The sequence below is a fragment of the Acidovorax sp. LjRoot38 genome, assembly GCF_964252975.1.
Taxonomy (GTDB): Bacteria; Pseudomonadota; Gammaproteobacteria; order Burkholderiales; family Burkholderiaceae_C; genus Acidovorax; species Acidovorax facilis.
The window spans coordinates 168,192-224,685 of record NZ_CAXUPT020000004.1 but is presented as its reverse complement, the minus strand read 5'-3'; the positions used below and the strand labels follow the sequence as shown (position 1 = coordinate 224,685).

53 protein-coding genes and 1 riboswitch (2 of these 54 only partly in view) are annotated in these 56,494 nt (G+C 65.6%); of the genes, 30 read left to right on the top strand and 23 right to left on the bottom strand.

The window, feature by feature from the left end:
• A protein-coding gene (locus tag ACSQ22_RS08785) for a methyl-accepting chemotaxis protein (RefSeq protein ID WP_436130066.1) crosses the window boundary here: on the top strand, window positions 1-987 show its 3' portion. Its footprint begins 618 nt before the window's first position; 987 of the gene's 1,605 nt are visible here — the last part of the coding sequence; its start codon lies beyond the left edge, outside the window; it ends in the stop codon at window positions 985-987.
• Window positions 988-1,095: 108 nt separating this feature from the next.
• Here ACSQ22_RS08785 and ACSQ22_RS08780 read toward each other — a convergent pair whose 3' ends face one another.
• Complete coding sequence (locus ACSQ22_RS08780; protein WP_436130065.1) at window positions 1,096-1,707, bottom strand: DJ-1/PfpI family protein; 612 nt, start codon at window positions 1,705-1,707, stop codon at window positions 1,096-1,098.
• A gap of 133 nt (window positions 1,708-1,840) precedes the next feature.
• Between ACSQ22_RS08780 and ACSQ22_RS08775 the strand changes: the two genes are divergently transcribed.
• Window positions 1,841-3,175 carry a PLP-dependent aminotransferase family protein gene (locus tag ACSQ22_RS08775; RefSeq protein WP_436130064.1) on the top strand — a complete coding sequence of 445 codons (1,335 nt, stop codon included), beginning with the start codon at window positions 1,841-1,843 and terminating at the stop codon, window positions 3,173-3,175.
• A gap of 290 nt (window positions 3,176-3,465) precedes the next feature.
• Here ACSQ22_RS08775 and ACSQ22_RS08770 read toward each other — a convergent pair whose 3' ends face one another.
• The 10 genes from ACSQ22_RS08770 to ACSQ22_RS08725 form a co-directional block, all read right to left on the bottom strand.
• On the bottom strand, window positions 3,466-3,714 hold the full coding sequence (locus ACSQ22_RS08770) for a hypothetical protein (RefSeq protein ID WP_436130063.1): 249 nt from the start codon (window positions 3,712-3,714) through the stop codon (window positions 3,466-3,468).
• 893 nt (window positions 3,715-4,607) lie between these two features.
• Window positions 4,608-5,066, bottom strand: coding sequence for a hypothetical protein (locus ACSQ22_RS08765; protein WP_436130062.1), 459 nt, complete (start codon window positions 5,064-5,066; stop codon window positions 4,608-4,610).
• A gap of 383 nt (window positions 5,067-5,449) precedes the next feature.
• On the bottom strand, window positions 5,450-5,665 hold the full coding sequence (locus ACSQ22_RS08760) for a TOBE domain-containing protein (RefSeq protein WP_055393898.1): 216 nt from the start codon (window positions 5,663-5,665) through the stop codon (window positions 5,450-5,452).
• 75 nt (window positions 5,666-5,740) lie between these two features.
• A complete protein-coding gene (locus tag ACSQ22_RS08755) occupies window positions 5,741-6,559 on the bottom strand; it encodes an ATP-binding cassette domain-containing protein (protein WP_436130214.1) in 819 nt (272 codons plus the stop codon).
• Between the two features lie 195 nt (window positions 6,560-6,754).
• The gene (gene ssuC / locus ACSQ22_RS08750; protein ID WP_436130061.1) at window positions 6,755-7,618 is read right to left on the bottom strand and encodes an aliphatic sulfonate ABC transporter permease SsuC; all 864 of its coding nucleotides are present in this window, start codon (window positions 7,616-7,618) and stop codon (window positions 6,755-6,757) included.
• 24 nt (window positions 7,619-7,642) lie between these two features.
• Window positions 7,643-8,821, bottom strand: a complete 1,179-nt coding sequence (gene ssuD / locus ACSQ22_RS08745) for an FMNH2-dependent alkanesulfonate monooxygenase (protein ID WP_436130060.1) — start codon at window positions 8,819-8,821, stop codon at window positions 7,643-7,645.
• Between the two features lie 52 nt (window positions 8,822-8,873).
• A complete protein-coding gene (locus ACSQ22_RS08740) occupies window positions 8,874-9,893 on the bottom strand; it encodes a sulfonate ABC transporter substrate-binding protein (RefSeq protein ID WP_436130059.1) in 1,020 nt (339 codons plus the stop codon).
• Window positions 9,894-9,919: 26 nt separating this feature from the next.
• Window positions 9,920-10,888, bottom strand: coding sequence for a sulfonate ABC transporter substrate-binding protein (locus tag ACSQ22_RS08735; RefSeq protein ID WP_436130058.1), 969 nt, complete (start codon window positions 10,886-10,888; stop codon window positions 9,920-9,922).
• Between the two features lie 169 nt (window positions 10,889-11,057).
• A complete protein-coding gene (gene ssuE, locus ACSQ22_RS08730) occupies window positions 11,058-11,648 on the bottom strand; it encodes an NADPH-dependent FMN reductase (protein WP_436130057.1) in 591 nt (196 codons plus the stop codon).
• Between the two features lie 113 nt (window positions 11,649-11,761).
• The gene (locus ACSQ22_RS08725) at window positions 11,762-12,784 is read right to left on the bottom strand and encodes a sulfate ABC transporter substrate-binding protein (protein ID WP_228894899.1); all 1,023 of its coding nucleotides are present in this window, start codon (window positions 12,782-12,784) and stop codon (window positions 11,762-11,764) included.
• A gap of 158 nt (window positions 12,785-12,942) precedes the next feature.
• On the opposite strand from ACSQ22_RS08725, the gene ACSQ22_RS08720 reads away from it, so the two are divergent.
• From ACSQ22_RS08720 to ACSQ22_RS08660, 13 genes are all read left to right on the top strand, one after another.
• Window positions 12,943-13,215, top strand: a complete 273-nt coding sequence (locus ACSQ22_RS08720) for an oxidative damage protection protein (protein WP_015013765.1) — start codon at window positions 12,943-12,945, stop codon at window positions 13,213-13,215.
• A 193-nt stretch (window positions 13,216-13,408) separates the two neighbouring features.
• Window positions 13,409-15,379: an FAD-dependent 5-carboxymethylaminomethyl-2-thiouridine(34) oxidoreductase MnmC gene (gene mnmC / locus ACSQ22_RS08715; RefSeq protein WP_436130056.1), complete on the top strand. Its 1,971-nt coding sequence runs from the start codon at window positions 13,409-13,411 to the stop codon at window positions 15,377-15,379.
• Between the two features lie 113 nt (window positions 15,380-15,492).
• Window positions 15,493-16,296, top strand: a complete 804-nt coding sequence (locus ACSQ22_RS08710) for a sulfite exporter TauE/SafE family protein (protein WP_055393880.1) — start codon at window positions 15,493-15,495, stop codon at window positions 16,294-16,296.
• A 29-nt stretch (window positions 16,297-16,325) separates the two neighbouring features.
• Entirely contained in the window at window positions 16,326-18,110 is a 1,785-nt protein-coding gene (locus tag ACSQ22_RS08705; protein WP_436130055.1) for a nitrite/sulfite reductase, read from the top strand.
• Window positions 18,111-18,140: 30 nt separating this feature from the next.
• The gene (locus ACSQ22_RS08700; RefSeq protein WP_436130054.1) at window positions 18,141-18,536 is read left to right on the top strand and encodes a DUF934 domain-containing protein; all 396 of its coding nucleotides are present in this window, start codon (window positions 18,141-18,143) and stop codon (window positions 18,534-18,536) included.
• A gap of 39 nt (window positions 18,537-18,575) precedes the next feature.
• Complete coding sequence (locus ACSQ22_RS08695; protein WP_431152763.1) at window positions 18,576-19,199, top strand: phosphoadenosine phosphosulfate reductase domain-containing protein; 624 nt, start codon at window positions 18,576-18,578, stop codon at window positions 19,197-19,199.
• A 19-nt stretch (window positions 19,200-19,218) separates the two neighbouring features.
• A complete protein-coding gene (gene cysD / locus ACSQ22_RS08690; protein ID WP_436130053.1) occupies window positions 19,219-20,187 on the top strand; it encodes a sulfate adenylyltransferase subunit CysD in 969 nt (322 codons plus the stop codon).
• Window positions 20,187-21,551: a sulfate adenylyltransferase subunit 1 gene (locus tag ACSQ22_RS08685; RefSeq protein ID WP_055393872.1), complete on the top strand. Its 1,365-nt coding sequence runs from the start codon at window positions 20,187-20,189 to the stop codon at window positions 21,549-21,551. The genes cysD and ACSQ22_RS08685 overlap by 1 nt, the downstream gene beginning before the upstream one ends.
• Window positions 21,552-21,665: 114 nt before the next feature.
• Window positions 21,666-21,995: a ferredoxin FdxA gene (gene fdxA, locus ACSQ22_RS08680; RefSeq protein WP_055393870.1), complete on the top strand. Its 330-nt coding sequence runs from the start codon at window positions 21,666-21,668 to the stop codon at window positions 21,993-21,995.
• Window positions 21,996-22,119: 124 nt separating this feature from the next.
• Window positions 22,120-23,175: an NAD(P)/FAD-dependent oxidoreductase gene (locus ACSQ22_RS08675; protein ID WP_431152760.1), complete on the top strand. Its 1,056-nt coding sequence runs from the start codon at window positions 22,120-22,122 to the stop codon at window positions 23,173-23,175.
• 129 nt (window positions 23,176-23,304) lie between these two features.
• Window positions 23,305-23,664 carry a nuclear transport factor 2 family protein gene (locus tag ACSQ22_RS08670; protein ID WP_431152759.1) on the top strand — a complete coding sequence of 120 codons (360 nt, stop codon included), beginning with the start codon at window positions 23,305-23,307 and terminating at the stop codon, window positions 23,662-23,664.
• Window positions 23,665-23,676: 12 nt separating this feature from the next.
• The gene (locus tag ACSQ22_RS08665; protein WP_436130052.1) at window positions 23,677-24,558 is read left to right on the top strand and encodes a helix-turn-helix domain-containing protein; all 882 of its coding nucleotides are present in this window, start codon (window positions 23,677-23,679) and stop codon (window positions 24,556-24,558) included.
• Window positions 24,559-24,595: 37 nt separating this feature from the next.
• Window positions 24,596-24,700, top strand: a riboswitch (TPP riboswitch).
• Between the two features lie 72 nt (window positions 24,701-24,772).
• Complete coding sequence (locus ACSQ22_RS08660) at window positions 24,773-26,053, top strand: purine-cytosine permease family protein (protein WP_431152757.1); 1,281 nt, start codon at window positions 24,773-24,775, stop codon at window positions 26,051-26,053.
• Between the two features lie 68 nt (window positions 26,054-26,121).
• Here the strand turns inward: ACSQ22_RS08660 and thiD are convergent, their stop codons facing one another.
• Window positions 26,122-26,970, bottom strand: a complete 849-nt coding sequence (gene thiD, locus ACSQ22_RS08655; protein ID WP_055393862.1) for a bifunctional hydroxymethylpyrimidine kinase/phosphomethylpyrimidine kinase — start codon at window positions 26,968-26,970, stop codon at window positions 26,122-26,124.
• Between the two features lie 287 nt (window positions 26,971-27,257).
• Here thiD and ACSQ22_RS08650 point away from each other — a divergent pair, with 287 nt between their 5' ends.
• From ACSQ22_RS08650 to ACSQ22_RS08635, 4 genes are all read left to right on the top strand, one after another.
• Complete coding sequence (locus tag ACSQ22_RS08650) at window positions 27,258-28,388, top strand: FAD-dependent oxidoreductase (RefSeq protein ID WP_436130051.1); 1,131 nt, start codon at window positions 27,258-27,260, stop codon at window positions 28,386-28,388.
• Entirely contained in the window at window positions 28,385-28,582 is a 198-nt protein-coding gene (thiS, locus tag ACSQ22_RS08645; protein ID WP_055393858.1) for a sulfur carrier protein ThiS, read from the top strand. The genes ACSQ22_RS08650 and thiS overlap by 4 nt, the downstream gene beginning before the upstream one ends.
• Window positions 28,583-28,666: 84 nt before the next feature.
• Window positions 28,667-29,479, top strand: coding sequence for a thiazole synthase (locus tag ACSQ22_RS08640; RefSeq protein ID WP_436130050.1), 813 nt, complete (start codon window positions 28,667-28,669; stop codon window positions 29,477-29,479).
• Window positions 29,472-30,395 carry a thiamine phosphate synthase gene (locus ACSQ22_RS08635; RefSeq protein ID WP_436130213.1) on the top strand — a complete coding sequence of 308 codons (924 nt, stop codon included), beginning with the start codon at window positions 29,472-29,474 and terminating at the stop codon, window positions 30,393-30,395. Before ACSQ22_RS08640 ends, ACSQ22_RS08635 begins: the two co-directional genes overlap by 8 nt.
• Window positions 30,396-30,436: 41 nt before the next feature.
• Here the strand turns inward: ACSQ22_RS08635 and ACSQ22_RS08630 are convergent, their stop codons facing one another.
• Entirely contained in the window at window positions 30,437-32,659 is a 2,223-nt protein-coding gene (locus ACSQ22_RS08630; RefSeq protein ID WP_436130049.1) for a hypothetical protein, read from the bottom strand.
• Window positions 32,660-32,731: 72 nt separating this feature from the next.
• Here ACSQ22_RS08630 and ACSQ22_RS08625 point away from each other — a divergent pair, with 72 nt between their 5' ends.
• The 5 genes from ACSQ22_RS08625 to ACSQ22_RS08605 all read left to right on the top strand — a co-directional run bounded on the left by ACSQ22_RS08625 (window position 32,732) and on the right by ACSQ22_RS08605 (window position 38,436).
• On the top strand, window positions 32,732-34,255 hold the full coding sequence (locus ACSQ22_RS08625; RefSeq protein WP_436130048.1) for a 3-hydroxyacyl-CoA dehydrogenase: 1,524 nt from the start codon (window positions 32,732-32,734) through the stop codon (window positions 34,253-34,255).
• 42 nt (window positions 34,256-34,297) lie between these two features.
• Entirely contained in the window at window positions 34,298-35,077 is a 780-nt protein-coding gene (locus ACSQ22_RS08620; RefSeq protein WP_055393851.1) for an oxepin-CoA hydrolase, alternative type, read from the top strand.
• Window positions 35,078-35,266: 189 nt separating this feature from the next.
• A complete protein-coding gene (locus tag ACSQ22_RS08615; RefSeq protein WP_055393849.1) occupies window positions 35,267-35,986 on the top strand; it encodes a Crp/Fnr family transcriptional regulator in 720 nt (239 codons plus the stop codon).
• A 35-nt stretch (window positions 35,987-36,021) separates the two neighbouring features.
• The gene (locus tag ACSQ22_RS08610) at window positions 36,022-37,107 is read left to right on the top strand and encodes a phosphotransferase (RefSeq protein ID WP_436130047.1); all 1,086 of its coding nucleotides are present in this window, start codon (window positions 36,022-36,024) and stop codon (window positions 37,105-37,107) included.
• A gap of 54 nt (window positions 37,108-37,161) precedes the next feature.
• Window positions 37,162-38,436 carry an acyl-CoA dehydrogenase family protein gene (locus tag ACSQ22_RS08605; RefSeq protein WP_436130046.1) on the top strand — a complete coding sequence of 425 codons (1,275 nt, stop codon included), beginning with the start codon at window positions 37,162-37,164 and terminating at the stop codon, window positions 38,434-38,436.
• A gap of 215 nt (window positions 38,437-38,651) precedes the next feature.
• On the opposite strand, the gene ACSQ22_RS08600 is transcribed toward ACSQ22_RS08605, so the two are convergent.
• Entirely contained in the window at window positions 38,652-39,383 is a 732-nt protein-coding gene (locus ACSQ22_RS08600; protein WP_055393843.1) for a hypothetical protein, read from the bottom strand.
• A gap of 221 nt (window positions 39,384-39,604) precedes the next feature.
• Between ACSQ22_RS08600 and ACSQ22_RS08595 the strand changes: the two genes are divergently transcribed.
• Window positions 39,605-40,231, top strand: a complete 627-nt coding sequence (locus ACSQ22_RS08595; RefSeq protein ID WP_436130212.1) for a hypothetical protein — start codon at window positions 39,605-39,607, stop codon at window positions 40,229-40,231.
• A gap of 70 nt (window positions 40,232-40,301) precedes the next feature.
• On the opposite strand, the gene ACSQ22_RS08590 is transcribed toward ACSQ22_RS08595, so the two are convergent.
• From ACSQ22_RS08590 to ACSQ22_RS08580, 3 genes are all read right to left on the bottom strand, one after another.
• Window positions 40,302-41,309, bottom strand: coding sequence for an asparaginase (locus ACSQ22_RS08590; RefSeq protein WP_436130045.1), 1,008 nt, complete (start codon window positions 41,307-41,309; stop codon window positions 40,302-40,304).
• A gap of 23 nt (window positions 41,310-41,332) precedes the next feature.
• Window positions 41,333-43,897 (bottom strand): penicillin acylase family protein, encoded by a 2,565-nt coding sequence (locus tag ACSQ22_RS08585; protein ID WP_436130044.1) that lies wholly within the window; start codon window positions 43,895-43,897, stop codon window positions 41,333-41,335.
• Between the two features lie 118 nt (window positions 43,898-44,015).
• Window positions 44,016-44,945 carry an adenylate/guanylate cyclase domain-containing protein gene (locus ACSQ22_RS08580; RefSeq protein ID WP_199727006.1) on the bottom strand — a complete coding sequence of 310 codons (930 nt, stop codon included), beginning with the start codon at window positions 44,943-44,945 and terminating at the stop codon, window positions 44,016-44,018.
• 332 nt (window positions 44,946-45,277) lie between these two features.
• Between ACSQ22_RS08580 and ACSQ22_RS08575 the strand changes: the two genes are divergently transcribed.
• A complete protein-coding gene (locus tag ACSQ22_RS08575) occupies window positions 45,278-45,631 on the top strand; it encodes a hypothetical protein (protein WP_436130043.1) in 354 nt (117 codons plus the stop codon).
• Between the two features lie 66 nt (window positions 45,632-45,697).
• Here ACSQ22_RS08575 and ACSQ22_RS08570 read toward each other — a convergent pair whose 3' ends face one another.
• The 4 genes from ACSQ22_RS08570 to ACSQ22_RS08555 all read right to left on the bottom strand — a co-directional run bounded on the left by ACSQ22_RS08570 (window position 45,698) and on the right by ACSQ22_RS08555 (window position 49,147).
• Window positions 45,698-46,681, bottom strand: a complete 984-nt coding sequence (locus ACSQ22_RS08570) for an LD-carboxypeptidase (protein ID WP_436130042.1) — start codon at window positions 46,679-46,681, stop codon at window positions 45,698-45,700.
• 85 nt (window positions 46,682-46,766) lie between these two features.
• Window positions 46,767-48,158 (bottom strand): tRNA adenosine(34) deaminase TadA, encoded by a 1,392-nt coding sequence (tadA, locus tag ACSQ22_RS08565; protein WP_436130041.1) that lies wholly within the window; start codon window positions 48,156-48,158, stop codon window positions 46,767-46,769.
• A gap of 58 nt (window positions 48,159-48,216) precedes the next feature.
• Complete coding sequence (locus tag ACSQ22_RS08560; RefSeq protein ID WP_121506700.1) at window positions 48,217-48,462, bottom strand: hypothetical protein; 246 nt, start codon at window positions 48,460-48,462, stop codon at window positions 48,217-48,219.
• A 64-nt stretch (window positions 48,463-48,526) separates the two neighbouring features.
• Window positions 48,527-49,147: a LysE family translocator gene (locus ACSQ22_RS08555; RefSeq protein ID WP_431152746.1), complete on the bottom strand. Its 621-nt coding sequence runs from the start codon at window positions 49,145-49,147 to the stop codon at window positions 48,527-48,529.
• 101 nt (window positions 49,148-49,248) lie between these two features.
• On the opposite strand from ACSQ22_RS08555, the gene ACSQ22_RS08550 reads away from it, so the two are divergent.
• Window positions 49,249-50,253: a GlxA family transcriptional regulator gene (locus ACSQ22_RS08550; protein ID WP_436130040.1), complete on the top strand. Its 1,005-nt coding sequence runs from the start codon at window positions 49,249-49,251 to the stop codon at window positions 50,251-50,253.
• Window positions 50,254-50,333: 80 nt separating this feature from the next.
• Here the strand turns inward: ACSQ22_RS08550 and ACSQ22_RS08545 are convergent, their stop codons facing one another.
• Window positions 50,334-51,464, bottom strand: coding sequence for a branched-chain amino acid ABC transporter substrate-binding protein (locus ACSQ22_RS08545; RefSeq protein WP_436130211.1), 1,131 nt, complete (start codon window positions 51,462-51,464; stop codon window positions 50,334-50,336).
• Window positions 51,465-51,721: 257 nt separating this feature from the next.
• Window positions 51,722-52,396, bottom strand: coding sequence for a hypothetical protein (locus ACSQ22_RS08540; protein WP_436130039.1), 675 nt, complete (start codon window positions 52,394-52,396; stop codon window positions 51,722-51,724).
• Between the two features lie 220 nt (window positions 52,397-52,616).
• On the opposite strand from ACSQ22_RS08540, the gene ACSQ22_RS08535 reads away from it, so the two are divergent.
• The 3 genes in view from ACSQ22_RS08535 to ACSQ22_RS08525 are tightly spaced (at most 55 nt apart) and all read left to right on the top strand, a layout consistent with a single transcriptional unit that may run on beyond the window.
• Window positions 52,617-54,620 (top strand): peptidase U32 family protein, encoded by a 2,004-nt coding sequence (locus tag ACSQ22_RS08535; protein WP_436130038.1) that lies wholly within the window; start codon window positions 52,617-52,619, stop codon window positions 54,618-54,620.
• A gap of 55 nt (window positions 54,621-54,675) precedes the next feature.
• Complete coding sequence (locus tag ACSQ22_RS08530; protein WP_436130037.1) at window positions 54,676-55,758, top strand: sodium:calcium antiporter; 1,083 nt, start codon at window positions 54,676-54,678, stop codon at window positions 55,756-55,758.
• 4 nt (window positions 55,759-55,762) lie between these two features.
• Window positions 55,763-56,494, top strand: partial view of a cation-translocating P-type ATPase gene (locus ACSQ22_RS08525; RefSeq protein ID WP_436130036.1) — the beginning only. The gene runs 1,959 nt beyond the window's last position; the window shows 732 of its 2,691 coding nt (coding positions 1-732); it begins with the start codon at window positions 55,763-55,765; the stop codon falls past the right edge of the window.

Sequence of the window (56,494 nt, the reverse complement as noted above, 5' to 3'; positions counted from 1 at the left end):
GTGGCCCTGGTGCGTGGCATCACGCGGCCGCTGCAGCGGGCCGGACAAGTGGCGGATGCGGTGGCCCATGGCGACTTGAGCCAGCCCATCGACACCAGCGGCAAGGACGAGGTGGCAGCCGTGATGCAGGCCCTGGCGGCCATGCAGGCCAGCCTGTCCAACGTGGTGGCAAGTGTGCGCCAGACCTCCGACAGCGTGGCCAACGCCAGCACCGAGATCGCCCAGGGCAATCTGGACCTGAGCAGCCGCACCGAACACCAGGCCAGCGCGCTACAGGAAACCGCCGCCTCCACCGAGCAACTGAGCAGCACGGTGCGACAAAACGCAGACCATGCCCTTCAGGCCAACCGGCTGGCCTTGAGCGCCAGCACGGTGGCGGCCGAAGGCGGTGCCATGGTGGCCGAGGTGGTGCAGACCATGAAGGGCATCCACGAAAGTTCCCAGAAAATCGCCGACATCATTGGCGTGATCGACGGCATTGCCTTTCAGACGAATATCCTGGCGCTGAACGCGGCCGTGGAAGCCGCCCGAGCCGGCGAACAAGGCCGGGGCTTTGCCGTGGTGGCCAGCGAGGTGCGCAACCTGGCTGGCCGTTCGGCCGACGCGGCCAAGGAAATCAAGCTCCTGATCTCCACCAGTGTGGAGCGTGTGGCACGTGGCACCGCACAGGTGGACAAAGCCGGTGCCACCATGACCGAGGTGGTCAACGCCATCCGCAGCGTCACCGGCATCGTGGGCGAGATCACCGCAGCCAGCAGCGAACAAAGCACCGGCGTCACCCAGATCGGCGAAGCGGTCAGCCAGATCGACCAGGCCACCCAGCAAAACGCAGCGCTGGTCGAAGAAATGGCCGCCGCCGCCAACAACATGCGCACCCAGGCACAGGATCTGGTGAACGCCGTGGCGGTATTCACGCTGCCGGGCCATGGGGGTGGCGGTGGCAGGATGCGCGGCCGCGTCCCGGCCTTGGCCCTGAGTGCGGCGTAAAGACTGCGCCTACCCAGCGCCTCTAGCCGCCACCCAGCGCCAACGCCACCAAGGGGCTTGCAGCACGCTGCAGGCCTGAGTGATGCCTTTCGCAGGTGCGCGCGCGGCTCAGCAGCTCGTTGTGGCACCCTGGTTTTCGATATGTCCCAGGGCGCGGGCGACATATTCCTCCTTCTCGCCCACCGGGGCAAAGTAGTGGATGACCTCGCGGACCGCCTCGGGCCCTGCCAGCCTCGCGATCAACCAGGCGGCCAGGTACTGCGCCGACAGGCACCCGCCCGCCGTGGCCACGTTTCCCTTGGCAAAGAAAGGCTGGTTCAGCACGGTGACACCAGCCTCTTGCACCCAGGGTTTCGTGGTCAGGTCGGTGCAGGCCGGCACGCCGTCAAGCAGCCCCAACTTGGCCAGGATCAAAGCCCCCGAACACTGAGCGCCCAGCAACTGGCGCGCCGGATCGAAGGCGAGCTCCGCCATCAGGGCGGCGTCCTGCACCACCTCACGCGTCTTCACGCCGCTGCCCACCAGCACGGCATCGGCTGACCGCGCATAGGGCAGCAGCGACTGGGCCTGCACCGTCACGCCGTTCATGGAACGCACCTGGTCTGTAGGGCAGCACAGCGACACCTCCCACCCCGGTTTCTTCACCCGGTTGAGCAGGCCGAGGGCAATCAGGGAGTCGAGTTCGTTGAAACCGTCGAAGGTCAGGATGGCGATGCGCATGGCGATGGAGTCCTGTTCTGTAGCGGAAAGGAGAGTGAATGAGGCACGGAATGTGCGAAGCGCATCCTATCGACGGCATTCAATACAATCAAAAAATTGTCATAGATACGTTTCAACGCAGGGGCACAACGCCATGGGCCAGGTTCGGTACAAGCAAGTGGTGGACGCACTGGCGTCGGACATCCGCGCGGGGCAGCTGCGGCCGGGCACACGCCTGCCCACCCACCGCGCACTGGCCCAGCGGCATGGACTGGCGCTGGCCACGGCCAGCCGCGTGTATGCCGAGCTGGAGGCCATCGGCCTGGTGGTGGGCGAAACCGGGCGCGGCACCTTTGTGCGCGACCCCGCCTCCCCGCGCGGTGCCGACGCCGACCTCACCACGCCCGCGCCCAGCGCCGCAGACCTCTCGTTCAACAACCCCAGCGTGCCGGGTCAGGCAGACCTGCTGCGGGATGCCCTGCGCAAGCTGGCCGCCTCCGGCGACCTGGAATCGCTGCTGCACTACCACCCCTACGGCGGCCGGCCGCATGAACGCGCCATCGTGGCCGGGCACCTGAAGACGCGCCAGCTGCAAGTGACGGGCGAGCAGGTGCTCATCGTCAACGGCGCGCAGCACGGCATGGCTGTGGCGGCCATGGGCCTGCTCAACCCCGGCGACGTCGTGGCGGTAGACGCTCTCACCTACCCCGGCTTTCGGGTTTTGGCCGAACGCCTGCGGCTGGACCTGACCCCGGTGCCCGTGGGCCCCGCTGGCACCGACCTGGACGCCTTGCAGCGCCTGTGCGACACCCGGCCCGTGCGTGCCATCTACACCATGCCCACCCTGCACAACCCGCTGGGCTGCGTGATGGGCGCCCGCGCCCGCAAGCGCCTGGTGGGCATTGCGCGTGCACACGACCTGCTGGTGATCGAAGACGCACCCTATGCCTACCTTGCGCCCGAGGCGCCGCCCCCCATCGCGGCGCTGGCACCCGAGCGCACGGTGTACCTCTCCAGCCTGTCCAAGAACGTGGCCACGGGCTTGCGGTTTGGCTTTGTGGCCACATCGCGCGAACTGATCGGCCCCATCGAACGCGCCGTGCGTGCCACCGCCTGGAACACGGCCGGAGTCGTCACCGCCATCGCCTGCGGCTGGATCGAAGACGGCACCGTGGCCCGGCTGGAGGCCGACAAACGCGCAGACACCGCGCAGCGCCAGGCCATTGCCACCCGGGCGCTGGCGGGGTTGAAATTGGTACGGCACCCGAACTCCTACTTCATCTGGCTGCCGCTGGGCGACGACCAACGGGCCGACCGCATCGCCGCCACCCTGGCAGAACGCGGAGTGTCCGTGTCGACCGCCGAAGGGTTTGCCACCACCACCCATGTGCCCCACGCGCTGCGCATCGCGCTGGGGTCGGTGGCGCTTGAAGACCTGGCCCGGGCGCTGGCCGTGGTCAAGGATGTGGTGGTGCAGGATTGTTCGTGAACGCAAACAGCTGCGGGGATTTCGGGTGTGTGCTGGGGTTGGGATGGATCGGTGGGCACGGGGCGCCAAGCCCCTGGGCACGGCCGTTTGCACAGGCCACTGGCATCCTGCCGCTCGCCAGGCAGTTGGCGGCAGGGAACTCATTTTTTGATAGCTGTTCGCGCTTATCTATCAAGCGCCAAGGCCATTTCCAATCACATTATGAGGTGACAAGCCGCCCCCAGGAATCAAACCACTCCATCAAGTTACACGCTGCCCCAAGGCGCACAAACCACCAACACAGCCGAGCGCTATGCCTCGCCGTATTTGGCCCTCCAACTTGCGGCGGACAGCACATCCAGATCCCGCGCCAACGCCTCTTGCCGCACCACCGGGTCCGGTGCAGGCCCGTTGCCGCTCATCGCAGCGTACAGATGCTCTGCCAGCACCGCCGCCACCGCATGGATGGCCTCGTGCCGCGACAAGCCCTCGCCGCGCAGCCGCTGCAAGGCGCGGACGGTGGGGTCGAACCCTTCTGCGAGCTGGTTTTCGACAACCACATGCAGGGCGGTGTGGGCCTGCAGGTTGCCGCACGGCTCCTCGCTTAGTTAGTGGAAGGTGGTAACAGCCTTGATCCGCTGGGCCTCGGGCAGAGCAAGCCAGGTGCTCGCGTTGGGGGCGGTTTTGGGGTTGTAGTGGGGGTGGGGGTTTGGCATGGTTTGCAACCGGGAGAAGTTGATGGGCTTTTTTGAGGTCTCAACGTTTGAGATGGGAGGCATGACCCGGCTTACCAGGACATGTCGATTGAAGAGTCGGGCGTCACGCTCACTCACCAGCACCAGTTATCTTTGGCAGCTTCATGTCGGGAGTTAGACCTTTCTGCCAATCTCGAAGATCCCATGCGAACCAAAACATTGGCGCTGCATACAAGAAGGCTAGGCCTATGTCTGGGGCGCCCCCGAACATGCGGGGCATTGGCGACCAAAGTTGAATACCTACGAAGTATTGGATACCTGCTAACGCCTGACCAAAAAACATTCTCTGTCCAGGTGTCCCAAGCGTAGCTATAGAAGGGTAGGTGAGCACGACAGCAACGTGTTCAGTTCTCGAGAGATACGCGCACAGGCCGCGCACCTGCCTCAGCATTACGCAGCCTACGATTCCAGCAACAAAAATCGCGACAGCGCATGTCCATCGTGCCGAGTCGACTGGCACGTTCACCTCCGTAAAAGGAAGCTGTAGTTGTGCGCCTGTACTAGCAGTAGGCAAGTAAGCTGCGATCAAACACAAGAACAACCAGACACCAAGCAGTCTGTGCAGCAAGTTCATGCACCGGATAGCATTCTCGCAAAGGGACGTGTTCACATCAGTCATTGGGGACTCCTAACGTTTGACACGAGGGCATCCGAGGGCGTTAGCCCTTGGACATCCCTCTCGATAGAAGGGTTTGGTGTCACTGGATAGACGTGATGAAGGCCTTGAACTTCCTACCTCGAACGCTCGCTTCCCATTCGTCTTTGACTACTTCGACCTTGCCGAATGTTCGCAGTCGGGCGATTTCGCTGGATTGAATGAACTCGTTGACTCCGAACTTCTTATGTAGAACCCAGAAAAAAAGTTTGTAGCCCTTGTTTTGGAGTACCTGAAGAACAGCGGCTGTCTTTTTCTCAGAGGTTTCGAAATCTGGGCATAGGGCGGCGAGAATGTTCGGCCACCGCTCTGGGTTGACCGTAGTCATCCAGTCGACGAAGCTCTCTGGCAGATCGTCGTTTGACATGCGACGAACGAAGTACTCAACCCCGGAAATCGTCGTTCGTCGCACCCGATAGTTGTCGTTTGTGAGTGCGCGGAGTGTCTTGGACTTGCCCCAGTCTGAGTGTCCGACGACGAAGACGACTTTTGGCTTTGGCATGAATCTCCCTCTGTTTGTTGTGAGGCCTAACGGCTGGGCGATGCTGGATATTCTGGACACAGCTTCCTCCTGAGAGTGACTTGTGACCTGGGCTTGCGAAGGATGCGCTGTACAAATGCACAAGTGTAGAAACTCCGACAAACCCGGCATACCGTTTCGGTCGTCACTATAACTTTGGCGTTTCGGTGTGGCTTAGCTGCCGGTGACAGTGTGTGCCCCATCACACCGGCCCGCAGCTGGATGTTCAACGATCCATGGCGTCACGTTCAAACCAGCTTTGGATGCACTCATCCAAAGAAATACTCCCGTTTTCATAGCTACCAGCGCTTACCCACCAAGCGCTGGAGCCCCATTTAATCCAAATTTTCGGCTACATGATCGCCTCACAGCTTCGCAATCGACACCTCGGTGGACTTGACCAGCGCGACCACGTCGGAACCGACGATGAGGCCCAGGTCGTCCACCGAGCGGGTGGTGATGACCGAGGTGACGACGCCCCAGGGCGTCTCGACATCGACCTCGGAGACGACGTCGCCGCGAATGATTTCGCGGACCTTGCCCTTGAACTGGTTGCGTACGTTGATAGCTTGGATGGACATGGGGTTCTCCTTGAATAGTCCGTTGAAAAAGAGGTCAGAGAAAGAAAAACAAGCAAACGAAAAGAGAGAGAGAAATCAGACCGCCCAGCGCAAGCCATGCGCAGGCACGCCGGGCCAGGAAACCTCGTGCGCAGGCTCCCCATCGGGCTTTTGCAGCACACGGTCGAGGATGCGTTTTTCGATGGCGGCAAACGCGGCGTCGCCATGTGAACGCGGACGCGGCAGGTCGATGCGCTGGTCCAGCGCGATCTGGCCGTCCTCGATCAGGATCACGCGGTCGGCCAGGGCCACGGCCTCTTGCACGTCGTGGGTGACCAGCAGCGCGGTGAAGCCGCTGCTGCGCCACAGGCCTTCGATGAGGCGGTGCATCTCGATGCGGGTCAACGCATCCAGCGCGCCCAGCGGTTCGTCGAGCAGCAAGAGGCGCGGGTTGTGCACCAGGGCACGGGCCAGGGCCACACGCTGGCGCTGGCCACCCGACAGGCGCGCGGGCCATTCGCCCAGCCGGTCGCCCAGGCCCACGCGGGCCAGCACATCGGCCGCTGCGCCACGCTGCGCGGGTGGCAGGCCCAGGGCCACGTTGTCCACCACACGTTTCCAGGGCAGCAGGCGCGAGTCCTGGAACATGATGCGGGTGTCGCTGCTCAGGCCCGCAACGTCCTGGCCGTCGAGGCGGATCGCACCGCCCGAGACGGATTCGAGCCCCGCCACCAGGCGCAGCAGCGTGCTCTTGCCGCAGCCGCTGCGGCCCACGATGGCGACGAACTGGCCGGGCTCGATGACCAGCTCGGTCTTCTTGAGCACGTCGCGCGTGCCGTAGCGTTTGTCCACGCCACGCACTTCCAGGCGGACGCCTTGTGGCTGCGATGGCGGGGTAATATTTCTAGTCAAAATTGCCTCCTGCGCATGTCTAAAAAGCGCTAGCAGCTATAAAAAAGTGAGTACCTGGGCGCAATGACTGCGCTCGGCGAGGCCCAATGCCAGGGACGCCGCGCAAGGGCCGCCCCGCCGCGCTGGCGTCGTCCCCCTTCCCGTAGCGCGCAGCGCGTAGAGAGAAGGGGGAAGCCGCGTAGCGGCTCAGGGGGATGCTCATGCCTGGTACCCGGGATGCCACCTCAGCCAGTAGCGCTCCAGACCCTTGGCGAAGACGTCGGCCAGCTTGCCCAGCAGCGCATACAGCAGGATGCCCACGAGCACGATGTCGGTCTGTAGAAACTCCCGCGCGTTCATCGTGAGGTAGCCGATGCCCGCCTGCGCCGAGATGGTCTCGGCCACGATCAGGATCACCCACATCAACCCCAGCGAGAACCGCAGCCCCACCAGGATGCTGGAGAGCGCCCCGGGCAGGATGATCTGCCGGTAGAGCTGCCAGCGGCCAAGGCCATAGGTGCGGCCCATCTCGATCAGCCCCGGATCCACATTGCGGATGCCGTGAAAGGTGTTGAGGTAGATGGGGAAGAACACCGAAACGCTGATGAGGAACAGCTTGGCCGATTCGTCGATGCCGAACCACAGGATCACCAGCGGGATCAGCGCCAACGCAGGGATGTTGCGCACCATCTGGATGGTGGAGTCGAGCAGCGTTTCGAACAGCTTGACCGAGCCGGTGAGTAGGCCCAGCGCCAGGCCCAGGCCGCCGCCAACGGCAAGCCCGGCCAGCGCGCGGCCCGCGCTGACCTGGACGTGGGTCCACAGTTCGCCCGAAGCGGCCAGCGTCCACGCGGCCTTGACGACCTCGAGCGGTGCAGGCAACACGCGGGTAGACAACCAGCCCTGTGACGATGCGATTTGCCACAGCGCGATGAGGCCGATGGGCACGGCCCAGGGCAAGAGGCGCTGTGCGACGCTGGCGAGAAAGCGGGCCACGGGTGCGGGCAAAAACGGCCCTTCGATGGGCAGGTCCACGGCGTCGGCCACCGGGGATACCTGCAGTTCTCTTGCGATGTGTGTCATGGAGAGTTCCGGTTCGGGGACAAGTCAGCTTTGCGACGCGCGCGGCACAAAGTCGTTGGCCACGGTTTCGCCAAACGGGCCCAGCGGGTTTCCAAACAAGGGGTTGCCGCTGGCCAGTTGGTTGCGCAGCGGCAGGGGCAGCAGCGGGAACACCAGCTCGGCAAAGCGGTAGGCCTCGTCCAGGTGCGGGTAGCCCGACAGCACAAAGGTGTCCAGCCCCAGCGCTGCGTATTCCTCGATGCGTGCAGCCACTGTCTGGGGGTCGCCCACCAGGGCCGTGCCCGCGCCACCACGCACCAGGCCCACGCCGGCCCACAGGTTGGGGCTGATCTCCAGGTCCTTGCGGCTGCGCTTGGCGCCACCGGCGTGCAGCGCAGCCATGCGGCGCTGGCCTTCGGAGTCCATGCGCGCAAACACGGCCTGGGCGCGCACCACGGTGTCGTCGGTCACATGGCTGATGAGTTCTTCGGCAGCGGCCCAGGCCTGTTTCTCGGTCTCGCGCACGATGACGTGCAGGCGGATGCCGAAGTTGACGGTGCGGCCATGTTTGGCGGCACGGGCGCGCACGTCAGCCACCTTCTTCGCCACTTCGGCCGGTGGCTCGCCCCACGTCAGATAGGTTTCCACCTGCTCGGCCGCCAGGTCGTGTGCTGCGGGCGACGAGCCGCCAAAGTACACGGGCGGGTGGGGCTGCTGCAGCGGCGGAAAGAGCAGCTTGGCCCCTTTCACCGAGAGGTGCTGGCCTTCAAAGTCCAGGCTCTCGCCCCGGTGGCTGCGCGCCAGAATCTCGCGCCAGATGCGGATGAACTCGGCCGACTGTTCGTAGCGCGTGGCGTGGTCCAGGAACACGCCGTCGCCCTCCAGCTCGGCCTGGTCGCCGCCGGTGACCAGGTTGATGAGCAGGCGCCCGCCGGACAGGCGATCGAACGTGGCGGCCATGCGCGCAGCCAGCGCGGGCTGGTGCAGGCCAGGGCGCACGGCCACCAGAAACTTGAGGTTGCGCGTGACGGGCAGCAGGCTGGACGCCACCACCCACGGGTCTTCGCACGAGCGGCCGGTGGGGATGAGAACGCCTTCGTAGCCCAGGCTGTCGGCCGCCACTGCGACCTGCTTCAAGTAGTCGTGGTTGAGCTGGCGTGCGCCTTTGGCGGTGCCCAGGTAGCGGCTGTCGCCGTGGGTGGGGATGAACCAGAAAATTTTCATGAATGCCTCGGAATAGATATGGGTTGGATGCGGTGGATGTGGCGGATGTGACTCAGGGCTTGGAGGTGGCAGCGGCCAGTTGCGCTGCCGCTGGCCGCCACACGATGTCGGCCACGTTCACGGGTTTGGGGATCAGGCCGAGCTTGAAGAACGCGTCGGCCACACGCTGCTGGTCGGCCACCGTGGCGTTGCTCAACAGCCCCACGGGCGACGAGGGACGGCGCTGGATGAACAGGCTCACCACGCCCGCGTCCAGGCCGCTGAAGTCGGAAATGAGCTTGATCGCGTCCTTGCGCGCCTCTTGCGCCAGGCGGTCGGCACGGCTGAGTTCTTCAAACAGCACGCGCAGCACCTGTGGGTGGGCTTGCACAAACGGGCGGGCCGCCAGGTAGAAGGAGTTGTTGCTGCTGGCCAGGTCGCGCCCCGTGGCCAGCACGCGGGGCTGGATGGCCAGCTCGGTGGCGGCGTAGAACGGGTCCCAGATGGCCCAGGCGTCCACGCTTATGCGCTCGAACGCGGCGCGCGCATCGGCAGGGGTCAGGTACACGGGCTGGATATCGGTCCACTGCAGGCCCGCGCGCTCCACGGCGCGCACCAGCAGGTAGTGGGCGCTGCTGCCCTTTTGCACGGCAATGCGGCGGCCCTTGAGGTCGGACAGGGTGCGCAGGGGCGAGTCCTTGAGCACCAGCAGCGCGGAGCTGTCGGGCTTGGGTGGCTCGGCGCCCACGTAGAGCAGGTCTTTGCCGGCGGCCTGTGCAAACACGGGGGGCGAGTCGCCGGTCAGGCCGAATTCGAGGCTGCCGACCGACAGCGCCTCCAGCAGCTGCGGCCCAGCCGGGAACTCCAGCCAGCTGATCCGCGTGCCCGGAAAGCGCTTTTCCAGCACGCCCTGCTGCTTCAGGATGACGAGGTTGACGGCCGACTTCTGATAACCAATGCGCAGTTGCTCAGGCCCTTGCACGGCTGCGCTTTGCGCGTGGGCATAGCGGCTGGCCAGCGCCCAGCTGAAAGCGGTAACGCCCAGCAGCTGCAGTGCGCGGCGGCGCTCTGGGTGGACGGTGAGGTGGGTCATGGCGATGTGTCCTTTCATGGCCCGATTCACAGCAGATCAACCGGCGCGGCGTGCAGCAGGTTGAGCTTCTTGGGGATGAGCTTCAGGTCGAAGAAGGTGTCGGCAATCGCCTGCTGCTCGGACAGGATCTCGCGCGTGACGGGCGCAGTGCCGAAGCGGGCGCGGCTCAGGTACAGGTCGGTGATGGATTTGTCCAGGCCCAGCACGGCCGACAGCTCGGCAGCGGCGGCGTCCTTGTTCTTGGAGACCCAGGTGTCGATGGCATTGACCTCTTCGATGGCAATGCGCAGCACGTCGGCGTTTTTGGTGGCGAAATCGCGCGAGGTGAAGTAGTAGGCGCGGTTGTTGACCACGCCCGTGGCATCGACCAGCAGGCGCGCATCGAGCTGCTTTTGCGCGGCGGCGAGGAAGGGGTCCCAGATGATCCAGGCATCGATCGCGCCGCGTTCAAACGCGGCCCGCGCGTCGGCCGGGGCCAGGAAGATGGATTGCACGTCACCGTATTTCAGGCCGTTCTTCTCGAGCAGCTTGACCAGGAAATACTGCACGTTGGAGCCCTTGTTGTAGGCCACGCGCTTGCCCTTGAGGTCGGCCACGCTGCGGATGGGCGAACCGCTGGGAACGATGACCGCCTCCAGCGCAGGGCGCGGCACGGTGGCACCGGCATAGACCAGCGGGGCGCCTGCCGCCTGGGCAAAGATGGGCGGGGCTTCGCCCACGTCGCCGAAGTCGATGGAGCCGACGTTGAGCGCTTCAAGCTGCACGGGGCCTGCGTTGAATTCGGTCCAGGTGACCTTGACGCCCAGCGGGGCCAGGCGCTTTTCGAGCGTGCCACGGCCCTTGAGGATGGAGAGCCAGCCCTTTTGGTGGCCCACGCGCAGCACGCGGCCAGCGTTTTGCGACCAGGCCTGGGGCGTTGCGACCGTTGCCGTCGTGGCAGCAACCGCAGCCAGCAGTTGGCGGCGTTGCAGGGAGAAGCGGTTCAGTTCGTTCATGGTGCGGATTCCAGATTCAAAACAGTTGTGGGATGGGCGACCGGGCTGGGTTGGCAGCAGGCGGCACACCGCCCTGCCCGCGCACCCGGCGCAGCAAAATCAAAAATGAAAATGAAGGGGAAGGAAGGTGGCGCTGGCACTGAGGGCCTGCCGCAGCGCCGGGCCCGCGTCAGACGCTACATCGCACCTGCGAGAACGGCACCGGCGCAAACCGGGTGGCCTGGGCGGGCGACGGGCGCAGGGTTTCGGTCACCAGCACGTTCACCGCATCGTCCAGCCGGGCGGCAATGTCGGCCTGCACGTGGTAGCTGCCCTCGGGCGTCAGCGTGACCTGGGCGTCGGTGGCGTAGATGCCCGGCAGGATGCTTTTGGCGCCCAGCGACTGCAGCACGGGCCGCAGCGCGTAATCGAGCGCCAGCATGTGGTGCGGGCTGCCGCCCGTGGCCAGGGGCAGCACAGTCTTGCCCTTGAGGGCCGTTTGCGGCAGCAGGTCCAGAAACATCTTGAGCACGCCGCTGTAGGCCGCCTTGTAGACCGGGGTGGCCACCACCAGCACGCTGGCATCGGCCACCTGGTCGATGGCATGCACCACCGTGGGGTGGCCAAAGTCGGCCAGCAGCAGCGCCTGGGGCGAGAGGTCGCGGATGTGGATGCGGTCCACCAGCGCACCACGCACCGAGAGGCGCTGGGCCACGGCATCCAGCAAGGCGGCAGAGCGGGAACGCTCGGAGGGGCTACCAGCGATGAGAAGAGCGGACATAAGAGAGGATTCCAGAGGGCGTGGTCAGACCAGCGCCACCCTGGATCCGGCTTCGCCGGTCCAGCGGTGGCGCCCCTTGAGGGGAGGCGGCTGAAGGCCGCTTCGGGGTGAGCCTATTTTTTGGTGTAGATCTGGTCAAAGCTCGCGTTGTCCGCAAAGTGGTCCTTGGCCGCCTTGTCCCAGCCACCGAACGCGTCGTTGATGGTGAACAGGTTCAACTTGGGGAACTGCTTGGCGTACTTGGCCTTGGCCTTTTCGGACACGGCGGGGCGGTAGAAGTGCTTGCCCGCAATGTCCTGGCCTTCTTCGGTGTAGAGGTACTGCAGATAGGCCTCGGCCACGGCACGGGTGCCCTTCTTGTCCACGTTCTTGTCTACCACCGACACGGCGGGTTCGGCCAGGATGGAGATCGACGGCGCGATCACGTCGAACTTGGTGCCGAACTCTTTTTCGAGCAGGTAGGCCTCGTTCTCCCACGCAATCAGCACGTCGCCCTGGTTGCGCTGCGCAAAGGTGATGGTGGAGCCGCGCGCGCCGGTGTCGAGCACGGGCACGTTGCCGTACAGCTTGGCCACGAAGTCCTTGGCCTTGGCGTCGCCACCGTACTTGCGCTTGGCGAACTCCCAGGCGGCCAGGTAGTTCCAGCGCGCGCCGCCCGAGGTCTTGGGGTTGGGCGTGATCACCTTCACATCGGCGCGCACCAGGTCGTCCCAGTCCTTGATGCCCTTGGGGTTGCCCTGGCGCACCACCAGCACGATGGTGCTGGTGTAGGGCGAGCTGTTGTGCGGCAGGCGCTTTTGCCAGTCCTTGGGAATCCAGCCGCCGTTGGTGTGCAGCGCATCGGTGTCGCCCGCAAGGGCCAGCGTGGCCACGTCGGCGTCCAGCCCGTCGATGATGGAGCGTGCCTGCTTGCCCGAGCCGCCGTGGCTCTGCTTGATGGTCACGTCCTGGCCGGTCTTGGCCTTCCAGTGCTTGGCAAACGCCTGGTTGAACTCCACATACAGCTCGCGCGTCGGGTCGTACGACACATTGAGCAGCGTCACAGACTGTGCAAACGACGGCAATGCCGTCAGGGCCAAACTGCCCACCAGGGCGGCGGCGAAGGGAAACTTGATAAAGTCGCGGCGAAAGTTCATGGGAGGGCCTCTTTTGTGAATGTGTTGCGGTGCAAATCACCGATGGAACGCATTCTGGAAGGCCCTCTTCAAAACTGGAACTACTGAGATTTCAGTTCTTAATATCCAAATCATCTGAGCGAAGCCTTTTTCGCTGGCCCCCACTACAAGGAATTCCCATGGCACGCACCGTTCAATGCATCAAGCTCGGCAAGGAAGCCGAAGGCCTCGACTTTCCACCCTACCCTGGCGAACTGGGCAAGCGCATCTGGGAAAGCGTGAGCAAGGAAGCCTGGGCCGGCTGGCTCAAGCACCAGACCATGCTGGTCAATGAAAACCGCCTGAACCTGGCCGATGCGCGCGCCCGCCAGTACCTGGCGCGCCAGATGGAGAATCACTTTTTCGGCAGCGGTGCAGATGCCGCGGCAGGATACGTCCCGCCCAGTGCGTAATGGAGCGAAGCGCAGTGCAGCGCTGCAAAAAGTGGTTTCGCTAAAACCACTTTTTTGGCAGCGGTGCTGACGCTGCGGCGGGATATGTCCCGCCCAGCGCGTGACGCAGCGCAACGCACCCTGGAGCGGTTCGCGGTAAAAACCGCCTTCTCTTTCCAACAGGCCGGCCCCACGCCGGCCTTTTGCCGTTTCCATGACTGAACCCATCGAGTGGCTGCCGGACGGCACCCCCTACAGCCCCCGCTTCGGCGATCGCTACCACAGCGAAAACGGCGGCCTCACCCAGGCCCGCCGGGTGTTTCTGCACGGCTGTGGCCTGCCCGAGGCCTGGGCGGGGCAGCCGCAATGGCGCATTCTGGAGACAGGGTTTGGCTTTGGCCTGAACTTTCTGGTGACCTGGGCCGCGTGGCGGGCCGACCTGCAGCGTCCCACGCTGCTGCATTTCGTATCGACCGAAGCCTGGCCCGTGAGTGCAGGCGACCTGCTGCGCGCCACCTCGGTCCACCCCGAGCTGGCGCCGCTGGCAGAAGCACTGCAACGCCAGTGGTGGGGCCTGCTGCCGGGCGTGCACCGCCTGCGCTTTGATGAAGGCCGGGTACTGCTCACCCTGTATGTGGGCGACACCCAGACCATGCTGCGCCAGCAGAACCTGACGGTGGATTCCATCTACCTCGACGGCTTCAGCCCCCAGCGCAACCCCGAAAGCTGGGACCTGCACACTCTGAAGGCAGTGGCGCGCTGTTGCCATCGCGGTACACAGCTGGCCACCTGGACCATCGCACGCGCCGTGCGCGATGGCTTGGCGCAATGTGGCTTTGAAGTGAACCGCGTGCCCGGCGTGCCGCCCAAGCGCGACAACCTGCACGCCACCTACAACCCACGCTGGGAGCCGCGCGCCACGCGCCAGCCTGTGGCCACGCCCGAACCCGCCCTGCCCGGCCCCTGCATCGTGATCGGCGGCGGCATTGCAGGCGCCGCCGCCGCTGCCAGCCTGGCCCGGCGCGGCTGGCAGGTCACAGTGCTGGACCAGGCCTCCGAGCCCGCCGCAGGCGCATCGGCCCTGCCCGCCGGGGTGTTTGCGCCCCATGTGTCGCCCGACGACAGCGTGCTGTCGCGCCTGTCGCGCAGCGGCATCCGCACCACGCTGGAGCAGGCCTGCTGGCTGCTGAGCGAGGGCGTGGACTGGGACCCTTGCGGCGTGCTGGAGCATCGCACCGATGGCACGCCCGGCCTGTCGCCCGGTTGGTTGGATGGCCCAGGCGCCGCTTGGAGCGAGCCTGCGCCCCCCGCCACCCTGGCTGCCGCCCAGCTACCGCCCGATGCCACCGCCTGCTGGCACCACCAGGCAGGCTGGGTGCGCCCGGCCCGCCTGGCCACCGCCTTGCTGGCGCAGCCCGGCATACGCTGGCAAGGCGGCTGCCAGGTGGCACAGCTACGACGTGCCGAGCCCCCCGCCGCCCATGACCACCCTGCCGCCCCGGTCTGGCAGGCGCTGGACGCCCAGGGCCAAGTGCTGGCCGAGGCACCCACGGTGGTCATTGCGGCGGGCGCTGGCAGCCTGGAGCTGCTCAACCACCGCTGGCCTTTGCAGCCGGTTCGGGGGCAGGTGTCGTGGGGGGACCATGCAGACCCTGCGGCGCCGCTGCTGCCGTTTCCGGCCAACGGCAACGGCAACCTGGTGCCCCGCTTTCCGCTCGGCGGCGATGCGGGTAGCCGCCAGGGCTGGGGTTGGGTAATGGGCTCCACGTTTGAGCGGGATGTGCAGGCCCTGCCGCCCAGCGCCGCCGACGTTCAGGCAGCCCATTCCACCAACTGGGGCAAGTTGCAGGCACTGCTGCCCGCAATAGCACCGCAATTGGCGCCCGCGTTCCACCAAGGGTCGCTCGCTCCCCCCACCGCAACGTCAGAACCCGAAGGGGGGCCAGCAGCGCCGCCTGCCCTGAAAGCCTGGGCCGCCGTGCGCTGCACCGCGCCGGATCGCCTGCCCATCGTCGGCCCTGTGGACGCCACGGACCTTCCGGGCCTGTGGGTCAACACCGCCATGGGCGCGCGGGGGCTGACGCTGGCGCTGCTCTGTGGCGAGCTGCTGGCAGCCCGCCTGCAAGGTGAACCCCTGCCGCTGGACGCCAAGCTGGCCAGGGCGCTGGGAACGGAGCGTCTGTAAACGCTGAAAACGCGTTAAAAAACCGCGCCCACACTTGCTTATAAGCAAATTGACATATCAGCAGAGCGAAACAATAGTTTGCTTCCATAAGCCTCTCCCCTACATTCGCACCCATGCATGAATTGGCGTTTGTTTTTGCGGGCTTTGCGGTCGGGCTGATTGTGGGCCTGACCGGCGTGGGCGGTGGCTCGCTGATGACGCCGATCCTGATTTTCTTCTTTGGCATCAAGCCCCACATGGCCGTGGGCACCGACCTGCTGTTCGCGGCCTTCACCAAGATGGGCGGCACCGTCAGCCTGGCCCGCCAGCGCCTGGTGCCCTGGAAAGTGGTGGGCCAGCTTTGCGCAGGCAGCATTCCGGCCGCGTTGCTGGCGCTGTGGGCGCTCAAGGTGATGGGCCCGGCCAGCAGCACCGCGCAGCGTGTGATGACCACCACCCTGGGTTTTGCCCTGCTGCTGACGGCAGCGGCCACCCTCTATAAGGTGGTGGCGTTTTCTGCCCAGCGCCAGGCGGCCGAAGCCGCGGCCCGCAAGAGCCACACGGGCGACCCCACACGCCCTCGCCACTGGAGCCTGCCCGTGCTGATGGGTGCCGTCATCGGTACGCTGGTCACCTTTACCTCGGTGGGCGCGGGCGCCATCGGCGTCACGGTGTTGCTGCTGGTCTACCCCATGCTGCCCCTGCCGCGCATCATTGGTGCCGACATTGCGTATGCCGTGCCCCTGACCTTGGTGGCGGGCCTCGGCCACGCCTCGCTGGGCTCGGTGGACTGGCCTTTGCTTGCACAATTGCTGGCTGGCTCACTGCCGGGCATCTGGCTGGGTTCGCGCCTGGTGACCCGCACGCCCGAGCGCCTGATTCGCTCCATCCTCTCGCTGTTGCTCGCCTGGGCGGGCTTCAAACTGATCTTGATTTGAGTTGCACGCACTGAACTGCACTGACCACGATGTACCAATACACAGAATTCGACCGACAATTTGTGCAACAGCGGGCACGGCAATTCCGTGACCAGCTCACGCGCTGGCAGACCGGCAAGCTGCCCGAAGACAACTTCCGCCCACTGCGCCTGCAAAACGGCTGGTATGTGCAGCGCTACGCCCCCATGCTGCGCGTGGCTGTGCCTTACGGCGAAATCGCCAGCCGCCAGCTGCGCGTGCTGGCCCAGATCGCCCGCGAATACGACGAACCCGAAGCGGCCGTCTTCAAGGCCGCCATGGAAGGCCAGGGCAAGCTGGGCACCACCTTCCTGCCCAAGAACTGCGCCCACTTCACCACCCGCACCAATGTGCAGTTCAACTGGATTCCGCTGTCCAAAAGTGCGGATGTGATGGACCTGCTGGCCACTGTGGACATGCACGGCATCCAGACCAGCGGCAACTGCATCCGCAACACCACCACCGATGCCCTGGCCGGCATTGCCGTGGACGAGATCGTGGACCCACGCCCCTATGCGGAAATCATCCGCCAGTGGACCACGCTGCACCCCGAATTCGCTTTTTTACCGCGCAAGTTCAAGATCGCCATCAGCGGTGCCAAGGACGACCGCGCCGCAACGGGCTGGCACGACGTGGGCCTGCACCTGCTCAAGAACGACGCTGGTGAGATCGGCTTCAAGGTGTTTGTGGGCGGGGGCATGGGCCGCACGCCGGTGATTGGCACCGTAATCCGCGAGTTCCTGCCCTGGAACCAGATCATGAATTACATCGAGGCCATCGTGCGCGTGTACAACGAGCACGGCCGCCGCGACAACAAGTACAAGGCCCGCATCAAGATTTTGGTCAAGGCCGAAGGCCAGCAGTACATCGACGATGTGGAAGAAGAGTACCGCCAGATCGTCGAGATCGACGGTGGCCCCCACACCATTCCGCAGGCTGAGTTTGACCGCGTGGCGGCCTGCTTTGTGACGCCGAAGCTGGCCAACATTGCCGATGTGCCCCCCTCAGCACTGCAGGCATCGCTGGACGCACTGGCGGCAGAGCACGTGATGTTCGGCCGCTGGCTGCAGCGCAATGTGCACCCGCACCAAAACCCGCAACTGCGCGCCGTCACACTGTCGTTCAAGCGCCCCGGCCAGTCGCCGGGTGATGCCACCAGCGAACAACTGATCGCCCTGGCCGACTTGGTGGACAAATACTCCGCCGGCGAAGCCCGCGTGACGCACGACCAGAACGTGCTGCTGCCCTGGGTGCACGCCAGCTGCCTGTTTGACCTGTGGCAAGAGGCCAAGGCCCTGGGCCTGGCCAGTGCCAACGTGCAGTTGCTCACCGACATGATCGCCTGCCCCGGTGGCGACTTCTGCGCGCTGGCCAACGCCCGCTCGCTGCCGATTGCCGAGGCCATCACCCAGCGCTACCAGGACCTGGACGAGCTGGATGACATCGGCGAGATCGACCTGCACATCAGCGGCTGCATCAACAGCTGCGGCCACCACCACAGCGGCCACATCGGCATCCTGGGTGTGGATAAGGACGGCAAGGAGTGGTACCAGGTCACGCTGGGCGGCTCCGATGGTTCCGACCTGTCGGGCGCTGCCGTGGCGGGCAAGGTGATCGGCCCCTCGTTCTCTGCGGCCGAAGTGCCCGACGTGATCGAGGCGGTGCTCAGCACCTACCGCGACCTGCGTGAAAGCGGCGAGACCTTCCAGAACACCGTGCGCCGCACCGGCCTGGACCCGTTCAAGGAAGCCGCCAAGCTTGCCCGCCACAAAGACGAAACCCTGGCCACGGCCTGAAGCCGCCCTGCCACCGATCTGCGAACGATGATGAACCTGACACTTCTTGCATCCCACGAACACCAGCCCCCGGCGGAAGGCGACGCCCGCGTGGTTGCGTTGGCAAACGATGCCGACGCCACAGCCCTGCCGCTGGAAGGCGTGGAACGCGTGGACCTGCACTTCCCCAACTTCACCGATGGCCGTGCGTTCAGCCAGGCCTTTTTGCTGCGCCGCCGCCGTGGCTTTGCTGGCGAAATCCGCGCCACGGGTGATGTGCTGATCGACCAACTGGTGCAGATGCAGCGCACGGGCTTTAGCAGCGCGGTGCTGGCCGAGGGGGTGGATGCCGCCGATGCCCAGCGCCAATTCGAGCTGTTCCCAGGCTTCTACCAGGGCGACGCCGTCAATCCCCAGCCGCTGTTTGCCTGCCGCGCCGCAGCCTGAAAGAGATACATCCATACATAGCCCCGAGAGCGCCACGCCATGAACCAAATTGATCTCGCAGCCGTCAACGCCGACCTGGGCCGTGACGCCCCAGCCCTGGTGAAATGGGCTCTGGGCCTGAACCTGCCTACCATCGTCACCACCAACTTCCGCCCGTTCGAGGCAGTGATCCTGCACATGGTCACGTCAGTGCAGCCCGACGTGCGTGTGGTCTGGATGGACAATGGCTACAACACTGAAGCCACCTACCGTTTTGCCGACGAAGTGACACGGAAGTTGAACCTTCATCTACTCACCTATCTGCCGATACGCTCGCGCGCTCACCGCGAGGCGGTCGAAGGTCCCCCGCCTGCGCTGGACGATCCGCACCACGCCTTCTTCACCGAAGAGGTGAAGCTCGAGCCCTTTGCCCGCGCCCTGCGCGAAACGGCCCCCAAGGTGTGGTTTACCGCACTGCGCGCCACCGACACCGCTGTGCGCGCACAGATGGACCCGGTGAGCATCAACCCTGACGGCCTGATCAAGGTGGCGCCGCTGCTGCACTGGTCGTCCAAGGATCTGCACGAATACTGCGTCAAGCACGGCCTGCCCAACAACTTTGACTACGTGGACCCCACCAAGGGCGAAGACAACCGCGAGTGCGGTTTGCATCTGGCCCACTGACTCCACTGCAGCACCGACCATGAACACCCGGACCGATACCGCGCTGCTTGAGAAGAAAACCAACGATATGAGCTACCACCTCAACAACTCGCACCTCGACGCCCTGGAAGAAGAGACCATCTTCATCCTGCGCGAAGTGGCTGCCGCCTTTGAACGCCCTGCCTTGCTGTTTTCGGGCGGCAAGGATTCGCTGGTCATGCTCAAGTGCGCCGAAAAGGCCTTTGGCACCAAGGCCAGCGGCGGCGGCATTCCCTACCCGCTGCTCATGATCGACACGGGCCACAACTTCCCCGAAGTGACGGATTTTCGCGACTTCCGCGCCAAGGAACTCGGTGCTGAACTTATCGTGCGCAATGTCGAAGACTCCATGGCACGCGGCACCGTGCGACTGGCCCACCCCGGCGAATCGCGCAACGTGCACCAGTCCGTCACGCTGCTCGAAGCGATCGAGGAATTCCGCTTTGACGCCCTGATCGGCGGCGCCCGCCGCGATGAAGAAAAGGCACGCGCCAAAGAGCGCATCTTCAGCCACCGCGACAGTTTTGGCCAATGGCAGCCCAAGGCCCAGCGGCCTGAGCTGTGGACGCTGTTCAACACGCGCCTGCAGCCCGGCGAACACTTCCGCGTGTTCCCCATCAGCAACTGGACCGAGCTCGATGTGTGGCAATACATCGACCGCGAGCAGATCGCCCTGCCCAGCATCTACTACACCCACAAGCGCCAGGTGGTGGACAAGAAGGGCCTGTTGATGCCGGTGACCGAGCTGACACCGCCGCGTGAAGGCGACGTGGTCGAAACACGCGACGTGCGCTTTCGCACCGTGGGCGACATCACCTGCACCGCACCGGTGGAGAGCACCGCCGCCACCCCGGCTGAGATCGTCATCGAGACCCTGGCCGCCGACGTGAGCGAGCGCGGCGCCACCCGCATGGACGACAAGACCAGCGATGCCTCGATGGAAAAGCGCAAGAAAGACGGGTACTTCTGATGACCACTATGAATTCGATAGCTTCCAGCGCAATCCCTACAAGCGCTACAGGGAAAAATGACCATATTTCCGCGCTCAAGTTCATCACCTGCGGCAGCGTGGACGACGGCAAGAGCACGCTGATCGGCCGTCTGCTGGTGGACAGCAAGGCCGTGCTGCAGGACCACCTCGCCGGGGTGCAGCGCCAGGGCGAGACCGACCTGGCCCTGCTGACCGACGGCCTCTCCGCCGAGCGCGAGCAAGGCATCACCATCGACGTGGCCTACCGCTACTTCGCCACGGAAGAGCGCAAGTTCATCATTGGCGACGCGCCCGGCCATGAGCAGTACACCCGCAACATGGTCACGGCCGCATCGAGCGCTGATGCAGCCGTGGTGCTGGTCGATGCCACCAAGCTCGACTGGAAGAACCCCGGCCTGGCCCTGCTGCCCCAAACCCGCCGCCACAGCCTGCTGGCCCACCTGCTGCGCGTGCACTCGCTGGTGTTTGCCGTCAACAAGCTCGACGCGGTGGAAGACCCCGCGCTGGCGTGGCAGCACATCCAGGGCGCGTTGCAATCCTTTGCCCAAGCGGCAGGCATCACCGTGCGCGCCATGGTGCCGGTGTCGGCCCTCAAGGGCTGGAACGTGGTGGACGCCCATGCGGGCTGGTGCGGCTATGACGGCCCCACGCTGCTTCAGGTGCTGGAAGCACTGCCCAACACCCCCGCAGACTCAGCGCTGGCACCGGCCTTCCCGGTGCAGTGGGTCGAGAAGTTCTCGTCGTCCTCCGACACCTCGCAAGGCCGCCGTGTGTTCTGGGGCCGTGTGGCTGCGGGCAGCTTTGCGCCCGGCACCGCTGTACAGATCTTCCCCAGCGGCCAGCTGGCGACCGTGGCGCAAGTGCTGGACCATGCCCGTCGCCCCAAGGACGTGCCCGCAGGCACCAGCGCCGGCATCATCCTGGACCGCGAGGTGGATGTCTCGCGGGGCGACTGGATTCTGGCGGCGCCTGCCGTCGCCACCCCCGCCGAAGACGACTTCGACACGCCCGCCAGCGTGCCTGCATGGCCCGCCAGCCGCGAGCTGCGCACCACGGTGGCCTGGATGGACGACGAGCCCCTGGTCGCAGGCCGCGTGTACTGGGCGCTGCACGGCCACCGCTGGGTCAAGGCCAAGGTGAAAGCCGTGGTGCACAAGCTCAACATCAACACGCTGGCCGAAGAAGCCGCCACCCAGCTGGACCCCAATGCCATCGGCCATGTCGACCTGCTGCTGCAAGAGGCGATTCCGGCCGCCCCCTTTGGCAAAGCCCGGGTGCTCGGATCGCTGATCCTGGTGGACACCGCGAGCCACAAAACGGCCGGTGCCGTGCTGGTCAACTGATCTAGATCAGCGCCCGGAACCCCAGTCACCCCATCGGGGTGAGGGACCCTGTAACCAAAGGTCGGTGAAAGCTTCTAAAATTGAGGGTTTTCACCGACCCACACAACTCCTGTCATGACCCACGTCGTCTCCGAAAACTGCATCAAGTGCAAGTACACCGATTGTGTGGACGTGTGCCCCGTGGACTGCTTCCGCGAAGGCCCGAACATGCTTGTCATCGACCCCGATGAATGCATCGACTGCGCCGTCTGCATCCCCGAATGCCCGGCCAACGCCATCTTTGCCGAAGAAGATCTGCCGGCCGACCAGATTGCTTTCATCAAGCTCAACGCCGACCTGGCCTTTGCCGACGGCTGGAAGAGCATCACCAAGCGCAAGCCGGCGCTGCCCGACGCCGACGAATGGAACGGCAAGCCGGGCAAGGTCAACGAACTGGTCAAGTGACCCCCCTGAGTCGCTTCGCGCCATCCCCCAAGGGGGACGCCACCAGTGGCCTGGCAAAGCCAGTTCCACGGTGGAACAGGTCTTTGGCAGCGCCAGTTTCGGGCGCTGTGCGCGTGGCTTGAGCATGATTCAAGAAACCGACGCTGTCGTCATCGGCGCGGGGCCCGTGGGCCTGTTCCAGGTCTTCCAGCTGGGCCTGCAAGGCATCACAGCCCACCTGATCGACGCCCTGCCCCATGCGGGCGGCCAGTGCGTCGAGCTGTACGGCGACAAACCCATCTACGACATCCCGGGCATCCCGGTCTGCACCGGGCGTGAGCTGGCCGCTTTGCTGCTTCAGCAGATTGCGCCGTTCAAGACCCAGTGGCACCTGAACACGCTAGTGTCCGCACTCACCGTGCAGGCCGATGGGCGCCTGCTGGTCGAAACCTCGCAAGGAACGCAACTGCTGGCCCGCAGCGTGTTCATTGCCGCAGGCGTGGGCGCCTTTGTGCCGCGCACGCTCAAGGTGGAAGGCATCGAGCGCTTTGTGGGCGCCCAGGTCCACTACCAGAACCTGCCCGCCAGCGTGGGTGTGGCTGGGCGCCATGTGGTCGTGCACGGCGGCGACGAGCCCGCTGTGGCCCGCGCCGTGGAACTGGCCGAACAAGGCCAGGCCGCCCGCGTCAGCCTGCTGCACCGCCGCGACGTGTTCCAGGCGCCCGACGCCCTGCTGCAGCGTCTGCAGCAACTGCGCGACACAGGCCGCATCCATGTCGAGGCCGCGCAGATCACCGGCATCGACACCACAGGTGATCGGCTGACGGCCTTGCAGGTCGTGGACGCCGATGGCAGCACCCGCTCCCTGGCAATCGACCTGCTGGTGGCCGTGCTCGGCATCTCGCCCCGCCTCGGCCCCATCGCCGACTGGGGCCTGGCCATGGACCGCAAACAGCTGGTGGTGGACACCGAGGCCTTCCGCACCAGCGTGCCCGGAATCTACGCCGTGGGCGACATCAACACCTACCCCGGCAAACGCAAGCTCATCCTGTGCGGTTTCCACGAGGCCACGCTGGCGGCTTTTGGCGCCGCCGAGGCGCTCAAGGGCGACAAGGTGGCGCTGCAGTACACCACCACGAGCCCAAGGCTGCACCAGCTGCTCGGTGTGGCTCCGGCGTCTGTGCCTTCCGCCAGCACGTAGTCCAGGCGAGTCGGGGCACCGTCGTTTCGTGCCCAAACGACGCGCCCACAAATAAGCACAAAATGTCAAAAAGGCGCTCAAGCGCCCGGCACGATGGCGTCTCCATTCACCGCCCATCAGGAGCACACCATGAGCCAACAACCCCTTCAATCCATCTGGGACACCTACACCGCGTCGTGGAAGACCGACTCGGCCGCAGACAGGGAGGCCCTGTTTTCTCAGTCCCTCGACCCGGCCTGCACCTACAACGACCCGCTGGCCACCGCCCATGGCTGGGACCAATTGACGGCCTACATGGACAACTTTCACAGCCAGGTGCCCGGCGGCCATTTTGTGACCCACTACTTCGCCAGCCACAACCAGCAAAGCATCGCCAAGTGGAACATGGTGGATGGCAGCGGCCAGGTGATCGGTGAAGGCGTGAGCTACGGCCGGTACAACGACCAGAACCGGCTGGTTGCCATGACCGGTTTCTTTGAAACCCCTTGAACGGACGCCACCGTGCTTTATCTCCGGCAAATCCAGGAGGGCATCGATTTCATCGAAGCCCATCTCGAATCCGATATCCAGCTTTCCGAGGTGGCGCGGGCTGCCGGGATGAGCCAGTGGCACTTCCAGCGGATCTTCAAGGCGCTGACCAACGAAACCCTCAAGACCTACATCCGCTCGCGCCGGTTCTCGCGGGCGCTGGAGCAGTTGACCAACACGCGGCTGAGCGTGCTCGACATTGCGCTGGCATCGGGGTACGTGACGCAGGAGAGTTTCACGCGAGCGTTCCGTGATTGCTTTCGGCTCACACCGTCGCAGTACCGCAAGATGGGCAACCGCTCGCTGTTCGTGCGCAAGATCCGGTTTGACCAAAGCTACCTCGCGCACATTCACCAGAACATCTCGCTGGAACCCGAAATCCAGCAGCAGCCCGCCATGCAGTTGGTCGGGCTGCCCACCAATTACTACGGCATCGATTCCGAAAAGAACAACCTGGGCCAGAAACTGCCGCCTCTGTGGGCGAAGTTTCTGCCCCGGTTGGACGAGATTGCGAACACCGTGCCCGGGGTCTGCTATGGCGTCGTGGCACCGGCGGGGCCGCACACGGAAGAGCTGCGCTACCTGGCCTGCATCGAAGTGAGGGACCCCGGTGCGCTGCCACCGGGCATGGTGGCCATGGAAATTCCCGCGTCCACCTATGCACGCTTTACCCACCGGGGCCCTGCGCAGAATGTCGATGCGACGGTGAACTACATCTACTCCAGCTGGCTGCTGTCGGCCAGCCAGTCGCACAGCCTGGGACCGGATCTGGAAATCTACGGCTCGCAATACCACCCGACGTCCGCTGACTCCGTGATGCACTACGCCATCCCCATCACCCAGGCCGGGCGCTGACCCACCCTCTACAATGGCAACCGCGCTCCTTCGGGGGCGCCATCGCTAGGGGTGTCGAGACCGGCCTGCCGGAACCGACTGAGAGAGTCCCTTTGAACCTGATTGAGATCATCCTCGCGCAGGGAAGCACGTCCGCTTTGGCCCAGCCCTGAATGAAAAGACTTTGGGGCGCGCTGGCGGGCCGCCCCTGCTCTGTACTGCCACGGAGCCATCCATGTCCTCATCGCCCGCCGCGCCTTCCCACAACGAAGCGCTGGCCCCCGTCTCCCCCGACCGCCGCGTCTTCCAGTGGCATGACCACGCCTCGCTCTGGTTCAGCCTGGGCGTGGGCTTGCTGGTCATGCAGGTGGGTGCGTACCTGATGCCAGCGTTGGGCACCAAAGAAGCCCTCATCGCCATCGTGGCCGGCTCCATCGTGGGCGCCGGCCTGCTGGGCTGGGTGGCCAAGCTCGGTTGCGACAGCGGTCTGGCCAGTGCGGGGCTGATGCACGCCGTGTATGGCCGCACGTTTGCCAGCCTGCCCATCATCCTGAACATCGTGCAGCTGGTGGGCTGGGGCACGTTCGAGCTGGTGGTGATGCGCGATGCCACCGTGGCCATCGGTCAGCAGTCGGGCAGCATGGCCGGTGCGCACTGGCCGGTGCTGGCCACGCTGCTGTGGGGCGGCGTGGTGATGCTGCTCATCAGCGGATCGATGGTGCAGCTGGTGCGCAAGGTGATTGCGCGCGTGGCGCTGCCGCTCGTGGTGTTGTCGCTGCTATGGCTGTCGTGGCAGTTTTTGTCGCTGGCGCAGGCCCAGGGGTTTGATGCGCTGTGGAACCGCCAGGGCGCGGGCGGCATGGGCGTGTTCCCTGCGCTGGATCTGGTGATCGCCATGCCCATTTCGTGGCTGCCACTGGTGGCCGACTATGCGCGCCACGGCAAGAACGGTGGCTCGGCATTGCGTGGCACCTGGCTGGGTTACGCGCTGGCCAACATGTGGTGCTACTCGCTGGGTGTGCTGGTGGCGCTGACCTTGCCCAGCAAGGACCTGGTGCAGGCGCTGCTGCTGGCCCAGGGCGGGCTGATTGCGCTGTCACTGATCCTGATCGACGAAGTGGACAACGCCTATGGCGACACGTATTCAGGCGCGGTGTCGGCCCACAGCCTGCTGCCGCGCTGGGGCGTGCGCAAGTGGGGCCTCGCCATGGCTGCGGTATGCACTGGCCTTGCGCTGGTCTTGCCCATGCACAGCCTGGAGCCCTTCCTGCTGCTGCTCAGCTCGGTGTTTGTGCCGCTGTTTGGCGTGATCCTGGGGCGGCTGGCGTTTGGCACCGATGCACCTGCATTGCTGGCAGCGGCGCGCAAGGTGAATGCGGCGCCCGTGGCGATCTGGCTGGTGGGGATTGCCGTCTACCACCTGGCTCCCAAGGTGCTGCCGGGTGCGGGCTCGGCGCTGCCGGCATTGGCGTTCAGCTTTTTGCTGGCCTGGGCCACACGGCCACGGGGCCGTTGAATAGCTATCGAATTGTGAGCTGCTAGCGCTTACCAGATAAGCGCTAGCGGCTAAAAACTCTTAAATTTCTACAGCACCAACTGCGCCACAGGCGCATAGCCGTGGTTGAGCGGGCCGTGGCCGCGGCCGGTGGTCACATCAGCCCCTGCGGCGATGGCGCCCAGAATGTAGGCACGCGCGCGCTCCACCGCCTGCTGCAAGGGCAGGCCCTGCGCCAGGTGTGCCGCAATAGCCGACGACAGGGTGCAGCCGGTGCCGTGCCCGTTGGGCGTGGCAATGCGTGCAGACTCCAGCCGCTGCCGCACACCGCTGCGGGTGGCCAGAACGTCCACCACCCAGTCCCCAGGCAGGTGGCCGCCCTTGAGCAGCGCCGCACGTGCACCCAGCGCGCACAGTGCCTGCGCGGCTTCGTCCAGCGTTTCCACGCCCTTGATGCTGCGCCCCAGCAGCCAGCCGGCCTCGTCCAGGTTGGGGGTGATCACCTCGGCCAGCGGAAACAGCTCCTGTACCAGCACGCTCACGGTTTCTGAAGCGATGAGCCGGTCGCCACTGGTGGCCACCATCACGGGGTCGAGCACCACGTGCGGCAGCTGGTAGGTGCGGATGGCATCGGCCACCACACGCACCACCTCGGGCGAATGCAGCATGCCGATCTTGACCGCATCCACACCAATGTCCTGCACCACGGCGTCGATCTGGGCCTTGAGCATCTCGGGCGGAATGCCGTGGATGCCCGTCACGCCGCAGGTGTTCTGCGCGGTGATGGCCGTGATGGCCGTCATTCCGTAACAGCCCAGGGCGCTGAAGGTCTTGAGGTCGGCCTGGATGCCCGCCCCGCCGCCGCTGTCAGAACCGGCAATGGAAAGCACGCGCACATAGCGGCGCGCTGCGGAGGTCGGTGGGGTCAATGAAGTCATGGCAAAAATTATGGCCTATGCGTTAGCGCAAAAAGAGCGGCCAAGGGTTGTGCTGTAATTGATTTTTTCCGGACGAAACAGGGGTGTCCCTCCGTTCAGAACCTGAACAGGTTCTTCGGTGTGCGACTGAGAAATACCCTGGGGCTCGCACGCAGCGCTGCATGGCACTGCCTGCAACGTGGCCCCGCTACCCGATCCAGGTCATGCTGGCGTGGGGAGTTTCCAAGAGCGGCGCTGCCCCCGTTTTGTCCATGGTTGCCAGCCAACACGGACACACCGACGGACCTATGCCACTTCAACCCTCTTCTTTTGCGATTCTGGGCGCGGGCCTCATGGGCCGCCTGCTTGCGGTGGAGCTGGCCCGCCAGGGTCACCGTGTGGACATCTACGACGCGGGCAGCCCGGCCGCCGAACATTCGGCCGCGACCGTGGCCGCGGCCATGCTGGCGCCGCTGGCCGAATCGGCCATCACCGAGCCCGGCGTGGTACGCATGGGCCACCACGCCCTCACCCGCTGGCCGCAGCTGCTGGCGGCGCTGGCCGAGCCCGTGTTCTTCCAGCAGGCCGGCACGCTCATCGTATGGCACCGGCAGGACGTGGCCGAAGCCCAGCGGCTCACGCGCCAGCTGGAGGCCAACCAGCACCAGGTGCCAGAGCTGCCCGCCCTGCAAAAGCTGGACGGCGCCGCGCTGGCCCAGGCGGAACCCACCCTCGCGCAGCGTTTTGCGCAGGGCCTGTACCTGCCCGGCGAGGGCCAGCTCGACAACCGGCAGCTGCTGGCGGCGCTGGTGGTGGAAATGCAGCGGCTGTCGGTGCGCACGCACTGGCACAGCCCCCAGTCGCCCGAGGCCTTTGCACCCGGCGCCCCTGGCCAACCCGACTGGGTGCTGGACTGCCGTGGCTTGGGCGCCAAGGGCCAGTGGAGTGCACTGCGCGGCGTGCGCGGCGAGGTGGTTCGCATCCACGCGCCGGATGTCACGCTGCAGCGCCCAACGCGGCTGGTGCACCCGCGCTACCCCATCTACATTGCGCCCAAAGAAGACAATCTGTTCGTCATCGGCGCCACCGAAATCGAATCGGACGACCTCTCGCCCGCCAGCGTGCGCTCAACACTGGAGCTGCTCTCCGCCGCCTACGCCGTGCACCCCGGCTTTGCAGAGGGCCGCATCCTGGAATTGGCCACGCAGTGCCGCCCCACGCTGCCCGACAACCTGCCCGCCATCCGCCAGCCGCGCAAGGGCGTGCTGGAAATCAACGGCCTGTACCGCCACGGCTTCATGATCGCGCCCGCGATGCTGGATGTGACGCTGGAAGTGCTGAACGCAGGACAATCGCAGCTTTCGCAACGATTTGACCTCGCGCTGGACCTGGAGCCCGCCCCCCTGCCCCCACCCAGCGCGGCCGCCGCTTTCGCATGAACATTTCCATCAACCAGATCCCGCACGAACTGCCCGAGGGCGCCACCGTGGCCGACGCCGTGGCCGCCATCGCGGCCCGCCCGCCTTTTGCCGTGGCCGTGAACACCACCTTTGTGCCCAACACCCGCTACGCCGCTCAGGCCCTGCAGCCCGGCGACCGTGTGGAAATCATCTCGCCCGTGACGGGGGGCTGATCCGCCGCCTGAAAATTGAAGCCAAATTGGCACCTAGCGCCTGATGGACAAGCGCTAGCAGCTATCAAAAACATAGTAAACACCATGACCACTTCAACGCCCCAAGACCCCCTGGTGCTCTACGGCCAGCAGTTCGCCAGCCGCCTGCTGCTGGGCACCTCGCGCTACCCATCCCCCGCAGTGCTCGAAGCCGCCGTATTGCGCGCCAAGCCTGCCATGGTCACCGCCTCGCTGCGCCGCCAGGGCAGCAACCCGGCAGAAAGCGGCAGCAGCTTCTGGGAGCTGCTGCGCAAGCTCAACGTGCCTGTGCTGCCCAACACGGCAGGCTGCCACAGCGCGCAAGAGGCCATCACCACGGCACAGATGGCGCGCGAGGTGTTCAACACCCCCTGGATCAAACTGGAGCTGATTGGCGACGACTACACGCTGCAGCCCGACACCCTGAACCTGGTGGGCGTGGCCGAACACCTCATCAAGGAAGGCTTTCAGGTGCTGCCCTACTGCACGGAAGACCTGGTGCTGTGCCAGCGCCTCGTGGATGTGGGCTGCCAGGCCGTGATGCCCTGGGCGGCACCCATCGGCACCGGGCGCGGCCCCGTCAACCCCTATGCCTTGCAAACGCTGCGTGAACGGCTGAACGTGCCGATGCTGGTGGATGCCGGGCTTGGCCTGCCATCCCACGCCTGCCAGGTAATGGAATGGGGCTATGACGGCGTGCTGCTCAATACTGCGGTCGCACTGGCGCAAGACCCTCTGGCCATGGCCGGTGCCTTCGCCGATGCTGTGAATGCCGGGCGCGCCGCGCGCCAGGCAGGTGCCATGGCAGCGCAGGATGCGGCCCAGCCCAGTACGCCCGTGCTCGGCACCCCCTTCTGGCACCATGAACAACATGCATGACGACACCAGCGCCATGGTGCAGGCCATTCTTGCGCACCACGCCGCCACCTTCGCGGGCTTTGGCGCCGAGCCCGCCCCGAAACCCACGCGGCAGGAAGCCGCCTACCTGGCAGCCCTGCAGGCCTGCAGCACGCTGGGCTTTATTGCCCACGACGCGGAGTGCCTGGCCCAGGCCTGGCTGGCACAGAGTCTGCGCACCGGCACCTTCCAGCCTGAGCAATGGCCCGACGCGCCAGAGGATTTTGGCCTGCAACCCGTGCCACATGCCCAAGCGTTCGCCCGATGCCCTGAGCACCTGGGCCTGTACGCCGTGTTGCCCGACGCCGACTGGGTAGGCCGCATGGCGCGTGCGGGCGTACCCACCGTGCAGCTTCGCTTCAAGTCGGATAACGCTGCCGCCATTGACCGGGAAGTGCACGCCGCCGTACAGGCCGTGCAGGGCACGGGTGCGCTGCTGTTTATCAACGACCATTGGCGCACGGCCATCCAGGCGGGTGCCTATGGCATTCACCTGGGCCAGGAAGATCTGGATGCCCTGGCCCCCGACGAACTCCAAGCACTGCGCGCTTCGGGCCTGCGCCTGGGTGTCAGCACCCATGGCTACGCAGAAATGGTGCGTGCCGATGCAGTAGGCCCCAGCTACATCGCCATGGGCGCCGTATTCCCGACCACCCTCAAGAAGATGGCCACGGCCCCGCAGGGTGTGGGCCGGTTGGGTGTGTATGCGCGCCTGCTGCGCCACTACCCCCAGGTGGCCATTGGCGGCATCGGCGCCGAGCAGTTTGCGCCGGTGCAGGCCACGGGCGTGGGGTCGATTGCGGTGGTGCGGGCCCTTATCAATGCCCCAGACCCGGAAGCCACCGCCACGCACTTGATGCGCCTGATGGAACAAAACAGCCAGCGCGCGAGCCGCTGAAGGGACGATCCATTGGCCTGTCGGCCCGTCTGCCTATCGGCCTATTTGCGGTCGCCTTTCTTCTGCTCCAGTTCCAGCCGCAGTTCGACCAGGTCGTTGTCCATGCCAAAACCGACGGCCTGACCCGCGGCCGGGGGCGCGGTCACCGGCACGGCCGGCAGATCGCTCAGGGTGAGGTGGGGCGGCTCTGACAGATCAATGTCGAGGTCCAGATCCAGCGGCGCACCGCGCGTGTCGCCATCCAGTGCGGAGGGCGCTGCAACACCCGATGCCTGAGATGGCTGCCCTGTAGCGGGAGGCATCCCGTCAAAGTCGAACTCCAGGCTGGCCGCGCGCGAGTCCTGCGGTAATGCCGCCGTTGTCGCACGCACCTTCGGGGCTGGCACTTGCTGCACCTGGGTTTCGTCCCGAGGTGCGGCGAGCGGTGTCGTGCGCTTGCGGGGCGCAGGCTCCCCTCGGGCACTTGCTGGCGTGGTCTGCGCAATGGAGAGCAACAGCAGCAGGTCGTCGTAAGCCGCAAGGTCAAAGGGCTCGACCGAACCGACACCGTTCTGCCGGAACAGCAGCTTTTCGAGCAGCTGCAGCACGGACGGAGACGTCCATTCAGCCTCGATGTCAGCGAGCGCATCGGTGTAGTGATACAGCATGCGGCCCGTGCGATGGAAGCTGGCAAATTCCGGCACCTGCGCGTTGAACGACTGCATGAACTGCGTACGCAGTTGCGTGAACTCCTCCACCCGGCTCAGCGTGTGGTACAGCCGCAAAAGCTCCAGATACGCCAGCGGCGAAGTGGCACCGCGCTCAGCGATGTGCGTTTTCAGCACTTCGATGGCCTGCTGGTGTTCCCCCACCGAGATAAAAAACTCGGCCTGTTGCTGGATGTCGAAAAGCTCTTCCGGGCTGACGATGTGCAGCGCGGGTTGCTGCGTGACTACAGCGGCAGGTGCTGGCGGCGGAACGGTCGCCTTCAGGGGGACCGGGGCACTGGGCAAAGGGGCCGTGGCCACAAAAGGAGGTCCCAGCGGGGCAGCAGCTGAGCCCGGAGAAGGTTCCCGGGCTTCGGCGGACTCATCGGACGGCAGCCAGTGATCGCTGGGGTCGGGGGGCAGGCCCAGCGCAGCCCCATGCTCGACCACGGCATCTCGGCCACCCAGCGCAGCCACCGAATCGCGCCATGCGCGCACCGCCTTTTCGGAGGCGCTGCGCATCCGCCCCCAGGCCCACACAGCGAGCAACAGTGCCAGCAGCAGCAACCCGCCCAGCGCGTAGACCACCGTGGCAGGAAATCTCTCGCTCTCTGCCTGCTCCAGCTGTTGCTGCAATTGCGCTGCGCTGGCCCGGTCGCGGGCGGCCTGCGCCCGCAGGGCAGCAACGTCGGATTCCAGGGCCTTGAGCCGGTCAGCCTCCTGGTTGACATCCTCGGGCTGGGCATTCATCGCTTTCCAGAGCGCTGCCGCCTGGGCACGCTGGGCCGAGGGCTGGTCTGATGGCATGACCAGCAGTTCAGGCGAGGTGCGCAGTGCCAGCGGACGGTCTACCCAGAGGTCGAGTGGCTCGACGACCAAGCGAGCCCGGTCAGCAGGCTTGGGGGCTGTAGGCAGCTTGTTTTTTTCAGCGCTGGCCTGGGGGCGCGCCACCGGACGCTCTGGGGGCCGTACCGGGGCCGTCCGCGCGGCGGGCTTGGCCACCGACGGGGTGCTGGGTACGGGCTCGGGCCGGTTTTCGGAAGACAAGGGCACGGATGCCAACGGAGAAGGCGCCACAGGCGCAGTGGCAGCCCCTGCAGCGCGCTGCCCTGCTGCACCCTGGGCCGGACGGGGTGCTTCGACCCCACCGGCCGCAAGGGAAGGTAGCCGCGAGACGTCGACCGGCGATGCGGACCGTGCCACCGTGGATGGAAGCTCGGCAAAAAATGTGTAGGTGCGCGTGACCTTGCCTGTGCACCCCGCCGACAAGGTGACCATCAATACCGGTTCGTCCACCGCGATGGCGGCCTGCACCCGCACCGCCGGAGACCGCCCCCGCATGTCGGGCAAAGGCACTACCCGCACCTTGGCATCGCCAATCACCGTATCGCCGGCCACCAGCTTGGCCGTCACGCAGGAAGAGGCCAGATCGGTGCCTGGGTCGGGCTGGATATCGAAGGAAAGATCTACCGGGGCACCCAACACCACCACGCCCCTGCTGCCGCCCAAGGACAGTGCCGAGGCGCCTGCAGCGACCGCCCACAGACTGGTCCCCAAAATGGCGTTACGGATTTTCACAATATGTTCTGTTTTTGGTGCAACCCATTCTTGCACATAAGTCCCGCGCAACGCCAGAGCCATAATGGCGCTATGAAAATTCAGTTTCCCAACATCGCTATCGTGGGCACCGGCGCCATGGGTCGGGGCATTGCACAAATCGCCGCACAGGCTGGCAGCCAGGTTTTTCTGCTTGATGCCAACCCCGGCGCCGCCGATGCGGCCAAGGCGGCGCTCCAGGAGCAATGGAACAAACTGGTGGCCAAAGGCCGCATCGATGCCGCGCAGGCCGGTGACCTGACCGCGCGGCTGCACCCCGTCAAGGTCGTGGCCGACCTGGCAGGCTGCGACCTCGTGGTAGAAGCCATCGTGGAGCGGCTGGATGTGAAGAAGACGCTGTTCGCCGAACTGGAAGCTGTGGTGCGCCCGGATGCGGTGCTGGCCACCAATACCTCATCCCTCTCGGTCACCGCCATCGGCGCGGGCCTGCAGCGGCCCGAGCGCCTGGCAGGTTTCCACTTCTTCAACCCCGTGCCGCTCATGAAGGTGGTGGAAGTGATTGCCGGGCTAAAGACGGATGCAGCCGTGTGCAACGCCCTGGCCACGTATGCGAGGGAAATGGGACACACCCCCGTTCAGGCACAAGACACCCCCGGCTTCATCGTGAACCACGCCGGGCGCGGCTTTGGCACAGAGGCCCTGCGCATCGTGAGCGAAGGCGTGGCCGACTTCGCCACCATCGACCGCATCCTGCGCGACCAAGTCGGCTTCAAGCTCGGCCCCTTTGAATTGATGGACCTGACGGCGCTGGACGTCTCCCACCCGGTGATGGAATCCATCTACCGCCAGTACTACGACGAGCCGCGCTTTCGCCCCAGTGTGATCACCGCGCAGCGCCTGGCAGGCGGCGTGGTGGGCAAGAAGGTGGGCGAAGGCTTTTACCGCTACGTGGACGGCGTGGCGCAGATACCGGCAGAGGCGCCGCCGCCCGTGGTGGCAGAGATTCCCCCCGTGTGGGTCTCGCCCCGTGCCGCGCGGCGCGCGGAGCTGTACCAGCTGCTCAAGGACCTGGGCGCCACCATCGAAACCGGCCAGTCGCCCTCGCCCCAGGCCATCACGCTGGTCGCGCCGCTGGGGTTTGACATCACCACCGTGGCGGTCGTGGAGCGCCTGGACCCGGCGCGCACCATCGGCATCGACATGCTGATCGACGACGCCGCTACCAAGCGCCGCGTGTTGGCCACCAACCCCGCCACCCGCGTGGACATCCGCAACGCAGCGCATGCGCTGTTTGCCCGCGACGGCAAGGCCGTGAGCGTGATCCGCGACAGCGGCGGCTTTGTCACGCAGCGTGTGGTGGCCACCATCGTCAACATCGCCAGCGACATCTGCCAGCAAGGCATCTGCTCCCCCAAGGATCTGGAAACCGCTGTGACACTGGGCCTGGGTTACCCCCTGGGCCCCCTGGCCATGGGCGACCGCTGGGGGCCGACCAACATCCTCGAAGTGTTGTTCAACATGCAGACCGTGTACGGCGACACACGCTACCGCCCCAGCCCCTGGCTGCGCAGGCGCGGCGCCATCGGCCTGAGCCTGACCCACGTCGAAGAAGCCTGATCGCGCGAACAGAGCAAGAGCCGCTCCCCAACCAAGGCCACCATGCCCGCAGAACTCCAGAGCACCAGCCAGGGCCAGACCCTGATCCTGACCCTTCGCAACCCTGAGCGGCGCAACGCCATCGACCCGGTGATGTACGCAGCGGGCGTGGAGGCGCTGGGTGTGGCCGAAAGCAGCCCGGACATTCGCAGCGTGGTCATCACGGGGGCCGATGGCATGTTCTGCTCGGGCGGCAACCTGCAGCGCCTGCTGGCCAACCGCCAGGAAGCCCCCGAGGTACAGGCACAGAGCATTGAAGGCCTGCACAACTGGATCGAGACCATCCGCACCTACCCCAAGCCTGTGATTGCAGCCGTGGAAGGCGCGGCGGCCGGTGCGGGCTTTTCATTGGCATTGGCCTGCGACTTCATCGTGGCGGCCCGCAACGCGGTGTTTGTGATGGCCTACAGCAATGTGGCCCTGTCGCCCGATGGCGGCGCCAGCTGGAGCCTGTCGCACGCCCTGCCCCGCCAAGTGGCAACCGAGATCCTCATGTGTGGTGACCGCATCAGCGCAGAACGCCTGCACGCTCTCGGGGTGGTCAACCGCATTGCAGAAACCGGCAGCGCGCTGGAGACCGCCCTGGCACTGGCCGAGCAGCTCAACGCGCGTGCACCCAATGCCCTCGCGAGCATCAAGGAGCTGCTCAACGAAGCGCCCCATGCCCAGCTCACACACCACCTGGCCCATGAGCGCGACCATTTCGTGAAGAACCTGCACCATGCGAACGGCGGGGCCGGTATTTCTGCCTTCCTAGAGAAACGCGTGCCCCGCTACGAATAGCATTGGACCGGGGTGCCGTACCCACAGAGCACCCACCGCCACGCACCATCCCCCGGCCCGCTGCGCTGCAGCGTCCGGGGGTTTTCTTTTGGGCGCCCACAGCGCAGACACGCAGGTGACAACCCTGACGCAGCACGAAGGTCCCTGACGCGACAATGGGTCTGTTTCTAGTCACCCAAAAGACAGGCCATGGACGACCCGATTCTTACTATCGAAGAACGTGAAGCGATCAACTCAGGTCGCTGGTTTTCATCTCTCTCACCTTCTCTACGCCACGACATCCTCAGATGTGCATACGTCAAACGCTTCAAGGACGGCGGCCTCATTGCCGCACGCGGAGATCCGCCCGAGGAGTGGATTGCCTGCGCGCGCGGTGCGGTGCGGGTGAGCTCGACCTCCATCTCGGGCAAGCAGATCACGCTGACCTATGTGGAGCCGGGCATCTGGTTTGGCGACGTGGCGATCTTCGACGGGGACCGGCGCACGCACGACGCCTACGCGCATGGCGACACCACGATCCTGTGTGTGGCCAAGGCCGATTTCCGCAAGATTCTGGCGGTGCACACCGAGCTGTACGAAGCCATGCTGCGACTGCATGCGCGGCGCATTCGCCAGCTGTTCGGGCTGGTGGAAGACCTCAACACCCTGCCCTTGCGCTCGCGCCTGGCCAAGCAGCTTGTGCACCTGGTGCGCAGCTACGGCGTGCCCAGCCTGTCGGACGGCAGCGAGATGCGCATCAGCCTGCAACTGGCGCAGGAAGAACTGGCGCAACTTCTGGGAGCATCGCGCCAACGCGTGAACCAGGAACTCAAGGCCATGGAGCGCGAGGACGCCATTCGCATCGAGCCGGGCGGCCTGGTGGTGCGTGACCGCGAAGCCCTGATGCGCATTGCTGAAACCGACAACTGACTCATTGACTGACCGAACCTCTCCCCCATTCCTCCATGAGCAACTTTGACCATTTCGTCGGCACCCGTCCTGTTTCCGATCAGCACGCCTTTGATACCGAAGCGCTGACCGCGTGGCTTGCACGGAACATGGAAGGCTTCGTGGGCCCCCTGACCGTGGAAATGTTCAAAGGGGGGCAGTCCAACCCCACCTACAAGCTCATCACGCCCGGTGCCAGCTACGTGATGCGGGCCAAGCCTGGCCCCGTGGCCAAACTGCTGCCTTCTGCCCACGCCATCGAGCGAGAGTTTGCGGTGATGAGCGGCCTGTATGGCACCGACGTTCCCGTTCCCCGCATGTTTGTGCTGTGCGAGGACGAATCCGTCATCGGCCGCGCCTTCTACGTGATGGAGTGCATGCAGGGCCGCGTGCTGTGGGACCAGTCCCTGCCCGGCATGACGCCAGCCGAGCGCGGCGACATCTACAACGAGATGAACCGCGTGATTGCCGCGCTGCACACCGTGAAGTTTGCAGACCGGGGGCTGGCCAGCTATGGCAAGCCCGGCAACTACTTTGACCGCCAGATCGGCCGTTGGAGGAAGCAATACGTGGCGTCCATCACGCAGCCCATCGAAGAGATGGACCGCCTCATGGAGTGGTTGCCCGCCAACATGCCCGCCAGCGCGCGGGACGAGGGCCATGTGTCCATCGTGCACGGCGACTACCGCCTGGACAACCTGATGTTCCATCCCACAGAGCCGCGCGTGATTGCCGTGCTCGACTGGGAGTTGTCCACGCTGGGCCATCCGCTGGCGGACTTCAGCTACCACTGCATGAGCTGGCACATCCCCGCCTCGCTCGGGCGCGGCATCGCAGGGCTGGACCTGGCCGCGCTGGGCATCCCCGACGAAGACACCTATATCCGCCTGTACTGCGAGCGCACCGGCATCACAACGCCCGAGGCACTGCGTGCCGACTGGAACTTCTACCTCGCCTACAACATGTTCCGCATCGCGGCCATCCTGCAAGGCATTGCCAAGCGGGTGGAGGCTGGCACGGCCTCCAGCGCGCAGGCCAAGGCATCGGGCGACACCGCGCGGCCCATGGCCCAACTGGCCTGGTCGTTTGCCCAGCGCGGCTAAACACACGACGCAAGTACAAGCGCCGCCCCTCGATTACCAACGGAGAAGAAACCCATGGACTTTGACTACTCGCCCAAAACCAAGGAACTGCAGGCCAAGCTGCTCCAGTTCATGGATGACTACATCTATCCGAACGAGTCTGCCTACAAAGACGAACTGGCCGCCAACACAGCCGCAGGCAAGCGCTGGAGCGCGCTGAACACCATCGAGAACCTCAAGCCCAAGGCGCAGGCTGCCGGGTTGTGGAACCTGTTTCTGCCGGTCGATAGCGCCGCCGCCTCGGGCTACGACGGTGCGGGCCTGACCAACCAGGAATACGCACCGCTGGCCGAAATCATGGGCCGCGTGCCATGGGCCAGCGAGGTGTTCAACTGCTCGGCACCCGACACCGGCAACATGGAAACCATTGCCCGCTACGGCGACGATGCCAACAAGGCCCGCTGGCTCAAGCCGCTGCTCGACGGCAAGATCCGCTCGGCCTTTGCGATGACCGAGCCCGACGTGGCATCGAGCGACGCCACCAACATCGAGACACGCATCGAGCGCCAGGGCGACGAGTACGTGATCAACGGCCGCAAATGGTGGATCTCCGGCGCGGCCGACCCGCGCTGTGCAGTGTTCATCACCATGGGCAAGACAGACCCCGACGCACCCCGCCATTCGCAGCAGAGCATGGTGCTGGTACCCGCCGATGCCAAGGGCATCACCATCGTCCGCCCGCTGAACGTGCTGGGCTATGACGATGCGCCCCACGGCCACGTCGAGATGACGTTCGAGAACGTGCGCGTGCCCGTCTCCAACATCCTGCTGGGGGAAGGCCGTGGCTTCGAGATCGCTCAAGGCCGCCTCGGCCCCGGGCGCATCCACCACTGCATGCGCCTGATCGGCCTGGCCGAGCGCGCGCTGGAGCTGATGTGCAAGCGTGCTTCGTCGCGCGTGGCGTTTGGCAAAACCGTGGCCCAGCAGACCGTGACACAAGAGCGCATTGCCGAAGCCCGCTGCAAGATCGACATGGCGCGCTTGCTCACGCTCAAGGCCGCCTGGCTGATGGATGTGGCTGGCAACAAGGTCGCCAAGACCGAGATCGCCATGATCAAGGTCGTGGCACCCAGCATGGCCTGCCAGGTGATTGACTGGGCCATGCAGGTGCATGGCGGCGGCGGCATGTCTGACGACTTCCCGCTGGCCTATGCCTACGCCGGTGCACGCACGCTGCGCTTTGCAGACGGCCCGGACGAGGTGCACCGCAACGCCATTGCCAAGTGGGAGCTGGGCAAGTACGGCACCTACGGCCGTGATGCGGCCGTGCCCGTCACCCGTGGAAGCTGAGTGGAAATCACCCCCTGAGGCCCCTTGGGCCTTTCCCCACCTCTCACGCACTACGCGCGGGAGGGACGCACCCGGTGGCGTGGCGGAGTCGGCTCCACGGGTGCACTGGTCTTGTGCGTGCCAGCTTCATAACCTGCGGGAAAATATTGCAGAACGCACAACGGGGCCACACGCTCCGTTGTGCGTTTTCTTTGGCGCAGGCGCTGGCTGGAACGCTACCGGGTGATGTTGGGCACATCGTCCGGCCCCGCCACCGACATGGGCGGCAGGTTCTGCAGGGCCGCCTGCCCGGCCACCAGCAGGAGTTGCTTGGCATGCGCGATCTCGGCCAGGCTGCGCTGCGTGTGTTCCATGCGCAGGTAGACCTTGCCACGCGCCAGCATCAGCACCATGGGCGATTTCGCCCGTTCGGAGCCACCTTCCCCCTCCACGGCATTGAGCAGCTGTGAGACCACGGGCGCATGGATCCAGCGCTGGGCCAGCTCAATGCGCTCTGCCACCACCGCGAAGTGCTCGCGGAATGACACGGGCAGGCCGGGCCAGGCCATTTCCTCGTACATGGACAACCAGCGCATTTCTTCGGGCAGGCTGCTGCTCACCGCGGTCTGCAGCGTATCGGTGATGGCGGTGTAGGCCGTGCCTTCCAGAATTTCCTGCAAGGGACGGTTGATCACCATCACGGCGGCATCGGGGTCGGCGCCCACGTCGGCGCGCCCGCGCAGCTCCAGGCCCGTCACATAGTCGCGTGTGGGTGCGCCGCATTCCAGCCGCCACGGGTGGCCGTGGATGTCACCGCCCAGATCGAAATGCCCCTCGGTGGAATGTGCAACGATGGCCAGCTGCTGTTTCGCAGCCCAGCGGGCCACGTCCCGGTTGGTGGCAGGCCGGCCCAGGTCCGAACCCGGGGAGCCGGAAGTACCGAATGCTTTGCGGAGGCGGTCAAACATGAGAGGCCGAAGCGCAAGGCTTCGCAAGAGTCGCGGGTGCAGGCATTATTGGGCGAAAATCGAAATTCCCCCTGAGTCGCCTGCGGCGCCTTCCCCCTGAGGGGGACGCACCCGGTGGACTGGCAAAGCCAGATCCACGGGTGCACTGGCCTGGGGCGCGCCAGTTTCGGCAGGTGGGGGCCTGGTACGGCGCTTGGATGAACGACATGCCACTTTTGACTATGAACCGCCGTTTTGCCCTGACCGCCATGGCTGCTGCGGGTGTACTGGGGACCTTGCCTGCGGCCGCAGCGGAATTGCCCAGGGACACCTCGGCCACGGCCCGCCAGCTGGTGCACTGGGCCACCGAAACCGGCGACCACCAGGGCCTGCCTTTTGCCGTGATCGACAAGCCCACCGCCCGCATCCATGTGTTCTCGGCCCAAGGGCATTGGCTGAGCAGTGCTCCGGTACTGCTGGGCGCGGCGCTGGGCGACCGGTCTGCGCCGGACATTGGGCAGCGACCACTGTCACAGATCCGCCCGGAGGAGCGCACCACGCCCGCTGGCCGGTTCGTGACAGAACCCGGGCGAAACCTGCGCGGCGACGACATTGTGTGGATCGACTATGAATCCGCCGTCTCGCTGCACCGCGTGCGCAGCGTTCATGCCGCTGAGCGCCGCCAGCAACGCCTGGCAAGCCGGGGCGTGAGCGACAAACGCATCAGCTACGGCTGCGTGAACGCACCCGAGGCGTTCTACAACCAGTTCATCGCGCCTGTGTTCGGCCAGGCACGCGGCGTGGTGTACGTGCTGCCGGACACAGAGCCATTTGCTACTTTTTTTATAGCTGCTAGCGCTTACCCCTAAAGCGCCAGGGCCATTTTTTACTGGATTTTCCGGATCCAGCCTGCTGCCGTGCGGCGTCAGGCTGCCCGGTTCAGACAGGCCGCAGCTGGAACACGGCCCTGCGTCCGCCGACCTCCAGGCCCCGGGCATTGAGGATACGGCCCGACCGGCGCGGCGCCAGTGCCTCGCGCTGCCGGGCGTCGAACCAGCCGAGCTGGTCCATGACCTCCACTGCGGCGGCCACCTGCGCCACCATGTTGCCGTCCATGACCTTGAGCGCGAAGGCCTCGCCCCGGCTACGGCAGCCCACCACCTGCACGCCGTCGGCGCCGGTCTTGGACACCCAGTCGCCCTCACCCACACGCATGAAATCCAGGTCGTGCCGGCCGGTGCCCGAGCCCAGCTCGGGCCGGGCGACCATGGCATCGGCCAGTTCGGTGAGGCTCTGGTCCAGGTCCGTGTCCGGTGCTCCACCGGCCAGGCGAGCGTAGCCCCGGGCCAGGCTGGCCAGCGGCATGGCGTAGTTGGGCGCCGAGCAGCCGTCAATGCCCATGGCCAGCTGTTCTGGTGCCAGCCCCACCGCTTGCGCAACGTGGTCGCGAATGGCCACCTGCAGCGGATGCGCTGGGTCGAGGTGATCGTCCAGCGGCAAGCCTTGTTGCACGCAGTGCGCGACGAAGCCCGCGTGTTTGCCGCTGCAGTTGTTGTGGCGTTCGTCTGGCACAAAACCTTGTGGCAGCGAGGCGAGCCCCAGCTCGGCAAACAGCGGCCGGTGGCACCCGCAGCGCAGCGCGTGGTAGTCCTTGCCCACGCTGGCCAGCATGCGCTCGGCCTGCGCCACATGCATGGACTCGCCGTTGTGGCTGGCGCACAGCAGCGCCAGCTCGCCCTGCCCCCAGCCCAGCGCGCGGGCTCCGCCCGACTGCATGAAAGGCAGCGCCTGGAACGCCTTGATGGTGGAGCGGGTGAAAGTGACGGTGTACGGGTCACCCACCTGGGCCAATACCCTGCCGTCGCGGTCGGCCACGGCCACTGCGCCCCAGTGCTGGCATTCGACCAGTCCGCCGCGGTTGACTTCGATCAACGGTACAAAACCCATGGTGTGCTTTCTTGCAGCCTGCATCACTGCGCAGCAGCGGCGGTGCTGGCGGCAGTGGAAGGCGTGAGTGTGAGCTCATGCATCCAGCGCGCGGGCTGTCGCTGCAGCGCGCGATAGCCGGTCTCGGCCCAGGTGGTGCTCATGTCGCGGTAGCGCGGCGAGAACACCAGCCCGCTCTGACCGGTTTGGTAGATGAAGCGTGACTGTTCCAGATCGGCCAGGTCGTACACCGCGCGCAGCGAGGCGGCGTGGCGGTTCACGTACGGACCAGAGGCTTCGCCCGCGTTGTACTGGCCCACGTTCACGGTGTACGAATCGCCGTGCGAGGGCACGCTCACATCGAAGAAACGCGCCAGCGCGGGCACGTTGCCGAAGGGCCGGTGCGCGCTGAGCGCCGGGTGCGCCGCGCCCCAGCGCCACTGGGCCGGGTCTGCGCCATACGCAGCCTGCAGGCGGTCGAGCGCGCGGCCCAGGGCGGCGGCAGATTGTTCGGCACACGATGCGGGCTGGCACCACCAGGTGTCGTTGCGCTCCAGAATGCCTTCAATGGCCGCGCGGTAGTCGCGCTTGCCATACGTAGCGGTGAACCGGTCTTCGCCAATGCGCGGAATGATGAGGCCGCGCGCCAGTTCGTCCGTCCAGGCCACAAAGATCAGCGGCGCGGCGCGGCCCGCGTCCATCACGCCGTCAAAGCCCTGCAGCTCTTTCTGCGCAGCGGCGGCCAGCGGGTGCGTGGACTGCGCCTGCTGCAGGTGCGGCAGCAGGCGCCGCGTTGCGAGCGAGGTCACGTCGCGGTGGATGGCCTGCATGCTGGCCGCGTCGTGCTTGGGCGTGGCCTCGATGAGCTGCGCAATGCGTTCGTAGCGGTAGGGCAAGGCCCAGTCCTGCGTCAGAAAGTGGGGGTAGCCTGGCGCCGTCACGCGCTGGTTGGCCGTGGCGATCCAGCCCCGGGCGCCCTGGACGCCCGCCCCTCCGCTGACACCGTCATCCTGCGGGGTTTGCTCATACGGCAGCCAGCCCTTCCAGTCGTAGCGCGCGTCCCAGCCGGGCGAAGGCGCCACGCCCCGAATGTCGTTGGCGGCATCGCGCAGCGGCACACGGCCTGCGGCCTTGAAACGGATGTTGCCCTGGTCGTCCGCAGCCACCACGCTTTGCATCGGCGAGTGGTAGTGCGCCAGCCCCGCAAAGAGCTCATCCACGCTCTTGGACTGGTTGGTCTTGAAGCCCGCCAGCACGGTCTGGTTGTCATCGTCCAGCGCGCTCCAGCGCAGCGCGATCACATATTTGCCCAGGTCCAGCACCTCGGCGTGCGACTTCTGAACGTCGCTCAGCACGGGGCCATGGCGCGTGCTGCGCAGCTGCAGCAACAGGTCGGCCTCGCCCTTGACGCGAATGCTTTCGTTGCGCACGGTGAACTGGGCCCATCCGTCGGGCGTGCGGTACTGCCTGGCATCGGTGGGGTTGATCTGCTCCAGATACAAGTCCTGCACATCGGGGCCGGTGTTGGTGAAGCCCCAGGCGACCTTGTCGGTACGGCCCAGCACCACAAAGGGCAGGCCCGGCAAGGTGGCGCCTACGGCATCAATGGGGCCCAAGGGTGTGCCGTCAGACGCCTTGCCCGCAGGGGCCTGCAGGCTCGCAAAGTACCAGATGGCGGGGGCCGACAGGCCCAGGTGCGGGTCGTTGGCCAGCAGCGGCTTGCCGCTCACGGTGCGGGTGCCCGCAATCACCCAGTTGTTGCTGCCCTTGCCTTCATTGGTGCCTGCGTTGCGGGTCAGTTCGTCGGCCCAGGCCAGCATGCCGGCGCTGATCTGCCGGGACAGCGGACCTTCGCGGTTGGCTGGCGCCACAGCAGCCGCTGCAGCACCGGCGGCAGGTGCACGATAAACCCCCAGCTGGCGATACAGCGCCGCCAGGTCTGCGGACGCAGCGGGCGGCTCCCCCGGATAGGGTGGCATCAGTTGCCACAGCCGGTCGGTGTCCAGCGTGCGCGCCACCGACAGGCGTGCGAACTCGGTGCCCCAATTGCCACCCAGGTCCAGCGCCATCATCAGCGCCCAGCCCACGCTGTCCTCGGGCTCCCACACCGCGCCTGCGGCGCCTCCGGGTTGCACGCCCAGCACCAGAAACTCCGGTGGCAAGGCCTGGGGACGCTTCTGGTGGAAGGCATGGATGCCCTTGCTGTAGGCCTGCAAGGCCTCCTGGGCATACAGCGGCAGCCCAGCGTACTGCCGACGGGCCACACCCATGATGTCCAGGCTGCGCATGAGCTTGTCGGTCTCGACCGTGGCAGGGCCAAAAACCTCGGACAGCTGGCCGTGCATGACCCGGCGGTTGAATTCCAACTGCCAGGTGCGTTCCTGCGCATGTACATAGCCCATTGCAAACCATGCATCCTGCGGGGTCTGAGCCTGGATGTGGGTGACATCGGCGCCATCGCGCCGCACCTGTACTGCTTCGCTGAGCCCCGCCACAGCCAGGGAACCATCGAGTTGTGCAAAGCTGCGCTGCACATACACCGCCGCGCCCGCGCCTGCCAGCAGCGCCACTGCCACCAGCCCGAGGGCTGTCCGCTTCATCCATGCCATGTTTCTTGTCTCCTGCCGTTGGTCTTGTTGTTGATGTTGTGCACGCAAAGCCATGGTGGCTCCGCGCCCGCGCTGCGGCCACACTGCAATGCAGAAGGAGCCGCCAGCTCTGCGCGTGTCAGCTCAAATGCACACTGCCGCCCGCCACATGAAAGCTCATGACCGGCGCACTGGGCTCGTTGAACGAAACGCCCAGCGCAATGTGCCCCGCGCCATGCAGGATGCAGGCATCGCGCCGCAAGCGCACGGGCGAGTCGCTGCCCTCGAACCGCACCCAGGTTCCAAAGCTGCTCATGTCGGTCAGCACGAACCCGCTGTTGCGCCAGTCGATGCGCGCATGCAGGCGCGACACGCGCGGGTCGTTGATGCGCAGCTGGGCATGCTCGGCCCGCCCCACCATGACCGGGGCATCCGACGAGGTGAAGGTGCGGTCCACCCCATGCCAGGAGAACTGGATCTGCCCCAGGATGGAATCGACCGGTGCAAAGTTGCTGACCAGTGCCGCCTGCATGGTGAGGGAATCGGGCGCTTCGTCCTCACGCCATTCGACGTGGTAGAGCATGAGCAACTCGGCCTTACCCCGAATGTCCATCATGCCCAGCTTGCGGTACCAGACATCGGGCGCCGTGCCCGCAAGCAGCACGGTGGTTTCGGTAGCCCAGATTTCAGCGGGCCCGGCCCGTTCGCACAGCCGGGAAGCCACGTTGACGGCGTCGCCATAACAATCGCCATCCACATCCACCACTTCGCCGCTGGCCACGCCCACGCGGATCTCCATGCGCAAGGGGTGGGGCCAGCGGTCCAGGCGGACCTTGTGCTGGCGCAGCATGGTGGCCATTGCAGACACCGCACTGGAGGCATCGCCAAAGACCCCCAGCACCCCATCCCCGAGCTTCTTGACCACCCGGCCGCCATGGGCCTCGATGGTGTCACCAATCCACTGGGTGACCTGCGTCACGGCCTCGGTAGCGCGTTCGTTGCCCAGCGCTTCATACAAGGCAGTGCTGCCCGAGATGTCCGCAAAGACCATCGTCGACAACACACTCATGAACGCGGGCCCGTTGGTAACATCATGTGAATCAGTTTAGTGCAAGCGCCCTGGCTGCGCACCCTTCAAAGCGCCAACAAGTGTTGCCTGAGGCCGCAGCCGCAGCGAAAGGCGCGGTTGCAACGTTCACCACAACGACCCCGCACATCGTCAGCGTCGCGAAAGGGAGGCGCAACCCCGGTCGCCTGAAAATCCACCAACACGTAAAAATTCGCAACAAGCCGGGGCAAGTTGTTGTCTTTATGCAAAAACAGGAGCACGCCCCTTGCGCTGCACCTCGCTCCCGCTTACTTTGGCCGTCCCTGTTACAAAAAGCCCGCCCTCACCCCGCCATGCGCTGGAACAAGCCGACTCTCCGCAACAACCTTCACGACCTGCTGGGCCGTGACAAGCCGTCGTCCACGGCATGGGTGCGCAACCAGGGGCTGGAAGAAGTGCGCCGGGCCATGCTGCAGAGCCTCGCCGGCATGACCGGTTGCGAGGTGGCACGCATGAACATGCGGCTGCGTTATGCCGGCGACATCGAGGCGCTGTGGTACCTCCGCACCGACCTTTTCAGCACGCTGGTACCGCTGCGGGGCGAGCACGGTGCCCGGGGCGTGATCGACCAGGTCACCCAGCTGTTCCAGGGGCAGCTCCCACGCGCGCTGCGCCCGGCGCAGGTCGCCCCTCACACCCCCTCCTGACGCGCACCAGGCGCGCGTGGCGAACCGCCGTTGTGGCGGTGTCATGCGGGTAAAGGCCTCACCGCGTCAGTGCTGGTGCCCCCAGTAGATCAGCGCATCGCGCTCTTCCACCGACAGCGACACTGTGGCGCCCACGGGCAGCAGCACCTTCGTTTCAACATGCCCGAACGGCAGGTTGGTCAGCACCGGCGCCTTGATCTGGGTGCGCAGCCAGTCCACCACCGACTGCAGCTTGTAGCCGTTGTCATGCGGTGCCAGCTTGAAGTTGGTGAACTGCCCCAGCACCACAGCCTTCTGCTTGGCCAGCACACCTGCGTGCAGCAGCTGGGTCAGCATGCGTTCGATGCGGTAGGGGTGCTCGTGCACGTCTTCGATGAACAGCACGCCGCCCTTGACCTGCGGGAAATACGGCGTGCCCACCAGCGATGCCAGCACCGCCAGGTTGCCACCCCACAGCGTGGCACTCTTCACATAGACATTGGGTACAGCGGGCTTGCCCGTGGCGGCGTTGGGCTGCTCTTTATTCATGCGCCAGCCTGTGCCTTCGCCGTGGCCAGTCAGCAGGTCGTCAAAGCAGGCTTCCATGATGTCGTCGGGCTCGCCCGCCACACCAAAGTCAGCCCCCAGCGATGGCCCCGCCCAGGTGGTGGCACCCGTCTTGGCCAACACGGCCAGCTGGAAGGCGGTGAAATCGCTCACGCCCACAAAGTGCATGCCCTTTTCAATCGCCTTGGCCACCGCCTTGTAGCGGATGCCCGGCAGGATGCGCGACAGGCCGTAGCCCCCGCGCGAGATCAGCGCCACATCGGCGCCGCTGGCCGCTGCACGGTGGATGGCGGCCAACCGGGTTTCGTCGTCGCCCGCAAAGCGGGTGTGGGTGGCCAGCGCGTCCTCATCCACCTCCACCTCATGGCCCAGGGCCTTGAGCCGGGCAATGCCGCGCTTGAAGGCGGCCTTGTCGCGCACGGCGCTGGAGGGCGAGTAGATGTAGATGTGCTTGGGACCGTGGTCGTGGTCGCAATGGGAAGGGTCGTGATGGTGGTCGTGCAAAGCGCTCAGACCCGCCGAGGGGCCTGCTCCGTAAACAGGGGGAATGCCGGGCGCCACATGCAGTCAGGCGGCGCCAGCGGACAAGTCAGTGCGCGAAGTATTCCACAGCCTGTGCGGCAATGGCCTCGCCATGCTCCTGCACAAAGTGGCCGGCCTGGGGCAGCACGATAGGCTCGGGGCAGCCTTGGATGCACTGCTGCAGCGCCCGCATGGTGGGCAAGCCCAGCACCGGGTCCTGCGCGCCCACCACCATCAGGCTGCGGCCCTGCCACTGGTGCTTCCAAAAATCGCGGGCCGCGCGCGACACGGCGGCGCCCGGGTCACCCGCAGCAGCGGGCACGCGTTCTGGAAAGGCCCGCAACGCGGCGCGGTAGCCTTTGTCCGGGAACGGCGCATCGTAGGCAGCGCACTCCGCCGCCGTCAGATGCGGGTTGCCACGCGCCAGCAGGCGCCCTACTCCATACAGCGGCTTGTCGCGGCACATGGCACGCCAGGCGACAAATCCGGCAGGCAGTGGCGAATCGCCCGTGGCCAGCAGGGTGTTCATCACCAGCAGGCCGTCAAAACGATCCGGCATGGTCATGGGCAGCGTCAGCCCCAGGATGCCTCCCCAGTCTTGCACCACCAGCACCACCTTGCGCAGGTCCAACCGCTCGATCAGTTCCAGCAGCATCTGGCGGTGCCAGTCGAACTGGTGCACGCCCTCTTTCTTGGGCTTGTCGCTTTTGCCAAAGCCGATCAGGTCGGGCGCCACCACGCGGTCGCCTGCAGCCAAAAAGGTGGGCAGCATGCGCCGGTACAGGTAGCTCCAGGCCGGGTTGCCATGCAGGCACAGCCAGGTACGCTGCGCGTCGTGAGGACCTTCGTCGAGGGTGTGCAAACGCAGGCCCGCCAGGCTGGGCAGGTCGCTGATGTAGTGAGGCGCCCAGGGGTAGCCGGGCACGTTGGCAAACGCCGCATCGGGCGTGCGCAAAGCGTCGTCTCGCAAAGGATGGCGGGCCAGTGCCTCGGTGCGTTGCTGATGGCGGCGCTGGCGGAAAAAGCCGCTGAGCAGACCGCCACATTCTTCGGCCAGCACCCCGCCCAGCACCTGGGTCTGGTGGTTGATCTCGGCATGGCCGAACAAGTTGAACACCGAGCCTGCCGCGCCCGTTTTGGGATCTGCCGCGCCGTACACCACCCGCGCCAGCCGCGCATGCAGCATGGCGCCGCTGCACATGGCACAAGGCTCCAGCGTGACGTAGAGGCTGCAGCCGTCGAGCCGGTAGTTGGAGAGCCGCTGCGCGGCCGCGCGCAGGGCCACGATCTCGGCATGGGCCGTGGGGTCGTGTCCCTCCACGGGGGCGTTGCGGCCCGTGGCGATGACCTGGCCGTCCTTGACCACGATGGCGCCCACGGGCACCTCACCCGCTTGCGCGGCTGCCTGCGCCTCGGCCAGGGCCAGGCGCATCCAGTGCAAATCTTGGTCAAGGGTCATTGCTATTTAAATGATAGCTACTAGCGCTTGATATACAAGCGCCAGGGGCCAATTTTGCTTATTTTTCTTCGTCGGGCATGGGCCGGGCTTGCTGCATCAGGCCTTCCACCTGTTGCTTGACCTGCTGCTGGATCTGCTGACTCTGGTCGCGCACGGTGACAGGCGGTGCCGACGCAGGGTCGGCCCCGGGCGCCGTCTGCAGCGCGGGCACCGGGGCGCGCGTGGCCGACAACTGCTTCTTGGCCAACAGGCCCACGATGGCCAGCACCACAACCAACCCCACCAAACCAAACAATCCCCGCATGCCTGTGCTCCCTATGCTGTGCAGGACTGCACTGTAAACCGGGCAAGGCCTTCCCTGCCTTCAGTCAGTGCGTCATGGGCAGCGCCGCCCCCATCAGGCCGAACAACCCGCCGCAGGCACGGTTGAACTTGCGGCCCGTGCGCTGCAACCAGGGCCGGATGCGGTGCGCCAGGCTCGCCAGGCCGAATTCGACCAGGCATTCAACCGCCGCGAAGGTGCCCGCCATGATCACGAACTGCACCCACAGGTCGCGCCCCGGCGCGATGAACTGCGGCAGGAAGGCCCCATAGAACAGCAGCACCTTGGGGTTAGAAATGGCTGCCAGCAGCCCTTGGCGAAACATCCTGCCGCCCGCCACCGATGCCGGTCCCGCAGCACGGGGCAAGGCCTGCACCTGCATGGCTGGCGCCCGCCACAGCTGGATGCCCAGCCACACCAGATACGCCCCGCCCACCCATTTCATCACCGTGAGCGCGTGGGCCGACGACTGCAGCAGCGCGCCGATGCCCAGCATGGACAGCCCGATCAGGCTAACAAAGCCCACCGCCCCGCCCGCAATGGTCCACAGCGTGCGCACGCGCCCATGCAGCGCGCCATGGGCCAGCACCAGCAGGCTGTTGGGCCCCGGGGTCAAGGACAGCCCGATGACCGCCAACAGGTAGACGAGCCATATTTTCAGTTCCATCGCAGCACCCTTCTTGGAAAAGCATGGTCTGGAGTCTAGGCACCTCCTGTCCGTGGTATGCAATCCAATCTGGCTATTTTTGATACCAAAATGGATACCTTATGAGCACCGCCAACGACCGCCCTCTCCAGCGCCCCGACGTACGCCTGCTCTTGATGCCGCTACCCGACTTCGCGCTGCTGCCATTTGGCGCGTTTCTGGACAAGCTGCGCTTTTCGGCCGACGAAGCGGACCGCAGCCGCCAGCGCTACTGCGCCTGGACGCTGATGGGCGTCGACAGCGCGCCCGTGGTGTCCAGCTGCGGGGTGCAGGTGACGATGGAGGCCACGCCTGACTCCGTGGACCTGGCGGCATTCGACTATCTGGTGGTGTTTGGCAGCCGCACGGTGCAAGCGTCGCTGGGACATGTGCACACCCATGGGCCCGTGCTGCGACAGGCTGCAGCGCGGGGCCTGCCCCTCGTGGCGATAGACAACGCCAGCTTTTTGCTCGCCGAGGCGGGTCTGCTCAAAGGCCGCCGCGTGGCGCTGCATTGGCGCCATGTGACCGAGTTCCGCCATGCCTTCCCACGCATAGCGGTGGCCAGCGAGCAGATCTATTGCTTTGACCGCGACCGCATTACCTGCGCGGGCGGCACCGCGGCCATCGACATGGCGGTGGAGTTGCTGTCACGCCACTGCGGCCGGGAGCGCGCCTTCAAGGGCTTGGCCGACATGCTGGTGGACGAACCACGCCACCATGGGCACCACCTGCAATCGATGGAAGGCGGCGGGCCGGACCTGGGCCGCCACCTGGTACGTGCGGTCGCGCTGATGCGCACCTCCATGGCCGACGGCCTTACCGTGGCCAGCATCGCCGAGCGCATCGGCATTGGCCGCCGACAGCTGGATCGGTTGTTCACCGAGCGCTTCGGCCACAGCGCTCACAACCACTGGACAGCGATGCGCATGGAACACGCCCACTGGCGCGTAACCCATTCACACCACAGCCTCTCCGCCATCGCTGACGAGGTGGGTCTGGGCAACGCCAGCAGCCTGGCACGACTCTTCCGGCGGCACTACGGCACCAGCCCCGGAGCGGCCCGCGCGGGCGGTCCGAGGGGCTGACTGAAGCTCCGCTTCCACTCTGCAGGCAGGGCCATCGGGTGCCCGAGTCCACCGGCACCGATCCATGCGCGGGCGACCCCTCAGTTCAGCGCCACGCGGCTGCCGTCCTTGAAGGTGTAGAGCGTCACGGCGGGCGTCGTCAGCTCGCCCTTGGCGGTGAAGGCGATGTTGGCGGTCACGCCCTTGTATTCGGTCTTGGCCAGGAAGGGGGTAAACACCTTCGGGTCCACCGAATTGGCGCGCTTCATGGCGTCGGCCAGCACCATGGCGGCGTCATAGGCATAGGGGCTGTAAATCTGGAACTGGCCAGGGAACTTGGCGTCGTAGCGCTTCTTCCAGTCGGCGCCGCCCTGCATCTTGTCCACCGACGCACCGCCCGTGGCGCAGGTCACGTTCTTCAGCGCGGGGGTCTTGCCCGACAGCTCGGGCAGCTTTTCGGTGCACAGCGCGTCGCCGCCGAAGAACTTCACATTACCCAGGCCCAGCTGCTCCATCTGGCGCAGCATGGGGCCGGCCTGCGCGTCCAGGCCGCCGTAGAAGATCGCATCGGGCTTCTTGTTCTTGATGGCGGTGAGGATGGCCATGAAGTCGGTGGCCTTGTCGTTGGTGAATTCCTCGGCCACCACCTTCAGGCCCTTTTGTTGCGCCGTGGCCTTGAAGACCGAGGCCACGCCCTGGCCGTAGGCCGTGCGGTCGTCGATGATGGCCACACTCTTGAGCTTGAGATGGTCGGCACCAAACAGCGCCAGCGCCGCGCCCAGCGCGTTGTCGTTGGCGATCAGGCGGAAGGTGGTCTTGTGGCCGGGTTTGGTCAGGTCAGGATTGGAGGCCGATGCCGTGATGTGCGGCAGGTCGCACTTGGCATAGATGGCCGATGCGGGGATGGACGTGCCCGACTGCAGGTGGCCCACCACGCCCGCCACCTTCTGGTCGCACAGCTTCTGCGCCACGGCGGTGGCCTGGCGCGGGTCGCCCGCGTCGTCTTCTGCCGCAATTTCAAACTTGATCTTCTTGCCACCGATCACGAGGTTCTGGGCGTTCAGGTCGTCAATCGCCAGGCGCACGCCGTTTTCAGTGTCCTTGCCGATGTGGGCAATGCCGCCCGACACGGGGCCGGCGTGGGCGATCTTGACGGTTTGCACATCCTGTGCGTTGGCTGCAGTGGCGGCGGCAACACACACACCCACGGCAGCCAGCTGCACAACGGACACGGGGAAAGACGACGGACGCAGGCGGGTGAAAGCTCGGAACACGGTAGACATCTCCAAAAAATATAGTCGCAACTTTTGCGCACCATTTCGGGGCAAAACGCACCGCATCCTAGCCACCATCCTCCCTTGCCGTCGCCAATTGCTATGCAAGCTTAGTAATTTGCTGGGCCATTAAAACGGCTAATGGCGCAAGATGATTCGCCGAAGTCACCCTATGAAGCTGCCCTTTGAGCGGCAGCGCGCCCGTTGGCAAGCGCTCAACCTTTCACCATCCGCAACTTGAAGTTGGTAAACGGCAGGATGGCGTTCGGTGCGTCGCGGGGTACGCGCTCTTCCACGCAGCCCGTGTCATTGGGGGTCACGAAGTGCGGACCAATACCGGCAATGGCCACTTTGTGCGACCCCGTCCAGTCCCAGCCCCACCCGGCCCCGGTCACCTCGCCTTCGAACAAAACCGGGCCATCGGCCGCGATGCCCTGGTGGATGGTGATGCGCATCCGGTCGGCAAACCCACCCATCCGATAGCCGGCCTGGACGCGAAGCGTGAATACGGGGTGCATCGCCGGGTTGAAGATCGCCCCCGAGGTGTTGGTAACCGTCACCAGCCCCGGCATGGCCGTGCCGTTCCATCGCTCGGCCATCACCATGCCGTCCGCAAAGATGATGAAGCCCCGGGCCTCGGACCAAAGGTTCTGGCCATGGCGGTAGATCGGCCCGCAGTGAGGGTTGTAGCTGCCCTGCCCGCCGGTGCAGTCCAGTGCAAACACCATGTGGTTGGCACCTTCGGAAAAGAACCACGAACAGTCCACCGTGCAGACCAGGTCGTTGTGCCGCATGGGAGACAAGCTGAGCCGAGGCGGCAGGTAGCAAAAGTCGAGATCATTGATCGCCAGTGTCAGCTGGGTGGGCTTCTTCACGCGGGAGGTGCTCATCAGAGTCCTTTCACTGGGTTTTACGGGGTGGCCGACGATGCCGACGGCCTTGCAAGAACGCGGTTCACAGAGACCATGGGGCCGCCGCCGAGGCTTGCACGCTGCGCCCGTTGTACCAGACCCCCACCGCACAATGCATCGTCACATGGTTACCAAAAGTGCAGTGCCCGATACCCGACGGAAGCTCCACGGCACCGCGAAACTGAAATAATCACGCCCCATGTCTCTCCTGCCCCACCAGCTCGAACTGCTCTCGCCCGCGCGCGACGCAGACATCGGCATCGAAGCCATCAACCACGGCGCCGATGCCGTCTACATCGGCGGCCCAGCCTTTGGCGCGCGGGCCAGTGCGGGCAACGACATCCGCGACATCGAACGCCTGGTGAAGCATGCGCACCGCTTCAACAGCCGCATCTTCATCACGCTCAACACCATCCTGCGCGACGACGAGCTGGAGGCCGCTCGCAAAATGGCGTGGCAGGTGTACGAGGCCGGTGCCGACGCCCTCATCATCCAGGACATGGGCCTGCTGGAAATCGACCTGCCCCCCATCCAGCTGCACGCCAGCACACAGACCGACATCCGCACGCCCGAGAAAGCACGCTTTCTGCAGGACGCAGGCCTCTCGCAGATCGTTCTGGCGCGTGAGCTCACGGTGCAGCAGATCGCCGCAGTGCACAAGGCGCTGGGCCCTGTCGATGCCCTCGGCCGCGCCAACATCGAGTTCTTCATCCACGGCGCACTGTGCGTGGCCTACAGCGGCCAGTGCAACATCAGCCATGCGCAGACCGGCCGCAGCGCCAACCGGGGCGACTGCAGCCAGGCCTGCCGCCTGCCTTACCAGGTGACGGACGCGCAGGGCCGCTTCATTGCGCACGACAAGCATGTGCTGAGCATGAAGGACAACAACCAGAGCGACAACCTGCGCGCCCTCATCGACGCGGGCGTGCGCAGTTTCAAGATCGAAGGGCGCTACAAGGACATGGGCTATGTGAAGAACATCACCGCCCACTACCGCACGCTGCTCGACGAAATCATCGACGAGCGTGAGGCCCAGGGCCGGCCGCTCTCCCGCTCGTCCAGCGGGCGCACCACCTTCACCTTCACGCCCGACCCGCTGCAGAACTTCAACCGCGAGTTCACCGACTACTTCGTCACGGGCCGCAAGGAAGACATCGGCGCCTTCGACACTCCCAAGAACCCGGGCCAGGCCATCGGCTGGGTGACGAAGGTAGGCCCCGACTTCGTCGAGCTGGAGGTGAGCGACCCCGCCACCGTGCTGCACAACGGCGACGGCCTGTGCTACTACGACCTGCACAAGGATCTGGTGGGCATGGCTATCAATGTGGCCGAGCCCGTGTCGGCGCGCAGCGTGGGCCAGTGGCGCGTGTACCCCAAGGACCCCATGGACGGCTTCAAGGACCTGCGCAAGGGCACCGAGGTCAACCGCAACCGCGACATGGACTGGGTGCGCACGCTGGAGAAAAAGTCCAGCGACCGCCGCATCGGCCTGTGGGCGCACCTTAGCGAAACGCCCACCGGCTTCAGCCTGATGCTGACCGACGAGGACGGCAACGTGGGCTGTGCATCCGTGCAGCAACCCCACCAGCCAGCCACTGACGCAGCCAAGGCCGAGGCCAGCCTGCGCGAGCAGCTCGGCCGCTTTGGCGCCACGGTGTTTGCGGTGCATGACATTGCGCTGCAGCTCTCGCAGCAGTGGTTTGTGCCCGCCTCGGTGCTCAACGCCCTGCGCCGCGATGCCGTGGCCGAACTGGAAGCCAACCGGGCCCACAACTTTGCCCGCCTGCCGCGCGCCACGCCGGTGGAGCCGCCTGCGCCCTACCCCGAGGACACGCTCTCCTTCCTGGGCAACGTGTTCAACCACAAGGCCCACGACTTCTACGTGCGCCACGGCGTGAAGGTGATCGACGCGGCCTACGAGGCGCACGAAGAGGAAGGCGAGGTGAGCCTCATGATCACCAAGCACTGCGTGCGCTTCAGCATGAGCCTGTGCCCCAAGCAGGCCAAGGGCGTGACGGGCGTGCAGGGCACCATCAAGGCCGAACCCTTGATGCTGATCAACGGCAAGGAGAAGCTGACCTTGCGCTTTGACTGCAAGCCCTGTGAAATGCACGTGGTGGGCAAGATCAAGCGTCAGGTGCTGAACCAGGCCAACGAGATCCCACTGACCTTCTACAAAGCCCGGCCACACAAAGCACATTGATGCACCTGCATGTGGCGGCTCAACAGCAACGCCCCATGCACACTGACCCGTTTTCATGCCCGCCCTGCGGGCGAGCACCATGATGGCCACGCTGCTGGTGTGGCTGCAGTTCGCAGCCTGCGCGGGGCTGATTGGCGCGGCGGGCTACCAGCTGTCGCGCTACGGTGATGCCATTGCCCAGCGCACAGGCTTGTCGGGCAGCTGGATCGGCCTCACGCTGGTGGCCAGCGTGACTTCGCTTCCGGAGCTGGCCACCGGCATCACCAGCGTCACCATCGCAAACACCCCCAACCTGGCTGTGGGCAACGCACTGGGCAGCTGCGTGCTCAACCTGGTGTTTCTGGTGGTGATCGACCTGCTGTACCGGCCAGCACCGGTATGGACCCGGGCCGCCCACGGCCACGTGCTGGCAGGCGCTTTTGGCGTGGTGCTGCTGGGCTTTTTGCTGCTGGGGCTGCTGATGGGCCAACTGGGGGCTACTGCCAGTGCTTCCACCGGCGCTGGCACTGCCTCCCAGCGCAGCGTGGGCCTGCTCACTCCCGTGATCCTGCTGCTGTATCTGGTGGCGATGCGCACCGTCTTTGCGTATGAGCGGAGCCACCCCGCTGCGCCACCGGCCGACACAGTGCCGCCCACCAACAACGCAGCACCTACGCTGCCCAGCCTTCGACAAGCGGCCACCCGCTTTGCGATGGCGGCTGCCATCGTGGTGGGGGCCGGCATGTGGCTGCCCTTTGTGGCGGTCAACCTGGCCACCACCATGGGCTGGAACCGCAGCTTTGTGGGCAGCCTGTTCGTGGCCCTGGTCACCACCCTGCCTGAGCTGGCGGTCACGTTGTCAGCCCTGCGGCTGGGTGCGCTCGACATGGCCATTGGCAACCTGCTGGGCAGCAACCTGTTCAACGTGGCCATCGTGGGCATAGATGATCTGTTCTACCGCCCCGGCGATCTGCTGGCCCATGTGTCGCCCGTGCATGCCATCACCGCCGCATCGGCCGTAGTCATGACCGGGCTGGCGGTGGTGGGCCTGTTCTTTCGCCCGCGCAGCCGTGTGCTGCGCGCAGTGGGCATGGTCAGCATCGGCATGGCGGCGGTGTACCTGGTCAACACTTACGTGGTCTTTCTGTATGGAAACTGATGCCGTGAAGCACCCCCATCCTCACCTACGCGATGCACTGGACGTTGCACGCGAGCACGCCGTTGACCCTGACGCGGGCCTGCACCCCGACGAAGCCCTGCGCCGCAGCGCCACCCACGGCGCCAATGAGCTGGCGGCGGGGCAAGATCGCCCCTGGTGGCATCTGCTGGCCGACCAGTTCAAGGACTTCATGGTGCTGGTGTTGCTGGGTGCGGCCGTCATCTCGGGCCTGGTGGGGGAGGTCACCGACACGCTGGTCATCCTGGTGATCGTGGTGCTCAATGCCGTCATCGGCTTTGTGCAGGCCTGGCGCGCCGACCAAGCCATGGCCGCGCTGCGCCAGCTGGCGGCGGCGCACGCCACGGTGCTGCGCAGCGGAGCCGTGCAGGTGGTGCCCGCCACGGCGCTGGTGCCGGGTGACATCGTGCTGCTGGAGGCGGGCAACCAGATTCCGGCCGACCTGCGGCTGATCGAGATTGCGCAGCTGCAGGTGGATGAATCGGCCCTCACAGGCGAGTCCGTCACCGTAGCCAAGCAGACGCAGGCCCTGGCCGCCGAGGACGTGGGCGCACTGGGCGACCGCACCAACATGGCCTTCAAGGGCACCACGGCCACGCATGGCCGGGCACGCGGCCTGGTGGTGGCCACCGGCATGCACACCGAGCTGGGCAAGGTGGCCACGCTGCTCGACACCGGCGACCGCAGCACGCCGCTGCAACTGCGCCTAGCGGCCTTT

Coding starts and splice junctions, on each gene's coding strand:
- ACSQ22_RS08780 (WP_436130065.1), bottom strand. CDS start 1,707: ATGCGCATCGCCATCCTGACCTTCGACGGTTTCAACGAACTCGACTCC.
- ACSQ22_RS08775 (WP_436130064.1), top strand. CDS start 1,841: ATGGGCCAGGTTCGGTACAAGCAAGTGGTGGACGCACTGGCGTCGGAC.
- ACSQ22_RS08765 (WP_436130062.1), bottom strand. CDS start 5,066: ATGCCAAAGCCAAAAGTCGTCTTCGTCGTCGGACACTCAGACTGGGGC.
- ACSQ22_RS08760 (WP_055393898.1), bottom strand. CDS start 5,665: ATGTCCATCCAAGCTATCAACGTACGCAACCAGTTCAAGGGCAAGGTC.
- ssuC (WP_436130061.1), bottom strand. CDS start 7,618: ATGACACACATCGCAAGAGAACTGCAGGTATCCCCGGTGGCCGACGCC.
- ssuD (WP_436130060.1), bottom strand. CDS start 8,821: ATGAAAATTTTCTGGTTCATCCCCACCCACGGCGACAGCCGCTACCTG.
- ACSQ22_RS08740 (WP_436130059.1), bottom strand. CDS start 9,893: ATGACCCACCTCACCGTCCACCCAGAGCGCCGCCGCGCACTGCAGCTG.
- ACSQ22_RS08735 (WP_436130058.1), bottom strand. CDS start 10,888: ATGAACGAACTGAACCGCTTCTCCCTGCAACGCCGCCAACTGCTGGCT.
- ssuE (WP_436130057.1), bottom strand. CDS start 11,648: ATGTCCGCTCTTCTCATCGCTGGTAGCCCCTCCGAGCGTTCCCGCTCT.
- ACSQ22_RS08725 (WP_228894899.1), bottom strand. CDS start 12,784: ATGAACTTTCGCCGCGACTTTATCAAGTTTCCCTTCGCCGCCGCCCTG.
- ACSQ22_RS08720 (WP_015013765.1), top strand. CDS start 12,943: ATGGCACGCACCGTTCAATGCATCAAGCTCGGCAAGGAAGCCGAAGGC.
- mnmC (WP_436130056.1), top strand. CDS start 13,409: ATGACTGAACCCATCGAGTGGCTGCCGGACGGCACCCCCTACAGCCCC.
- ACSQ22_RS08710 (WP_055393880.1), top strand. CDS start 15,493: ATGCATGAATTGGCGTTTGTTTTTGCGGGCTTTGCGGTCGGGCTGATT.
- ACSQ22_RS08705 (WP_436130055.1), top strand. CDS start 16,326: ATGTACCAATACACAGAATTCGACCGACAATTTGTGCAACAGCGGGCA.
- ACSQ22_RS08700 (WP_436130054.1), top strand. CDS start 18,141: ATGAACCTGACACTTCTTGCATCCCACGAACACCAGCCCCCGGCGGAA.
- ACSQ22_RS08695 (WP_431152763.1), top strand. CDS start 18,576: ATGAACCAAATTGATCTCGCAGCCGTCAACGCCGACCTGGGCCGTGAC.
- cysD (WP_436130053.1), top strand. CDS start 19,219: ATGAACACCCGGACCGATACCGCGCTGCTTGAGAAGAAAACCAACGAT.
- ACSQ22_RS08685 (WP_055393872.1), top strand. CDS start 20,187: ATGACCACTATGAATTCGATAGCTTCCAGCGCAATCCCTACAAGCGCT.
- fdxA (WP_055393870.1), top strand. CDS start 21,666: ATGACCCACGTCGTCTCCGAAAACTGCATCAAGTGCAAGTACACCGAT.
- ACSQ22_RS08675 (WP_431152760.1), top strand. CDS start 22,120: ATGATTCAAGAAACCGACGCTGTCGTCATCGGCGCGGGGCCCGTGGGC.
- ACSQ22_RS08670 (WP_431152759.1), top strand. CDS start 23,305: ATGAGCCAACAACCCCTTCAATCCATCTGGGACACCTACACCGCGTCG.
- ACSQ22_RS08660 (WP_431152757.1), top strand. CDS start 24,773: ATGTCCTCATCGCCCGCCGCGCCTTCCCACAACGAAGCGCTGGCCCCC.
- thiD (WP_055393862.1), bottom strand. CDS start 26,970: ATGACTTCATTGACCCCACCGACCTCCGCAGCGCGCCGCTATGTGCGC.
- ACSQ22_RS08650 (WP_436130051.1), top strand. CDS start 27,258: ATGCCACTTCAACCCTCTTCTTTTGCGATTCTGGGCGCGGGCCTCATG.
- thiS (WP_055393858.1), top strand. CDS start 28,385: ATGAACATTTCCATCAACCAGATCCCGCACGAACTGCCCGAGGGCGCC.
- ACSQ22_RS08640 (WP_436130050.1), top strand. CDS start 28,667: ATGACCACTTCAACGCCCCAAGACCCCCTGGTGCTCTACGGCCAGCAG.
- ACSQ22_RS08635 (WP_436130213.1), top strand. CDS start 29,472: ATGCATGACGACACCAGCGCCATGGTGCAGGCCATTCTTGCGCACCAC.
- ACSQ22_RS08625 (WP_436130048.1), top strand. CDS start 32,732: ATGAAAATTCAGTTTCCCAACATCGCTATCGTGGGCACCGGCGCCATG.
- ACSQ22_RS08620 (WP_055393851.1), top strand. CDS start 34,298: ATGCCCGCAGAACTCCAGAGCACCAGCCAGGGCCAGACCCTGATCCTG.
- ACSQ22_RS08615 (WP_055393849.1), top strand. CDS start 35,267: ATGGACGACCCGATTCTTACTATCGAAGAACGTGAAGCGATCAACTCA.
- ACSQ22_RS08610 (WP_436130047.1), top strand. CDS start 36,022: ATGAGCAACTTTGACCATTTCGTCGGCACCCGTCCTGTTTCCGATCAG.
- ACSQ22_RS08605 (WP_436130046.1), top strand. CDS start 37,162: ATGGACTTTGACTACTCGCCCAAAACCAAGGAACTGCAGGCCAAGCTG.
- ACSQ22_RS08600 (WP_055393843.1), bottom strand. CDS start 39,383: ATGTTTGACCGCCTCCGCAAAGCATTCGGTACTTCCGGCTCCCCGGGT.
- ACSQ22_RS08595 (WP_436130212.1), top strand. CDS start 39,605: ATGAACCGCCGTTTTGCCCTGACCGCCATGGCTGCTGCGGGTGTACTG.
- ACSQ22_RS08590 (WP_436130045.1), bottom strand. CDS start 41,309: ATGGGTTTTGTACCGTTGATCGAAGTCAACCGCGGCGGACTGGTCGAA.
- ACSQ22_RS08585 (WP_436130044.1), bottom strand. CDS start 43,897: ATGGCATGGATGAAGCGGACAGCCCTCGGGCTGGTGGCAGTGGCGCTG.
- ACSQ22_RS08580 (WP_199727006.1), bottom strand. CDS start 44,945: ATGAGTGTGTTGTCGACGATGGTCTTTGCGGACATCTCGGGCAGCACT.
- ACSQ22_RS08575 (WP_436130043.1), top strand. CDS start 45,278: ATGCGCTGGAACAAGCCGACTCTCCGCAACAACCTTCACGACCTGCTG.
- tadA (WP_436130041.1), bottom strand. CDS start 48,158: ATGACCCTTGACCAAGATTTGCACTGGATGCGCCTGGCCCTGGCCGAG.
- ACSQ22_RS08560 (WP_121506700.1), bottom strand. CDS start 48,462: ATGCGGGGATTGTTTGGTTTGGTGGGGTTGGTTGTGGTGCTGGCCATC.
- ACSQ22_RS08555 (WP_431152746.1), bottom strand. CDS start 49,147: ATGGAACTGAAAATATGGCTCGTCTACCTGTTGGCGGTCATCGGGCTG.
- ACSQ22_RS08550 (WP_436130040.1), top strand. CDS start 49,249: ATGAGCACCGCCAACGACCGCCCTCTCCAGCGCCCCGACGTACGCCTG.
- ACSQ22_RS08540 (WP_436130039.1), bottom strand. CDS start 52,396: ATGAGCACCTCCCGCGTGAAGAAGCCCACCCAGCTGACACTGGCGATC.
- ACSQ22_RS08535 (WP_436130038.1), top strand. CDS start 52,617: ATGTCTCTCCTGCCCCACCAGCTCGAACTGCTCTCGCCCGCGCGCGAC.
- ACSQ22_RS08530 (WP_436130037.1), top strand. CDS start 54,676: ATGCCCGCCCTGCGGGCGAGCACCATGATGGCCACGCTGCTGGTGTGG.